This window comes from Salinivibrio sp. MA607, from assembly GCF_001996245.1.
In the GTDB taxonomy this organism is placed as follows: Bacteria; Pseudomonadota; Gammaproteobacteria; order Enterobacterales; family Vibrionaceae; genus Salinivibrio; species Salinivibrio costicola.
Genome location: NZ_MUFJ01000031.1, coordinates 1 through 44,388 on the forward strand (window position 1 = coordinate 1; position 44,388 = coordinate 44,388).

General features: G+C 49.9%; 34 protein-coding genes. 13 read left to right on the forward strand and 21 right to left on the reverse strand.

Translation table 11 applies throughout. From position 1 onward, the window contains the following. Window positions 1–426: 426 nt before the first annotated feature. Window positions 427–1,332 (forward strand): hypothetical protein, encoded by a 906-nt coding sequence (locus BZG81_RS13175; protein ID WP_077677598.1) that lies wholly within the window; start codon window positions 427–429, stop codon window positions 1,330–1,332. Window positions 1,333–1,393: 61 nt separating this feature from the next. Here the strand turns inward: BZG81_RS13175 and BZG81_RS13180 are convergent, their stop codons facing one another. The 3 genes from BZG81_RS13180 to BZG81_RS13190 all read right to left on the reverse strand — a co-directional run bounded on the left by BZG81_RS13180 (window position 1,394) and on the right by BZG81_RS13190 (window position 5,162). Then, window positions 1,394–2,638 (reverse strand): dicarboxylate/amino acid:cation symporter, encoded by a 1,245-nt coding sequence (locus BZG81_RS13180; RefSeq protein WP_077646961.1) that lies wholly within the window; start codon window positions 2,636–2,638, stop codon window positions 1,394–1,396. Between the two features lie 199 nt (window positions 2,639–2,837). Further along, window positions 2,838–3,242, reverse strand: coding sequence for a hypothetical protein (locus BZG81_RS13185; RefSeq protein WP_077577098.1), 405 nt, complete (start codon window positions 3,240–3,242; stop codon window positions 2,838–2,840). Window positions 3,243–3,254: 12 nt separating this feature from the next. Continuing rightward, entirely contained in the window at window positions 3,255–5,162 is a 1,908-nt protein-coding gene (locus BZG81_RS13190) for a S8 family serine peptidase (RefSeq protein ID WP_198533660.1), read from the reverse strand. A gap of 343 nt (window positions 5,163–5,505) precedes the next feature. Between BZG81_RS13190 and BZG81_RS13195 the strand changes: the two genes are divergently transcribed. Then, a complete protein-coding gene (locus BZG81_RS13195) occupies window positions 5,506–6,345 on the forward strand; it encodes a sterol desaturase family protein (RefSeq protein ID WP_077677599.1) in 840 nt (279 codons plus the stop codon). A 5-nt stretch (window positions 6,346–6,350) separates the two neighbouring features. Next, window positions 6,351–6,866: an inosine/xanthosine triphosphatase gene (gene yjjX, locus BZG81_RS13200; protein ID WP_077677600.1), complete on the forward strand. Its 516-nt coding sequence runs from the start codon at window positions 6,351–6,353 to the stop codon at window positions 6,864–6,866. 71 nt (window positions 6,867–6,937) lie between these two features. On the opposite strand, the gene trpR is transcribed toward yjjX, so the two are convergent. After that, on the reverse strand, window positions 6,938–7,252 hold the full coding sequence (trpR, locus tag BZG81_RS13205) for a trp operon repressor (protein ID WP_025744414.1): 315 nt from the start codon (window positions 7,250–7,252) through the stop codon (window positions 6,938–6,940). A 41-nt stretch (window positions 7,253–7,293) separates the two neighbouring features. Continuing rightward, complete coding sequence (gene sltY, locus BZG81_RS13210) at window positions 7,294–9,300, reverse strand: murein transglycosylase (RefSeq protein ID WP_241827394.1); 2,007 nt, start codon at window positions 9,298–9,300, stop codon at window positions 7,294–7,296. 207 nt (window positions 9,301–9,507) lie between these two features. Here sltY and ettA point away from each other — a divergent pair, with 207 nt between their 5' ends. The 3 genes from ettA to BZG81_RS13225 all read left to right on the forward strand — a co-directional run bounded on the left by ettA (window position 9,508) and on the right by BZG81_RS13225 (window position 12,818). Beyond that, window positions 9,508–11,175: an energy-dependent translational throttle protein EttA gene (gene ettA, locus BZG81_RS13215; RefSeq protein WP_077677601.1), complete on the forward strand. Its 1,668-nt coding sequence runs from the start codon at window positions 9,508–9,510 to the stop codon at window positions 11,173–11,175. Window positions 11,176–11,384: 209 nt separating this feature from the next. Continuing rightward, window positions 11,385–11,765 (forward strand): PilZ domain-containing protein, encoded by a 381-nt coding sequence (locus BZG81_RS13220; protein ID WP_021023649.1) that lies wholly within the window; start codon window positions 11,385–11,387, stop codon window positions 11,763–11,765. Window positions 11,766–11,813: 48 nt separating this feature from the next. Beyond that, window positions 11,814–12,818: a peptidoglycan DD-metalloendopeptidase family protein gene (locus BZG81_RS13225; RefSeq protein ID WP_021023648.1), complete on the forward strand. Its 1,005-nt coding sequence runs from the start codon at window positions 11,814–11,816 to the stop codon at window positions 12,816–12,818. 15 nt (window positions 12,819–12,833) lie between these two features. On the opposite strand, the gene radA is transcribed toward BZG81_RS13225, so the two are convergent. After that, window positions 12,834–14,210, reverse strand: a complete 1,377-nt coding sequence (gene radA, locus BZG81_RS13230) for a DNA repair protein RadA (RefSeq protein WP_077577104.1) — start codon at window positions 14,208–14,210, stop codon at window positions 12,834–12,836. Between the two features lie 123 nt (window positions 14,211–14,333). Here radA and BZG81_RS13235 point away from each other — a divergent pair, with 123 nt between their 5' ends. Further along, on the forward strand, window positions 14,334–16,691 hold the full coding sequence (locus BZG81_RS13235) for a PilZ domain-containing protein (protein WP_077677602.1): 2,358 nt from the start codon (window positions 14,334–14,336) through the stop codon (window positions 16,689–16,691). On the opposite strand, the gene serB is transcribed toward BZG81_RS13235, so the two are convergent. Beyond that, window positions 16,688–17,662, reverse strand: a complete 975-nt coding sequence (serB, locus tag BZG81_RS13240) for a phosphoserine phosphatase (protein ID WP_077677603.1) — start codon at window positions 17,660–17,662, stop codon at window positions 16,688–16,690. The genes BZG81_RS13235 and serB overlap by 4 nt on opposite strands. Window positions 17,663–17,793: 131 nt before the next feature. On the opposite strand from serB, the gene BZG81_RS13245 reads away from it, so the two are divergent. Next, entirely contained in the window at window positions 17,794–18,387 is a 594-nt protein-coding gene (locus BZG81_RS13245; RefSeq protein WP_077461824.1) for an AhpA/YtjB family protein, read from the forward strand. A 98-nt stretch (window positions 18,388–18,485) separates the two neighbouring features. Here BZG81_RS13245 and deoB read toward each other — a convergent pair whose 3' ends face one another. From deoB to prfC, 7 genes are all read right to left on the reverse strand, one after another. Then, entirely contained in the window at window positions 18,486–19,706 is a 1,221-nt protein-coding gene (gene deoB, locus BZG81_RS13250; RefSeq protein ID WP_077677604.1) for a phosphopentomutase, read from the reverse strand. Between the two features lie 11 nt (window positions 19,707–19,717). Then, entirely contained in the window at window positions 19,718–21,049 is a 1,332-nt protein-coding gene (gene deoA / locus BZG81_RS13255) for a thymidine phosphorylase (RefSeq protein WP_077669977.1), read from the reverse strand. 83 nt (window positions 21,050–21,132) lie between these two features. Then, entirely contained in the window at window positions 21,133–21,909 is a 777-nt protein-coding gene (gene deoC / locus BZG81_RS13260; RefSeq protein ID WP_077669978.1) for a deoxyribose-phosphate aldolase, read from the reverse strand. A gap of 369 nt (window positions 21,910–22,278) precedes the next feature. Continuing rightward, window positions 22,279–22,449: a XapX domain-containing protein gene (locus tag BZG81_RS13265; protein ID WP_021023640.1), complete on the reverse strand. Its 171-nt coding sequence runs from the start codon at window positions 22,447–22,449 to the stop codon at window positions 22,279–22,281. A gap of 133 nt (window positions 22,450–22,582) precedes the next feature. Next, entirely contained in the window at window positions 22,583–23,869 is a 1,287-nt protein-coding gene (locus BZG81_RS13270; protein WP_077461821.1) for a NupC/NupG family nucleoside CNT transporter, read from the reverse strand. 210 nt (window positions 23,870–24,079) lie between these two features. Then, window positions 24,080–24,850: a TatD family hydrolase gene (locus BZG81_RS13275; RefSeq protein WP_077677605.1), complete on the reverse strand. Its 771-nt coding sequence runs from the start codon at window positions 24,848–24,850 to the stop codon at window positions 24,080–24,082. A gap of 186 nt (window positions 24,851–25,036) precedes the next feature. Beyond that, window positions 25,037–26,626, reverse strand: coding sequence for a peptide chain release factor 3 (gene prfC / locus BZG81_RS13280; RefSeq protein WP_021023638.1), 1,590 nt, complete (start codon window positions 26,624–26,626; stop codon window positions 25,037–25,039). A 416-nt stretch (window positions 26,627–27,042) separates the two neighbouring features. Here prfC and pnp point away from each other — a divergent pair, with 416 nt between their 5' ends. Then, window positions 27,043–29,190 carry a polyribonucleotide nucleotidyltransferase gene (gene pnp, locus BZG81_RS13285; RefSeq protein ID WP_077669982.1) on the forward strand — a complete coding sequence of 716 codons (2,148 nt, stop codon included), beginning with the start codon at window positions 27,043–27,045 and terminating at the stop codon, window positions 29,188–29,190. 68 nt (window positions 29,191–29,258) lie between these two features. After that, a complete protein-coding gene (gene nlpI / locus BZG81_RS13290) occupies window positions 29,259–30,137 on the forward strand; it encodes a lipoprotein NlpI (protein ID WP_077577121.1) in 879 nt (292 codons plus the stop codon). A gap of 79 nt (window positions 30,138–30,216) precedes the next feature. Here the strand turns inward: nlpI and BZG81_RS13295 are convergent, their stop codons facing one another. Beyond that, entirely contained in the window at window positions 30,217–32,313 is a 2,097-nt protein-coding gene (locus BZG81_RS13295) for a sensor domain-containing protein (RefSeq protein ID WP_077677606.1), read from the reverse strand. 333 nt (window positions 32,314–32,646) lie between these two features. Between BZG81_RS13295 and BZG81_RS13300 the strand changes: the two genes are divergently transcribed. From BZG81_RS13300 to rimI, 3 genes are read left to right on the forward strand one after another with little or no spacing between them, the layout of a single operon-like run. Next, window positions 32,647–33,048, forward strand: coding sequence for a hypothetical protein (locus tag BZG81_RS13300; protein ID WP_077669984.1), 402 nt, complete (start codon window positions 32,647–32,649; stop codon window positions 33,046–33,048). A 16-nt stretch (window positions 33,049–33,064) separates the two neighbouring features. Then, window positions 33,065–33,457: a DNA polymerase III subunit psi gene (locus tag BZG81_RS13305; protein ID WP_021023633.1), complete on the forward strand. Its 393-nt coding sequence runs from the start codon at window positions 33,065–33,067 to the stop codon at window positions 33,455–33,457. Continuing rightward, window positions 33,450–33,911, forward strand: coding sequence for a ribosomal protein S18-alanine N-acetyltransferase (gene rimI, locus BZG81_RS13310; RefSeq protein WP_077669985.1), 462 nt, complete (start codon window positions 33,450–33,452; stop codon window positions 33,909–33,911). Before BZG81_RS13305 ends, rimI begins: the two co-directional genes overlap by 8 nt. 8 nt (window positions 33,912–33,919) lie before the next feature. Here the strand turns inward: rimI and BZG81_RS13315 are convergent, their stop codons facing one another. The 6 genes from BZG81_RS13315 to BZG81_RS13340 all read right to left on the reverse strand — a co-directional run bounded on the left by BZG81_RS13315 (window position 33,920) and on the right by BZG81_RS13340 (window position 43,811). Further along, complete coding sequence (locus BZG81_RS13315) at window positions 33,920–35,842, reverse strand: bifunctional diguanylate cyclase/phosphodiesterase (protein WP_077669986.1); 1,923 nt, start codon at window positions 35,840–35,842, stop codon at window positions 33,920–33,922. Window positions 35,843–35,900: 58 nt separating this feature from the next. Next, on the reverse strand, window positions 35,901–36,503 hold the full coding sequence (locus BZG81_RS13320) for an OmpA family protein (protein WP_077669987.1): 603 nt from the start codon (window positions 36,501–36,503) through the stop codon (window positions 35,901–35,903). Next, complete coding sequence (locus BZG81_RS13325; RefSeq protein ID WP_077577128.1) at window positions 36,503–37,891, reverse strand: TolC family outer membrane protein; 1,389 nt, start codon at window positions 37,889–37,891, stop codon at window positions 36,503–36,505. Before BZG81_RS13325 ends, BZG81_RS13320 begins: the two co-directional genes overlap by 1 nt. A gap of 24 nt (window positions 37,892–37,915) precedes the next feature. Further along, a complete protein-coding gene (locus tag BZG81_RS13330; RefSeq protein ID WP_077677607.1) occupies window positions 37,916–39,310 on the reverse strand; it encodes an HlyD family type I secretion periplasmic adaptor subunit in 1,395 nt (464 codons plus the stop codon). After that, a complete protein-coding gene (locus BZG81_RS13335) occupies window positions 39,307–41,472 on the reverse strand; it encodes a type I secretion system permease/ATPase (RefSeq protein ID WP_077677608.1) in 2,166 nt (721 codons plus the stop codon). Before BZG81_RS13335 ends, BZG81_RS13330 begins: the two co-directional genes overlap by 4 nt. 62 nt (window positions 41,473–41,534) lie before the next feature. Beyond that, window positions 41,535–43,811, reverse strand: a complete 2,277-nt coding sequence (locus BZG81_RS13340; RefSeq protein WP_131826436.1) for a hypothetical protein — start codon at window positions 43,809–43,811, stop codon at window positions 41,535–41,537. Between the last annotated feature and the right edge of the window lie 577 nt (window positions 43,812–44,388).

Below are 44,388 nucleotides of genomic sequence, written 5' to 3' on the forward strand. Positions count from 1 at the left end.
CTGTTAAACCTCCTATTTATCGAGTAATCGATTACTAAATATTTTATTACATAGCGAATACTACTCTTTTTTCATCTTTATTTAGCCATTTATTCGACCTGAACAAAAGCTGAATGGTCATTGCCTCGAATGAACAGATATAAAATAGAGCAAAAATCCTAATTGATTGTTAACTCAATAATAACACTATTGTCATGGCACTGACGCATTGCTAGCATAAATCCACATTCGCACCTCAGTCACCACCACATTTCTTGTGGCGCTAATAATGTTGTGAATGCCAAGGAATAGGCTGTCGCCCGGTATTGAAAAATATGGACAGATACCGTCACCAGAAAGTAATAGCTAAAAAATTAGCACTTACTTTTGGTGAATAATGATAAAGCGGCAGTGCTCGGGAACATATTAAAGAAGGGATACTTTAAAGTGAACAATACAATCCAAAAAACAGCGCTCGCCGCTGCCATGGCTCTTGCTAGCACAACAAGCTTTGCCGGTGAATTAGGTTCACTGACCAGTGAAGTCAAAGTCAACGACTATGAAAAAGGCCTGACAAAAACAGAAGTCACGATAGGTAAGGGTTCTTACAAATTAAGCGATGATGTCAGCTTTCTTTTTGATGTCGATAAAGATTTTATTGATAGTGAGGGAGCGGCGAGAAAAGAAGGGTGGGACACCCAGTTTGGTTTGGCCCAAGGCATAGGAACTATAGGGGATTTTAATACAACCATGTATTATTTATTCCGCTATGATGCCTCATGGAAAGCTAGCGATGAGTCCGATAGTTCGGATACAAAGCAGTACATCATTGCCCCATACTTGAGTAAAGACATCTCCCTTGGTGGCAAAGATTTCTCCTTTGGTATCGAGCTGTGGGCACAATTGGGTAACGACAATGATGAGAGCCTAAAAAATATTAGTGGTGTGGAAACTAACTTCTATCTGTCAGGTGCTCTATCTGAAAACTGGAATCTAGAACTGGCTTGGTATAACTTCGATTACTATGATACGGATGAAGAAGAATACGATTACCAAATTGGTACTGAGAACTATTTAACTTATTCACTCCCGCTCGTCTCAGGTTTCTCATTTAATATTGAGAATTATGTAGAGGCTTACCACACACCAGATTCAGACACCACAATAGCCTATGCACATATCCAGCCTGAATTTGAGTTTAAAAAAGAAGTTAACGAAAACTTCTCTTGGCACGCAGGTGTTTCTTACGAAGCATTTAGCTGGGAATTCAAAGATGCTAAAGGAAATAAAGATGATAAAGACATCTTTGACAATAACGAGTTCCAAGCATACCTAGGTTTTACTATTCAATAACCGCACCACACTGCAGGCAAATTCACTGCCTTTTGCCTGCAGTGTTTAAACGGTAGCAAGATTAACCTACACGCTTTTGCCATTTATCGATAACCGTGGCGCCAATCAGATCACCTTGCACGTTGACTGCGGTACGGAACGTATCAAGCGGGCGCTCAATGATCAGCAAGATAGCGATGGCTTCAAGCGGGATCCCCGCTGCCAGCAGCACCAACTGCATCCCAGACATCGAGCCCGATGGCATCCCTGGCGCGCCCACCGACGACACCATCGCCATAATGAAGATCATCACAACACCGGTCGTAGACAAATCAATCCCGAACAATTGCGCAAGGAACACGGCAGCAATCCCTTCAAACAGCGCGGTGCCATCCATGTTCATCACCGCCCCCAAAGGCAATACCATACTCGCCGTGGATGGGGTGACCTTGAGCTCTTCCTTGGCTGCCTGCATAGATACCGGCAGTGTTGCCGCGCTTGATGAGGTAGCAAATGCCATCGCCAGAGGCGCAGAGATTGCACGAAATAAAGCGATAAAACCAACGCCTCCCGCGACACGTGCGATCAGCGGCAATACAATGACGCCATGTACCATCGTCAGAGCAAACACTAAAGCCGCGAAGCTAAACAGCTGACCAAATAAGTCATTGTCTCCTTGATGCGAAAACTGAAAGACAATCGCAAAAACGGCGAACGGCGCCAGTTTGATGATTCCGGCCACCAGCGTGTTAATACCTTGGTTTAAACCACGAATGGTATCAAATAGCGGGTGTTTTTCCGGCAAAGCTACAATCAGTGAAATACCAAACAAAATGGTGAAAACGACAATCGCAAGTAGATTACCACTGCTTAGCGCCTCAACGGGATTCACTAACGCCATGTTAAAAAGCTTGGTGGCAATCGCGCCAGCTCCTGCCGCATCTTGATTGATAAAGCTGATGCTCTCATCCACCGGTGGCGCACTGTTAAGCGTTTGCCACTCTGGCATCAGTAACGCTGCGCCAAGTCCCAGAATAATCGCTATGGTGGTGGTAAAACCGTAGAACAAAAGGGTGGCACCACCGAGACGTTTTAAGCGGACAACGTTGCCAATATTACTGATCCCTTCCAGCAGCGAGAGCAACACCATCACGCCGACGACGGCTTTCAGTAAACCGATATAACTGACTTTGGCCAACATGAGCAATGGATACCAAGTGGTCTGCTCCGCATTTTCTATGGGACCCAATACAGTCCCCACCAGCCAAGCCAGTGCTGCTGCCAGTGCAATTTGCAATGGTAAAGAATGTTTAACTTTTTTCCACATCGTCTTTTCCCTCGCTGCAGACGGATCTACATGCTGACGTTCTGTCTAGTTTGTTGGGGTTTAATGGCGGCAAATCATAGCAAGATGAGGCGTTTAGCTCATGTAAAAGTTATGAACATTCTGGAATATCTAGTAACAAAATCGTTGGTTGGATGCGATTAAAAGCCCGCCAGTGATTGGCGGGCTCGCAGTACACGAATTACTGAGGCTGTTGGTTTTGAGGATTGAGTTCAAGGTTGACCGGCGTCTCGAGTGATTGATTGAGTGCTTTTTCCAGCGCCGATACATTCACACCCGGGCTGGCTTCGAGCAGCGCGACACCATCCATATAGCTCACCAGATCCAGACCATATTGATCAGCGAGTTGATCCGCTCGTGCTTGACTCGCTTTCACCAAAATAGAACCAGTGACTGTTAATGGTGTGCTCTGAGCAGACAAGGCAACCTTGTCACCGACCATCACCCCCATTTGCTCGCCATTCATATTGCGAGCATTATCGGCAGTATCGACCACAACATAGCGGTCACCATTTAATTCAACCGTAGCGGCATGGACACTCATTGTCAGCCCCATCGCTGCGATTACTGCAATTAACTTTTTCATACTTTTCTCCTATTAACCGCGGTGACCAATAACACGCAGTGACCATTGCATTAGTTTGCCATCAGCGCTGTTATTGGGTAGGGATTTCACTTCCCCTCCCAAGCTGTATTGACGTGTTTCACCATCGGTGTCAGTAACATGTAACGTCCATTGACCCGCTGAACTTTCGCTATTGAATTTATGGCTGAGCATTAAGTGATCGGTAAAACCCTCTGGATAAGTGCTATCCAGCGCATTCGATAACATGCTGTTACGCGGCGACATAAGCACGCTGCGTGTGCCAGATGGCGATTCGAGCTCGATCAACAAATCGGACATACGGCTATGATCAATTGAGCTACGTACTTGCACCGCCTCAATAGTGAGGTCATCTGTCACTCGCACGCTATCGGCGGTGGCGGCTACTCCTGCGTCAGCAATCGGTAGCCCTGTGTCACCATTTTGGTTGTGATAAGACCAAGTCCAATCCGTAAACACTTGCTCAGGCAAAGGTTGATACGTCTTTGCCGCCTCAAGCGCCGCATTGACATCAATTAAGCCAAACCCATAGGTTGGGCTATACCAACGATCTGCCGCGTTTTGTTGCCAACCTTCTAGTCCCGTGACAGTGCGAGTCTGCCCTTGTGCCGTTTGGTAGCTTAAGCGTACATCATCACTATTCGTATCCACACGTGTAGCCGTCGTCGCTAACAAATGGCGAATATCACGCTGGGAAAGGTTCGGATAGGCCGACATTAGTAGCGCGAACGCACCCGAGGTGTTTGGTGCAGCCGATGATGTGCCATTCATGACGCTATTAAAGTCACACGTGTTGTCTATTTCAGTGCCACCGTGTAGGTCATGCGAATCATAAGGAATACGATCATTGCGGTTATAGCCCATGGTACAACCGGTCAAATCTGTGGTGATATGTGCGGGTTTATTGGTGCCGTATTCGCCTCCTGGAGCCGTCAAGAATACGTTGCTACCGACAGAAGAATACGACGATCGTTTGCCATCTGCATTCAAGGCACTGACCGTCACATTCCAATAATTTGCGTTGCTGGATGACTGGTTACTGTTTTGCCATGGCAATCCATTATTATTACCCACAGGACCAAATCGCTCTCGGTTAAACGAGGTGCGACTGAAGCCATTTCCCGCTGACTTAACAAATACTGCGCCACGCCCACCAAAAGCTTCCGTGGTCATTGTCTTGTATTGGGCATTTTGGCGACCATCATAGCTCATAGGATCATCACTATAAGGATAGCTGCGCACCCCTGAGCCACCATAGCTTTGATTAAAGACTCGGACATCATCTGAATAACCTTCCCGCCCGTGACTGATCTCCCATGCTTTTTGGCTCTGATATGCCAGGTAATTATAGCCTTGTAGATTGGCAAGCGGTGCAACACCCATCCCTCCCAAGCCGTTATCACGCGCCGCCGCGATAATACCGGCCACCGAAGTACCGTGAGCTGTATTTCGATTGCTCCACCCTTCAGGCGTCGGATCGTCATCACGATCAACGAAATCGTAAGATTTTCCTGCACGCATATTCGCCACTAGATCAGGGTGTGCGATCTCTAACCCGTCATCAACCACGGCGACATTGACGTTTTGGCCTAAAATCTCTTGTCGATGAGCCCACCAAAGATTTAAGTCATTACCTGGCTGCCCTCCTTCGCGAGCAAATGCATTCTGTCCCCTATTTAGCAAATGCCATTGCTCTGCGGTAAAAGGATCGTCGCCCGGTAGACAGCGCTCGGCGCTGGTGCGCCCAATATCGATAGGTTCACTTCCTGTTAACACAATACAGGCTTGTGAGTCTGGTTCCGTCGGTGGTTCAACGGGTTCAGGCACTTTTGCCATCGCCCAAGCCCCAGAGGTATGAAAGAGCGCGCCGATAATGAGCGCAAGAGAGCTATGTTTGTGCATTTATCATTCCTTTTTACACTAACGAGAGATGTCTCATTCATGAGATACTCATCATTAGTAAAAAGAAACAAACTCAATAGAAACAGCCTATTAGTATAAACGTGATCTTGTGCCTAATTTTTAGAGCAAGTAATCTAATTCGTTGAACACGACCAGCAAAATTAACGTTTACGTTACATTCATATTCAAGGCGTGTGATGTAAAAGAATCCCTGAGCCTATGCCCAACCATAAATCTATTGATGCTGCCCCATCCACCATCGTAACCACTTCGGCAATTTTTGCTGTTTGACTAAACGTATTATCTGCTTTTCGCGTAATATAAAGGTGAATAAGGAGCGATAATGAACTGGATTGAAGCACATGAAGCGGGATTTCGACTTGGTCTATTCGTGCTCGTACTCGTGATCATGCTGGTCGCCGAGTGGCAATGGCCCAAACGTCAGTTAACCCGTACTCGACGTGAACGCTGGCGGGGCAATATTGCGCTCACCGCATTTAATACGCTAACGCTTCGACTACTGGCACCGCTTTCAGCCGTTGGTGTTGCCAGCCTTGTCGATGAATCAGGGTGGGGACTGCTTAATCAGCTCTCTTTGCCGCTTTGGGCAACAGTAGTCCTCACGCTAATTGTCATGGATTTGGCGATTTGGTATCAACACAAGCTATTCCATGAGCTCCCTTGGTTATGGCGATTGCACTTAGTTCATCATGCCGACATGGATATTGATGTCACCACTGGCGCGCGCTTTCACACCGTCGAAATCTGGCTTTCAATGGCGATAAAATGTGCACTGGTAGGCTTATTAGGTGCCCCTGTTTTAGGCGTGATTCTGTTTGAAACCGTATTAAGCAGCATGGCGATGTTTAACCACAGCAACGTCCGTTTACCGCTGCGTCTCGATGACTGGCTGCGCCGTATCGTCGTCACGCCCGATATGCATCGCGTTCATCATTCCACTCGTTTTCATGAGTGTAATGCCAACTATGGCTTTAATTTATCTTGCTGGGATCGCTGGTTTAATACCTATGTTGCTCAGCCTCGCAAAGGGCATCAGGGAATGCGAATTGGCTTAAATGAAGTGGCGCAAGCCAATGATGCGAGTCGCATAACAGGCATGCTGCGCTTACCTTTACGCTGGCGTATACTGCAGCGCGCCTACCAACACGATAAGGAGCGCTAGGGCGTATGACCCACGTAATCGTTACCTCACAAAACCCTGCCAAAATTTCTGCCGTTAAAGCAGCATTTTATGACGTTTTTCCCAATACCGACTTCACATTTACCGGCGTGTCCGTACCCAGTGATGTCGCCGACCAACCCATGACAGAGAAAGAAACCTATTCAGGCGCATGCAATCGGGTTCGGCATGCACAAGGACGTTATCAAGGCGATTATTATGTGGGGATAGAAGCCGGCTTGGATGGCCAACATACCTTTGCTTGGATGATCATAGCAAAAGACGATGCGCGCGGCGAAGCACGCTCAGCGTCACTTCCCCTTCCACCAGACGCGCTCAAGGCTTTGCATCAAGGCGAGGAGCTCGGTGATGTGATGGATCGAATGTTTAGCCAACAAAATGTAAAACAAAAAGGGGGCGCCATCGGTATGCTTACCGGACACCGATTAACGCGATCAAGCGTGTATCATCAAGCTTTGATCATGGCACTGATCCCGTTTATGCATCCACACCTTTATCGCTAAAAACCCGGCGCTAAAAAAACAGCACTAAAAACGGAGCCCGTGGGCTCCGTTTTTATTTGATAGACAGAGGATCAAGAGCGGGTTTGCTCCGCCTCGCGCTTGAGCAAGTCGGCGAGCCAAATTTTGGTATCTTCATCCATCCGCTTTAATTCGTTAGAGCCTCGGGTCACGGTCGCGATCCCTACCCCAAGTAACTGACTGAGCTGGCGCTGACTCATTCTGCCTTCTAATAATTCATGCAAGATATTGATCCGAGCGACCAGAGTATCTCGCTCATCAGGCGTCAGTAGTGCTGTCAGTAATGCATCATCGTTATCGTCTTTTCCTGCTAAACGCACTAAAGAAATAACATCTTGCCAACCAGAGAATGCAGGCGATTGCGACATGGTTTCCTCTCGCTCTTTACGTGATGACAGCAATGATAACATCAATAGCGCTGAGCCAGCTCGTGCGCACTTAAAAATTGCACCGGCTCACYTAACAGCTGACGATAATAAATATCGAACATCAAGACGTTCTGCACATAATGGCGCGTTTCGTAAAACGGAATCGACTCAATAAAAGCAATCGCATCCATATGACCTTGCGATCGTTCCAACCAACGCGACACACGATGCGGGCCGGCGTTATAGGCCGCGAATGCCAAGATACGATTACTGTCGAAACGATCTAACATCATTTTTAAGTAGCCGCTGCCAAGACGAATATTGACGCCCGGATCACTCAAGCTAGCAGGGCCTTGATAATCAAATCCCAGCTGACGAGAGGTTTCGCGTGCCGTGCCTGGCATTAATTGCATCAAGCCTCTTGCACCCACATGGGATACTGCGCGGGTAAAAAAGGCGCTCTCTTGACGCGATAAGGCCATCAGTGTGGTTTTGTCTACGCCACGCTCGCGGCTGAAAAACTCAAACCACCACTGGTGTGCTAACGGGAAGCGGAGTGACAAATGGTCCCACATTTTTCCCGCAATCGTGGCTTGAACCGCGAAGTGGTACCAATGTTTTTTATTGGCATAGGCCGCCAGTAAGGCAATCTGCTCATCACTGGCACGTTGTAATACATAATACCATTCACGCTTAGCCGCATAGATTTTATCGAGCGCGATAAGCTCATTCACTCTTGCCAATACATCATTGATCGGCATTAACCCTGCTTCTTTTAGGACTGCTGTGCGTGAGGGTATTGAAATCGGTTTATCTAAATGCTGCGCCGCTGCCACGCTATAGAAATTACGCTCACCAAGCATGGAAGCAAATGCTTGATTTGCTGACGCACTATCACCAAGCTCTAGCTTGATTCTCGCCTGCCAATACCGCCACTTTAAAGACTGCTGAGCCGCTTCGCTGAGCAATGCGCGCCACTGATCCAGCGCGTGCCAGTCACCCTCGATAAGAGCAAGGCGAAACCGTCTTTCCAATAAACCATCATCATGACTCTGACGCAGCATACGATCTCGCCAGCCAGCCAATGCAGGCTCGTCATCATTCATTAATTGACCAATCAAGTAATCGGCAATGTCTTGTCGCTCTCGTTTATCGTAATGCTGGCCCTCGACCGTGCGACGAAAGTGGCGAATGGCTTGCGCTTCATCCTTGCGAGCCAAACGCTCAAACGCCAAGCGAGTCAGTTTTTGATTAAACGGCGTCACATAACTGCGCTTAGAAAAATCGGCCACGTTCTCAGGTTGGTCATATAAGTCCAACACCTGCTTGCCAACCGCACGATCCGCCTCGGGTAACTGGCGTAACAAATAACGCATCAAACTGCGGTTGCGCGCATCGAATGTTAGAAGCATACGCTGCAATATCAAGTCACCGGTCAGCAGCCCTTGTTCCGATAAAAAATCGAATAAGTCATTGCAACTGCTATCCACGGATTGACCCGACAAATAGAGCGATTTGGCGCCACTGCGCGCTAAAGCCTGATTCCCCGCTTGACTGTGCGCATAATAATATTGGCACTGATAACGATCACTCCGTGGCACATCAGACTGGAACGCGATCAAGGTCTTCCAATCTCCTCTGTCCGCCAACAGGGTGAGATAATCCGCACGCAAACTATTCGCGAATGGCATAGTGCTATAACGCTGAATAAAGTTAGTGACCGCGTGGTGAGGCTTTTTAGAAAGATTACGAGTGAAATCACGATAATCGAGATACGGATACAAAGGATAATCACGCAGTTGTGCTTTTAAGCGCTGAAACTGATGCAAATCACCGCTTTCAATCGCATCGATTGCCGCTTCATACTGGCGCTGGTGCGGTGTCATTTGACGACTATCAGGGCTGGCGGAAGCCTCAACCATCGGGACTGATAAGCTGGAAATCAACACGAACCCTGACACCCATAGAGGAAAGAAGGCACGGGCGTGACGAAAAGCCGCTCGATATGCTGACTTGATTGGCCCGGATAATGCGATGAATCGTTCCATGTCAAAGATCGCTCCTATTGTATGCAACACCGACTGTGTAACACCGAGTAGACAACAGCTCCGCCCGCAAATTCCCTGTAGGTGGTAAGCGTTGTTTGTCGGCACGTCTCGCCATATTAGTGACCGAATATGACAATCACTGTTAAACTTGGCAAAGTTAACGTTAGAATAGCGTTTTTTATACCACAACGATTAACGTGAGCAGAAATGGCTGAGTACGTATATACCATGTCGCAGGTGAGCAAGATCGTGCCACCTAAGCGTCAAATTCTTAAAGATATTTCTTTGTGTTTCTTCCCAGGCGCCAAAATTGGGGTGTTGGGTCTCAACGGGGCCGGTAAATCGAGCCTATTGCGCATTATGGCCGGTATCGATACCGAGATTGAGGGCGAAGCCCGTGTGCAACCCGGGATCAAGATCGGGTATCTCCCGCAAGAGCCGAAGCTGGATGAAGAAAAGACAGTCCGGGAAACCGTTGAAGAAGCGGTCGGTGACGTCAAAGATGCATTAACGCGTCTCGATGGTGTCTATGCCGCTTACGCTGATCCAGATGCCGACTTCGATGCCTTAGCGCAAGAGCAAGGTGAACTCGAAGCACTGATCCAAGCTCAAGACGGGCATAACCTCGATAATACGTTGGAGCGTGCAGCAGATGCACTGCGTTTGCCCGAGTGGGATGCGCAAATCAAGCACCTTTCAGGGGGCGAGCGTCGTCGTGTTGCTATTTGCCGTTTGCTACTCGAAAAGCCCGACATGCTGCTGCTTGATGAGCCAACTAACCACCTAGACGCTGAATCCGTTGCATGGCTTGAGCGTTTCTTAGTCGACTACTCTGGTACCGTCGTTGCTATTACGCACGACCGTTACTTCCTCGACAATGCAGCGGGCTGGATTCTTGAGCTTGACCGTGGTGAAGGTATTCCGTGGGAAGGCAACTACTCATCTTGGCTCGAACAAAAAGATGTACGGTTAAAGCAAGAAGCGTCGCAAGAAAAAGCGCGTCAGAAAACCATTGAGAAGGAGCTTGAGTGGGTTCGCCAGAATCCAAAAGGCCGTCAGGCGAAATCAAAAGCCCGTATGGCCCGCTTTGAAGAGCTCAACACCACGGACTATCAACGCCGTAACGAGACCAACGAGCTGTTTATCCCACCAGGTCCACGTCTGGGTGAAAAAGTCATTGAGGTCAATAATCTGACCAAGTCGTTTGGTGATCGCATCTTGATCGATGACTTATCCTTTAGCGTGCCCAAAGGGGCAATTGTCGGTATTGTTGGTCCGAACGGCGCGGGTAAATCAACCCTATTTAAGATGCTCAGTGGCACAGAAACCCCAGATAGCGGCACCGTTGAAGTAGGCGATACCGTACAACTGGCCTCGGTCGATCAGTTCCGAGACAGTATGGACGATAATAACACCGTCTATGATGAGATCTCCGAAGGGGCGGACATCATTCGCATCAATAACTTTGAGTTACCGGCACGCGCTTATGTGTCACGGTTTAACTTTAAAGGCAGTGACCAACAAAAACGCATTGGTGATTTGTCAGGCGGTGAGCGTAACCGTGTCCACCTCGCCAAATTGCTAAAAGCTGGCGGTAACGTGTTGCTCCTTGACGAACCGACTAACGACTTGGACGTGGAAACGCTCCGTGCACTTGAAGAGGCACTCTTAGAGTTCCCAGGCTGTGCCATGGTGATCTCGCACGACCGCTGGTTCCTTGACCGTGTCGCGACCCATATTCTTGACTATCGTGATGAAGGCCAAGTGAACTTCTTTGAAGGTAACTTTGCTGAATACACCGATTGGTTGAAAAAAACACTGGGTGCACAAGCGGCGGAGCCGCACCGGATCAAGTACAAGCGTGCAGTCAAATAATAACGCATACCACGGTAAGGGCAGCGACGGCTGCCCTTTACCTTCCCACTCTTCATCTTCTCACTCGTCATCTCAATAAACCGTATTGCCGCCTGTACTTAGCTCAGCAGAACCACGAAAACGTTTTAAATGTGAGACAAGCCACTAAATCAGTATTGTGATTGCCCCATATCACCTACACTAGAGACAGTGAATGAGGAGATGTCATCATGACAGAGCGTAGAAAATTTTCCCGCGTCATGTATCGTGTGCCGGCAATACTCAAACAAAACGAGCAGCAATGGCACGCACAGGTACTGGATCTATCTCTCAAAGGCGTGTTGCTCAGCCGTCCTGAGAACTGGCAAGCTGATCCCGAACATAACGCGTTTCTACTGGTGTTTTACCTCCATGACTCGGATGTAGAATTAGACATGGACTGCATTCTGGTAAATAACTGCGAAAATTATCTCCATCTTTACATCGATCACATTGACATTGATAGCGCCAGTCATTTAAAAAGGCTCGTTGAACTGAACGTGGGTAACGATGAACTGCTTCATCGCGAGCTTGCGCAATTGACTGACCACATGGCGGAACCGAACGCTTAATCCGCACGGTCATGGACGGTATTTAATGCAGGCCAGCAGTAACCAGTCATGACAGACCATATCCATATTGCCGTAACGCACCCGAACGGGGTGAAACACTATACCCTCTGCCCGACCCGTAAAAAGGTCGTGCAAACCCTTGCATTAGTGATACTCGCGGCTCTCACCATCACCTTTGCTAGCCTGTACCTGCTTTCTGAGCGTTCGACCGAGGCCGAAGCGGCTGTTGAACGATTACGCCAAGAGCGCGCGACCTTAAATAACGAGGTGGCGATGTTGCAACAAAAACGTGATGCGCTGTCACAAACCATCGAGAACAAAGATGTTGAACTCACCGCCCTGACACAACGCGTGGTCACGGTTGAAGATATGCTCGGGCTAGAATCAGTGGCCAAAGACGCCTCGCTCACTCACCGTCTCGATGTCGCAGCGATTAACTCAGCGGTGCGTTACACCATGCTCCAGCTAATCCCGAATGGTAAACCGCTTGAAAGCTACCGACGCTCCTCGGGATATGGCTCACGAACTCACCCTGTGACAGGGAAAGAAAAATTCCATATGGGCTTAGATTTGACCTCAGACGTCGGCACGCCGGTGTATGCCCCCGCGGATGGCGTCGTCGAATATGTCCGTCCCAGCCGCCGCAAAGGCTATGGTAACTTTATCAAAATCGACCACGCCTTTGGCTTTATGACACTCTATGCCCATTTGGATAAATTCAATGTCCGGAGCGGGCAATTTGTGAAAAAAGGGGATTTAATTGCATGGTCGGGTAATACCGGATTATCAACTGGCCCGCATTTGCATTATGAAGTGCGCTTTTTGGGCCGCGCTCTTGACCCACGTCGCTTTATAAAATGGAGCACTGAAGAGTTCGATTCCTTACTCGAAAACGAAAAACGCGTGAGCTGGGGACATTTGGTCGCAGTGGTTGAAAACTTGGTCCAGACCCAGGTCCAAGTCGCCAATATGCCCGCCCCTAACCCACCGCTAAGCACCGCACAGCAGCGTGACGCAGAGGATGATCGCGCCCCGGCTAATGCCGCTATGTAGCTCAAGCAACCGCCGCTATAACTCTTCTAATACTGCCAACGCATCTGATAATTTGCTCACACCGTACACGGTCATGCCTTCAAGCGTCTGTTTGGGCATATTGGCTTTAGGGACAACCGCTTTTTTAAAGCCATGTTTAGCCGCTTCCATTAACCGCTCTTGCCCACTGGGTACCGGGCGAATTTCACCGGCCAAGCCGACTTCGCCAAACACGACTAATTCTCTTGGCAAAGGCCGGTCTCTAAAGCTTGAGATCAACGCAAGCAACAAGGCCAGATCCGCGCTGGTCTCAGTCACTTTGACGCCACCAACCACATTCACAAACACATCTTGATCAGACATTTGCAGCCCGCCGTGCTTGTGTAACACCGCCAATAACAGCGCTAGACGATTTTGCTCTAACCCCACAGCCACCCGACGGGGATTAGCCAATTGCGAATAATCCACTAACGCCTGTATTTCGACCAATAATGGGCGCGTGCCTTCCCAGACGACCATGACCGAACTGCCAGAAGTTTGCTCCTCACCACGGGAGAGAAAAATCGCCGACGGATTACTCACTTCCTTCAATCCCTGACCTGTCATGGCAAACACGCCCAGCTCATTCACCGCCCCAAAGCGGTTTTTGTGGCTGCGTAAAGTGCGAAAGCGACTATCGCTCGATCCATCCAATAACACCGAGCAGTCGATACAATGCTCAAGCACTTTCGGGCCTGCCAGTGAACCATCTTTGGTCACATGTCCGACCATAAAAATGGCCACATTGTTTTGTTTGGCGTAACGGGTTAAGGCGGCGGCAGATTCACGGACTTGTGCCACGCTCCCAGGCGCCGATTGCACATCGGCGACATGCATCACCTGGATGGAGTCGATCACCATGATCTTAGGCTGCTCTTTTTTCGCAACCTGACAAATGGTTTCAACGCCCGTTTCAGACAATAACTTAAGCTTATCTTTGGGTAACCCGAGTCGGTCAGCCCGCATCGCGACTTGTTGGAGCGATTCTTCCCCGGTGATATACAGTGTCGGAAAATGGTGTGCTAAGCCCACCATGGTTTGCAATAGTAAGGTACTTTTACCCGCGCCAGGGTTACCACCGATAAGAATTGCCGCCCCCGGCACAATGCCACCACCGAGTACCCGATCAAGCTCTTTAAAACCGCTGCTCAGACGCGGTACTTCTTGCAAGTTAATATCTTGTAAGGTTTGTACGACACCCTCGGCACTGCCAGTATAACCGGCGTATTTTTCATTGCGTGCGACTTGAGGTGAAGCCGCTAACCTCACTTCGGTAATCGTGTTCCACGCCCCGCATGCAGAACACTGCCCTTGCCAACGCGGAAAATCTGCCCCACAGTCATTACACACGTAGGCTCGTTTTGTTTTTGCCATTCGCTCTCCAATACGTATGATGTCAGCTAATTCACAAAATGATTGCTATCTTATTCATTATCCCGACACTTTTCAGAGAAGATGCCGTTAACAAAGTAAGCGATTACTTTACCAGACTTTGCCATGAAGCAGGATGATTACCAGGGACTGATTGAGCAACTGCTTCCTCTGTCCCAAACCCCAAAATTTGAGGTGTTGCTCGATAAGCTCACGGCTAACGAGCCCAGCTCCGCAAAGCTGCTGATCAAAATGGAGATCAGACGGCTGATGACCCCATGCAATCGCGCCATCGACTTACGCGGGAAAGTGGATGGCGACTGCCACGAATACAGCCTGCACGGTCAAAAGCACTGGCTCGATGATGTGGCGATTAACCGCTACTACGATCGCCTCCCTATGTATAACGGCCAACTCACCCAAGGATTATGGGAAGATTTGCATAACACACCGAATAACTTTCGGGTGAAGCACGAAAAAGAGAAACAGCGCCAACAGCAAGGAAAAGGGCCGGTCAGCGATGCGTCACAGTCGGCACTCTTACCCGAAAAGCTGACATTTGGTCATTACTTATCACGCAGTGAAAGCCGCATTCATTTTGCTACACAAGTCTTAATTACGCTCAACACTGGCCATGAAGTGCATGGAGTGACCAGTGATTTATCGAACTCGGGCTGTCGGGTTCGTGTGCCTGCTGCGTTCGATTATCCACCGAGCTCAGAGGTGGTGGTTCGCTTTACCACTCTTGCACAAACATACCCGGACCCCGATCTTGAACAGGGGTTGAGTTATCGGATTATCGGCGTCGATGACAACAAAGACTCGACCAGCAATGTCTGGCTACGGTTGCGGCTAGACACGAGCAGTGACGCGATAAAACAAGCATTAGAAGCAGAAATGACCGCGCCAGATTTTCGCGGCAAGCAAGATGGCGAAGACAAACTGCTCACGTTAAAACTGCAAAGTTACGAGCAATCTTTTTTGCATCATACCAGTGTGTTACCGCTCTATTTCGCACAAGATAAAATGGAATATGTGCTACAAACGCGACAGAATCAGGAGCTATGGGCCTACTGGCACGATAACCGTAATCAACCCGTGATCAATCACCTGTTTAACACTGAACGGTTATCACTGCTCCAACTCGACGGAGCCTCCACCAGCCAGCTGTTGCTGTACTGCTTTTCTGTTGAAAAAAACAAACAGCGTTTTTTCTACTCCGCCTCTCCCAGTGAAATGAGCGAAGAAGAGCGCCAGCTTTTTTGGCACCTGGGAGCCAAGCGCGCCTCGTGGCGCGTGTTTAAAGTGACGATGTCTGCCATTAATGCGACAGATATTGAACGCCTCCAAGATGTGTCACCCGATTGGCTTAACACCCTCAAAACGCTGACCCATGTTGCGCTGGTACAAGATGTCACTCATGCCGACGGAAGACGCAGTTACCTTGAACACCCAAAACCTCAATGCTCTAGCCAGGTCCTGCGACGTTTTTTACACCAGCGCAACCCCGTTTGCCGTGCACAGCTCATCTCATCCGATCGCCAGCCACAACGACGGGAGCCCCGATACGCTTATCGATCGGAAGTATCAATGGTTCACGCTGAACAAGGGCCTCTTAAAGGTCAGCTGATTGACTTTTCCTCTGGGGGACTCAATGTGACGCTGAAGCAACCGTTCCAAGGGGCAAGAGATGATATTGTCTCGGTATCGCTCGATGCATTTGTCAATATTGATCCGCGCGCTCCCTTGGTCGATATGCCGTATCAAGTGATTCGAGTGAGTCCGAAAAGAGACAATATTCAGCTAAAACTGACCACCGAGTCGCCAAATACCCGGCGCCGACAATACTTACGCCGATTGATTGAACATAATCAGGATAAGTTAACGGTACTCGATGAACGCTTACCCGATCCGCCTCTGGTTTGGGCCATGCACCAGCTGTTGCTGACGCGTTTGACCGTACAGCCCTATTTTGTCCAACGAGATAATGGCGCTTTGTCGGTGTCTGCTGTTGGGATCAACTTACCACCGAGCCGCTTACACCGTTTTCTCGAACGGGCGGGTGGCGGACGTCAATTATCTTTTTATCCGGTTTTCGGCGATAAAATTTTAACGCGAACCCATGAAGTGACTCGTCCATCGCAACCGCTCAATGAATTAGTCCGTGAGTACTTTGTGTGGATAGATATCCAAGCCGACAAAGTGCGAGCGGTACATACCTTTGCCGATAGCGAGTTTGAATCGGACGATGCACGACGTAAATTCGTTCAGTTGGCACAAAAAGGCGGCACGTTTGCCGTGATACGCAATCGCATGGCGCCTCTGACTCACGCAGAGCAAGACATTGAGCCATCACAATTATCGGCGCTACTCAAGCGTGACACCCATAAAGCACGCCAACTCGAAGACGAATTTATCTCGCTGTGTGCGTACGGTGAATTAGTGGATGTCACCGACGAAGTATTGATGCGCTTGGGCCGTTAACGGGGTTGCCAGCTAATTTTCCCCGCTCGCAAGCTCGCAGAGAGCACGCAGAGCACGCCCCCAAGCCAACAATGTTTCACTGCGGTTTGTGCTCGAGCATTCACGGTTGGCTTGGCGTGATAGGCAATGCCGAGTCCAGCCGCCTCCATCATCGCCAGATCATTGGCGCCATCCCCGACCGCTAAAGTATTCTCAGGATCAATATCGTACTGCTGCGCCAGTGTGGTTAAAATATCCGCTTTGCGCTGGGCATCAACAACAGCCCCTACCACGTCGCCAGTCAATTTCCCCTCGTCAACGCCAAGCTGGTTTGATTCGGCATAATCTAGCCCTAACTGATGCTGAAGGTGATCAGAAAAGTGAGTGAAGCCGCCAGACGCGATTGCCACGTACCAGCCGTGTGCTTTTAAGCTTGCGACTAACGCCGCCATTTCTGGCATTAACGGTAAATGCGCTTTCACCTCATCAAGAACAGCAATATCTGTACCTTTAAGCGCAGCCACACGTTGGCGCAGGCTCGCCTCAAAATCAAGCTCTCCGAGCATCGCCCGCTCTGTCACCGCCGAGACCGCCTCACCTACACCTGCAAGCTCGGCAATTTGATCAATACATTCAACCTCAATGGCTGTTGAGTCCATATCAAACACAGCCAATCCAGGTTTACTTAAATCTGGCAATGCGTGTAGATCTGCACAATCTAATCCGAGAGCATCAATCACGGTTCGGTGATCGGGCGTGAGCTCACCACTCATTAATAAAACCTGATACGGGCCGACACACCACGCATCCATGACGTCGACTACGTGGCCGGTAAAAAAAGCAATATTGTCTAAATGATCAACGCTGATCGTCTCAGCGAAGAGAATCCAGCCACCGTTTCGGCGACGATAGGGAAGCGTGCGGGTAACAGTGGGAAAGCGACGATACAGTCCGGATGCGCGGTAAATTGCCAAGGGCTTAGCCTTATCCATGGTCAGTATTTTCCTTTTCAGCTCTCAAGCAGAGCCTCGTCAATAAAACAATCGAGATGAGGCTGTGATACCATAAAAAGTGTACTCAGCTCCAGTGCTAATTACGCCGTCAAGACGGCTTTGAGGTAGGTATGTTTTCAATTTCGCGCAAAGCGCTACGGCGAACCACTCGGTGGGGAATTCTGATCAGTGCATTCAGTGCCATTGCGGCGTTAATGCTCTATAGTACGACCTTAAGCCAACGCCAGTATCAAGCGCTTTATCAGCAAACCGATCAGCTCGCCCAGTTAATGACACGTCAAATCGGCGCGCAAGCCTATGATGCATTGGTCGACAAAAATTACCAGCCACTGCAAACCCTCGCCGACCAGCTAGCGACCGAGCCTTTGATTCGCGATGCCAGCTTTTATCAACTTAACGGGCGCCCCGTTGTCCGCTCTACCCATGCGTTGCCGCTTGAAACCGCCGTGGGCCTCACCACGCCGCTTGGACTCGAAAGCCAAGGACGACAGCAATTAATGACGCCCATTAGCCGTGATGGCGATATTATCGGCTTTTTACGCCTCACGCTTGAACACCAATCGGTGATTGATCATGCCAAACAACAGATCCAATCGACCATTACTGAGCTTCGTGCCCTACTGGGACTGGCGCTGTTTCTCGGCGCGCTATTGATGGCCATGCTACTACGGCGCGACAACCGATCACGCATACTGCCTTGGTAACGCCATCATAGTGTCGGCAATCTAATCAGTTAGAGATAGGCAACAAAAAAAGAGATGGCATGCTGCCATCTCTTTTTATTGCGATCACTCGGAGACGATTACAAGAATGACTTGCCGTAATCCATTGGTGAGGTATCAAAATACTGTGCCAACGATTGGCCAATATCCGCAAATGTTTCGCGGCGACCTAGCGAGCCAGCTGGCACTTTTTTACCATAGACCAATGCCGGGATGTGCTCACGAGTATGATCCGTACCTGGCCAGGTTGGATCACAGCCGTGGTCTGCAGTCAGTAGCAGCACATCATCGTCTTCCAACATCGCCATAATTTCAGGCAAGCGGCGGTCGAAATACTCGAGTGCAGCTGCATAGCCGGCAACATTACGACGGTGACCATACGCGGAATCAAAGTCGACAAAGTTAGTGAAGACTAAGCTATTGTCGCCCGCTTCTTTGATCGCATCTTTAGTGGCATCAAACAGCGCTTCAAGGCCAGTTGCTTTGATTTTCTTGGTGATCCCGCAGTGAGCATAAATATCAGCAATCTTACCAATAGAAATGACATCACCGCCTTTCTCATCGACAATTTTTTGCAGTACGGTGGCTGACGGTGGCTCAACCGATAAATCACGGCGGTTACCGGTACGCTCGAACTGGCCTTTACCTGGACCAACAAACGGGCGCGCAATCACACGGCCAATGTTGTAGTCTTCCAGCTCTTCACGCACGATCTGGCAAAGATCATACAGATTGTCTAGCCCAAAGGTGTCTTCGTGGCAGGCAATCTGGAACACAGAGTCTGCCGAGGTATAGAAGATCGGTTTCCCGGTTTTCATGTGCTCTTCACCAAGATCGTCGAGCACCTGCGTTCCCGATGCATGACAGTTACCGATATAACCCGGCAGCCCTGCAAGCTCAACAATGCGGTCAAGCAGTACTTCTGGGAAGCTATTGGTCAGATCAGAAAAATACCCCCACTCAAACAAGACAGGCACACCGGCAATTTCCCAGTGGCCAGATGGGGTATCTTTCCCTGACGACAGCTCTTTGGCATGTGCATAAGCACCAATGATCTCGGCGTGAGGATCTAGGCCTTCAGGGAAATAATCCGATGATTCTTCACAGGCTTTACCGAGTCCAAGTTTGGTCATGTTAGGCAAAGACAGTGGACCTTTGCGATCGGCGTTGTCGGCTTCACCTTTTGCGCACGCTTGTGCGATGTGGCCAAGGGTGTTAGCACCTTGGTCACCAAATTTTACGGCGTCTTCAGTGGCGCCAATACCAAATGAGTCTAAAACTAATATAATTGCGCGTTTCATGATCGCCTCCATTAGACGTCTTGTAAGCTGATACGACGATATACGTCCGGCGTAGAATTGGGTGCCTCATCAGCTACTTTTACTGCGGTTCGCACCGCATTGGCCGCTTGTTGCCATTGCTCTTCAGTTTGAGCGTGGAGCATGGCGAGCGGTGTTTGCTCATCCACGTTTTGCCCCAGACGAATCATTTCGTTCAACCCAACGGCATAATCAATTTTATCGCTGGCAACCCGACGGCCGCCACCTATTTCTATCATAGCCATGCCCAATCCCCGCGTATCCATCGCGTTGACCGTTCCAGCACGGTCGGCATAGACAGGCTTAATGACTGACGCTTTGGCCAGGTATTGATCCGGCGACTCGACAAAGTCAGAGGGACCCCCTAGGCCTGCGACCATTTTGGCAAAACACTCGGCAGCACGACCGCTATCCAATGCGTGATCCAATTTTTGTTTCGCTTGCGTCACATCTGACGCCAGCCCGCTCACCACCAGCATATCCGCACACAGTGCCATGGTCACATTGTACAGGCGAGGGTTGCGGTAACGACCGGTCAAAAAGTCGACCGCTTCTTTCACTTCCAATGCATTTCCCGCCGACGATGCCAACACTTGGTTCATGTCAGTGAGTAACGCACTGGTTTTGGTGCCGGCGCCATTGGCCACGCCCACAATCGATTTCGCCAGTGCCTCTGAATCTTGATACGTGGGCATAAACGCCCCCGATCCTACTTTGACATCCATGACCAAAGCATCGAGACCTGCCGCGAGCTTTTTCGACAAGATTGATGCCGTGATCAATGAGATATTATCGACGGTGGCGGTGACATCTCGGGTGGCATACACACGTTTGTCGGCCGGTGCCAAAGAGCCAGTTTGGCCAATGATCGCTACGCCAGCATCACGTGTGACATCACCAAACACCTGGTTGCTTGGCATGATGTTATAACCCGGAATAGACTCCAGTTTATCAAGTGTGCCGCCGGTATGGCCTAAGCCACGGCCTGAAATCATCGGCACATAACCGCCGCATGCCGCCACCATAGGGCCCAGCATTAACGAGGTTACATCACCGACGCCCCCTGTCGAGTGCTTATCCACGATTGGGCCATCAAAATGCATGTGTGACCAATCGATGGTCATACCGGAATCGCGCATCGCACAGGTCAGAGCCACACGTTCATCCATGGTCATATCATTGAAGTAAATCGCCATCGCAAATGCAGCAATTTGGCCTTCCGACACTGAGTCATTCGCAACACCCTGGATGAACGAATAAATTTCTTCTTTGCTTAACGCGATGTTGTCGCGCTTCTTACGAATAATTTCCTGAGGTAAGATCATGCATCCTCCTTACCAGCACAATACGTGAGCGACCGAGTACACGATCCTCGCTCGCCCTACCGTTTGGGTGAGTGGCAACTTACTTAATAGCCACCTTCAGCCGCTTTTTCGCCTTCACCCAAGGTGTGGAGTAAGTTCGCCAACAAGCTAGATGCGCCAAAACGATAGTGGCGGTTATCGGCCCATTGGTCGCCGAGAATGCGATCGGCCATAGCCAGGTATTGCTGCGCATCTTCTGCGGTGCGCACGCCACCGGCTGGCTTAAAGCCAACACGTGCTGCAACGCCTTTGTCTTTGATTACATTCAGCATGATCTCAGCCGCTTCAGGCGTGGCATTGACAGCCACTTTACCGGTAGAGGTTTTGATAAAGTCGGCCCCCGCCTCAATGGCAATCTCCGAGGCACGCTTGATCAACGCCTCAGTTTTAAGTTCACCGGTTTCGATGATCACTTTAAGCAACACCTTGTCACCACATGCCGCTTTACACTGTTTCACCAGCTCAGCGCCAGTACTTTCGTCACCAGCAATCAGCGCACGGTATGGAAAAACAACGTCCACTTCATCGGCGCCATAGGCAACGGCAGCTTGGGTTTCTGCTACCGCAATATCAACGTCATCATTGCCATGGGGGAAATTAGTCACGGTCGCGATACGGACATCTGGCGTGCCTTGTTCACGTAATGTTTTTTTCGCAATCGGAATAAAGCGCGGATAAATGCAGACAGCAGCCGTATTACCAACAGCCGTTTTCGCGTTCTGACACAGGGTGATCACTTTTTCATCGGTGTCATCATCATTCAGCGTGGTCAGATCCATTAATTTGAGTGCGCGTAGGGCCGCGGTATGTAATTCGTTCATTGGATATCTCCAGTCCTCATTCTTTTGCCAAACAGGTATTGGGTTGGCCACTGTGTTGGCAACCGTCACTTGTAGCCGGTTGCTGCTCAGCGGACTTGGCTCCATGAAGTTTGAGGCTGGACCTTGCGCCGCCTTCAACCAACCATCCTTGTTGCCGCGTGCAAACACATTTGTGTTCGCAGTTCTACCATTGGACGTTTTCGATTGGGGCTAGCCACACCTTTGTTGCTAACCATAAGAGGAAAATAAAGATTGTGGCGCCACCAAACTTTGACGGCCTTCACTTATTTTACCAACGCCGTTTCGGCAAAACTAGTTTTTACCGTTTCTGTTGGAAAATACAGTATTGCTTGGCAGAATCAATACGGGTTAGCTGAAAAACCGTTCGATAATCCACTGGTAGCCGATCCCACCTAAGTAGACACCAACAATCCCCATCACACCCGACAAAACCGGTGGCGCGGGGATAGGTAACTTGATCGCACTAAACAAAACACCGACTAAAAACCCGGCGACTACCGCAAGGAGCACTTCCTGCATCGTTTTTCCTTATTTTGTTAACTAGCTTCACTTTATTTATCGGATACTCCCTGAGTATACACCCTATAAAAAAACGCCACACAGATTCACTGTGTGGCGTTCTATGTGGCACGATTTTTTCGCGCGTAAACGATTAACCAGCCATGGTTAGCGTCACAAATAGACCCGCAATTGTTGCCGCCATCAGGTTAGACAAGGTACCAGCAACCACCGCTTTGACACCAAAGCGTGCAATCTCTGGACGACGGCTAGGCGCCAGACCACCGAGACCGCCAAGCAAAATGGCCACCGATGACAAGTTAGCAAAACCACACAATGCGAATGAGATAATCGCTTTGGTTTTCTCCGTCATCTCAACACCCGTTGCCGCAACAACTTGTGCGTTATCGCCAAGATATTGGGTGAAGTTGAGGTAAGCGACAAATTCGTTGACGACGATCTTCTGACCGATGAAAGAGCCGGCAACCACTGCTTCTTCCCATGGCACACCGATAAGGAACGCAAATGGGGCAAACAAGTAACCCAGGATCAGCTCAAGCGTAATGTCTGGATAACCAAACCAACCGCCGATACCACCTAGCATACCGTTGATAAGAGCAATCAAACCGATAAAGGCAAGTAGCATTGCACCCACGTTCAGGGCCAGTTGCATACCTGAAGAGGCACCACCAGCAGCGGCATCGATGACGTTAGCTGGCTTTTCAACGCCTTCTGCGGTGGCATCGGCCATTTGTTCAACTGGCTCTTCAGTTTCTGGTTTGATGATTTTCGCAAACAACAGACCACCAGGCGCCGCCATAAATGAAGCGGCAATCAAGTACTCGAGGGGAACACCCATTGACGCATAGCCGGCCAATACACCACCGGCGACAGAGGCAAGACCACCACACATCACGGCAAACAGCTCTGATTGGGTCATGCGCGGGACAAAGGGACGAATCACGAGAGGCGCTTCTGTTTGACCCACGAAGATGTTCGCAGTCGCAGACATGGATTCGGCACGCGAGGTACCCAAGGCCTTTTGCAAACCACCACCGAGTACGTTAATCACAACCTGCATAATACCCAGGTAGTAAAGCACACTGATCAGTGATGAGAAGAATACGATAACAGGCAGAACTTTCAGTGCGAAGACGAAACCGCCACCGCCGAACAGTTCAAACATTTTGTCAGAAACCAGTCCACCAAAGATGAAGCTGATCCCTTCGTCACCATATGCGATGACGTTGGCAACGTATTGTGATGCGCCGTAAAGAATGTCACGACCTACGTCGACATACAGTACGAAAGCACCGAAAAAGAGTTGGATAGCAAATGCGCCACCCACGGTACGGAGGTTAATGGCTTTGCGATTATCAGAAAGGAGAACAGCTATTCCTAGCAGTACAACCATCCCGATTACGCTCATCAGCAGGCTCATAGTATTGGCATCCTCAAAGTAAAAAGTTGGCGTCTCGACAGAGTGGAATTTGGCTTCCGGGGAGGGATTATACGCAGAGCAGTCACATTAAAGTAATATTCCAATCACAGTTCGCTGTAAAACTATTTTGCAATGCATCAATAAGTATGACTTTGATCTAGTTTTGTGAGCTTATGCAACCGCAAACGTTTGTCTCACGCACGTTCGCGCTTAGTGAAAGCCAAACATTCTTTCAGCATTGCCTGATGTTTCGGCCACCAGGTGATCTCTATCACAGCTTTTTAACGCGGCGACCACATCGACCACCCGAGATACCTGGGCTGGTGTGTTGGGTTTTCCTTGATATCCCGCAAGTGGCATGTCAGGGGCATCGGTTTCCAAGAGCAAATGGTTGAGCGGTAAGCGCGCGATAGCTTGACGCGTTTTATTCGCCCGCTCATAGGTGACGGTGCCCCCCACGCCGAGCATTAGCCCAGCATCAATAAATTGTTTGCCTTGTTGCTCGCTACCGCTAAACGCATGCAGCACACCGCGCACGCCAGGATACGCTTTCACCAGACGCAGCAGGTCGTTATGAGATTGACGGCTATGCAAAATAATGGGTAAGTCATAACGGCGAGCAAGCCATAACTGACCATCAAGTAAGGCGTGCTGGCGCTGCTTCATCTCTGGAGTGTGCGCGACAAAATAATCCAGACCGGCTTCGCCGACCGCCACGCAGGACAATGGCCGTGATACCAACGCGTCTTCTAATGCGGCGAGGCTGTTGTCTGTGTGCGTATCGAGAAAACATGGATGTAACCCCAAGCCAGCATACATCTCAGCAAAACGTTCCGTCAGCGCTAATACCGCCGGCCAGTTTTTTTCATTGACACTCGGTACCAGCATGCGCGTGACGCCCACCTCACGCGCCGCTTGCCAGTATTGATCGGGCGCCTGATTAAAAGGGGAAAAATCGAAGTGACAATGGGTATCAATCATGCTTTAACCGTCAAAACCACCTTCATCATCGCTGTCCTCTCGAGAGTAGAATGCCGTCTCTATATAGACGGCATTATAGAAGGTTTACCCCTCATTCACAGTGGGACAAGACGCTTTGCCTACCTCACTGCGATGTTTGTAGCGCAATGCTTTTAGCGCGATGTTTTTGACATAAGCCAAGATCACTTAGTGCTCACGGGTGGCTCTGAGATCAATGTCTGGGAAACGCTCTTGCGTCAGGTTGAGGTTGACCATCGTCGGCGCGATATAGGTCAGGTTATCGCCGCCATCCAGCGCGAGATTAGCTTGATTTTTGCGCTGGAACTCATCCAGCTTCTTCTCATCCTTGCACTCAACCCAACGCGCAGTGGCGACATTGATCGGCTCGTAGAGTGCGTCAACGTTATACTCGGCTTTCAAGCGCGCCACCACCATATCAAACTGCAGGACACCGACCGCGCCAACAATTAGATCGTTCGACTGCATCGGGCGGAATACCTGTACCGCGCCCTCTTCAGATAACTGAATGAGGCCTTTCAATAGTTGCTTTTGACGCAATGGATCTTTGAGACGAATGCGACGGAATAGCTCAGGCGCAAAGTTCGGGATCCCGGCAAATTTAAGATCTTCTCCTTGGGTAAAGGTATCGCCAATCTGAATGGTGCCATGGTTATGCAGGCCAATAATATCGCCGGCAAACGCATCTTCAGCCCGTGACCGATCCCCTGCCATAAAGGTCACCGCATCAGAAATATTGATTTGTTTGCCTAAACGTACATGGCGCAGCTTCATTCCCTGCTGATACTTACCGGAGACAATACGCATAAAGGCAATACGGTCACGGTGACGTGGATCCATATTGGCTTGGATTTTAAACACAAAGCCTGAGAATTTATCTTCATCGGCACTCACTTCACGATCATGAGTTGACCGCGCCATCGGCTTAGGCGCCCACTCGGTCAAGCCGTCCAGCATATGATCCACACCGAAGTTACCCAGTGCGGTACCAAAGAATACCGGCGTCAGCTCACCGCTTAAGAACAGCTCACGATCAAATTCATGCGAGGCCCCCATCACCAACTCCAGCTCGTCACGCAAATCTTGCGCAATGTCAGCGCCAATTGCGTCATCCAGCTCAGGGTTGTCCAAGCCCTTGATGATACGAGCATCCTGGATTTTATGCCCCTGACCAGACTGATAGAGAATGCTTTCATCACGGTGAATGTGATAAACACCTTGGAAGCCTTTGCCGCAGCCAATTGGCCATGATACTGGCGCACAGGCAATATTGAGCTCACTTTCGACTTCATCAAGCAGCTCCATCGGATCGCGAATATCTCGATCCAATTTGTTCATAAAGGTGATGATCGGCGTATCACGAAGGCGAGTCACTTCCATCAGCTTACGGGTCCGGTCCTCAACCCCTTTCGCGGCATCAATGACCATCAAACAAGAGTCAACCGCCGTCAATGTTCGATAGGTATCCTCCGAGAAATCCTCGTGCCCTGGGGTATCAAGCAGGTTTACCAAGCAGTCGTTGTAAGGAAATTGCATCACCGAGGTGGTCACCGAGATCCCACGCTCTTTTTCCATGTCCATCCAATCTGACTTGGCATGCTGGTTAGAGCCGCGCCCTTTGACCGTGCCGGCTGTTTGAATCGCACGTCCGAACAACAGCACTTTTTCAGTAATGGTGGTTTTACCCGCATCCGGGTGCGAGATAATCGCAAAGGTGCGTCGTTTATCAACTTCCTGTTGCAGCGGTGTATTTGACATAGCAGGTTATCTTCTTGTTTGATTCAGGCGGCAATCGAGCGCCAACTGAGGAGGTAAATCACAAAGGTGGCGTATTTTCGCTGATCTTGTAGCCAGCTTCAATTCACAAATCTGACTTGGCACGGTTATCTGCACACGTTAGGGTCAAGCTTGCTTGCCAAACCCATCACAAATGTCGTCAATTGACGGCCCCGTGGTGTCGTTATCGGTCAAGCACGTGTATAATTAGCGCCACTTTCAGCTGTAAAACAGTCAACAACGTCGACCATTAGGTCGCGACTATTGACAGCATACTGCCCATCAAGATCAATCATCCGCGCAGCGTGCTTTCATTAGTCGCGATGGTGAACAGCTGAAAGCCGACAATTAGTGAGATAAATCAAAGGTTTTATCCCTCAGCAACAAGGAAATAATCTGTGAATCCAATCGTAAAAACATTCCAATACGGCAATCATACTGTGACATTGGAAACGGGCGTCATGGCACGCCAAGCCAATGGTGCCGTCATGGTCAGCATGGACGATACCTCGGTATTCGTCTCTGTTGTAGGTAAAAAAGAAGCCGCCGAAGGCCAAAGCTTTTTCCCTCTAACCGTCAACTACCAAGAGCGTACATACGCTGCAGGTAAAATCCCAGGTGGTTTCTTCAAACGTGAAGGCCGTCCATCTGAGTCAGAAACCCTCACCGCACGCTTAATTGACCGCCCAATCCGTCCGCTTTTCCCTGATTCGTTCAAAAACGAAGTACAAGTCATTGCGACGGTTGTGTCTGTTAACCCAGCCGTTAGCCCTGACATTGTCGCCATGCTGGGTACCTCTGCCGCCCTAGCGATTTCAGGCATCCCATTCAACGGCCCGATTGGCTCGGCACGCGTAGGTTATATCAACGACGAGTTGGTTCTTAACCCAAGCCCAGCGCAACTCGACGAAAGTAAGCTGGACCTGGTTGTTGCAGGGACAGAAGGCGCAGTACTGATGGTTGAATCAGAAGCTGATCGCTTGAGCGAAGAGCAAATGCTGCAAGCCGTGATGTTTGGTCACGAGCAACAGCAAACCGCTATCAATGCCATTAAAGAGTTCGCGGCTGAAGTCGGCACGCCTCAGTGGGATTGGAAAGCACCTGAAGTTAACGCTGCCCTACAAACCCGTGTGGCAGAAATGGCACAAGGTCCATTGGCTCAGGCATACCAGATCACTGAAAAAATGGCCCGTTACGAGCAAGTTGGCCAGGTGAAGCAAGACGTGGTTGCCGCTTTGCTAAGTGAAGACGAAAGCCTCAATGAACGTGAAATCCTCGGCATGCTTGGCGACCTAGAAAAAACCGTGGTTCGTGGTCGTATTATCGCCGGCGAACCGCGCATTGATGGCCGTGAAAAAGACATGGTTCGCGCCCTTGATGTCCGTACCGGCGTATTGCCACGTACACACGGCAGTGCCTTGTTTACCCGTGGTGAAACGCAAGCGCTAGTAACGGCGACCTTGGGTACCCAGCGTGATGCGCAAACTATTGACTCGATCATGGGTGAGCGCCAAGAAGGCTTCATGCTGCATTACAACTTCCCTCCATACTGTGTGGGTGAAACTGGATTTGTTGGCTCACCAAAGCGCCGTGAAATTGGCCATGGCCGTCTCGCTAAACGCGGTATCGCTGCGGTGATGCCAAGCCAGGACGATTTCCCGTACACATTGCGTGTGGTATCTGAGATCACCGAATCTAACGGTTCGTCATCCATGGCATCTGTCTGTGGTACATCGCTTGCGCTGATGGATGCCGGTGTACCGGTGAAAAAATCCGTTGCAGGTATTGCCATGGGTCTGGTGAAAGAAGGCGACGAGTTTGTTGTTCTTTCGGACATCTTGGGTGACGAAGATCACCTCGGTGATATGGACTTTAAAGTGGCCGGTACCGACGACGGTGTAACTGCGCTACAAATGGACATTAAAATCGAAGGGATCACCAAAGAGATCATGCAAATCGCCCTGAACCAAGCAAAAGGCGCACGTCTGCACATCTTGGATGTCATGGATCAAGCGATTGGTTCAGCCCGTGATGATATCTCTGAGTTTGCCCCTCGTATCCATACCATGAGCATCAATCCTGATAAGATCCGTGATGTGATTGGTAAAGGCGGCGCGGTGATCCGTCAGCTGACCGAAGAGACCGGCACTACGATCGAAATCGACGACAATGGTACGGTAAAAATTGCTGCTACTGATGGCGACGCGGCAAAAGATGCGATCTCTCGTATCGAAGCGCTTACTGCCGAAGTGGAAGTGGGCCGCATCTATACCGGTAAGGTCCAGCGCATTGTTGATTTCGGTGCGTTCGTCTCTGTGATTGGCGGTAAAGATGGCCTGGTTCACATTTCTCAAATCGCCGATGAGCGTGTTGAGAAAGTGACCGATTATCTTGAAGTTGGCCAAGAAGTGGACGTCAAAGTGCTCGAGGTTGATCGCCAAGGACGCATTCGCCTAAGCATGAAAGAAGCCGCATCTGAGAAAGGCTCAGACAAGCCTTCAGAAGACGCCGCATCTGCGGAGCAAGCGCCAAGTACTGACGCTTAGAGTCATCGAGTTATTCATGATATAAAGGGGGCTGAGGCCCCCTTTTTTTTACACGGAGATGCGCCTTCATGACCGTTTTTTATAAACCACTGACCAATGTGGCGCTGTTATTGCTGATGATGGCGTCATTGTTGCTCACAGGATGTAGCAGTCAGTGGACCTTCCCACCGATGGCCGTTCCCTTGCAGCCAACACTGCAACAGGAAGTCCACTTGGCACGCATCGATCAATTACTCGCACGAAAGGATTTAAGCGACGAGGCACGTGCGCAACTGCATTATGAACGTGGATTAATGCACGATAATCTTGGCATGCGCGACTTAGCACGATTAGATTTCAACCAATCTTTATCTTTAAAGCCTGACCAACCCGATGTATTCAATATTCTCGGTGTCTATTTTACTCAAAATGGCCATTACGATGCGGCTTACGAAGCGTTTGACTCAACGTTAGAGCTTGATGATAGCCATAGTTATGCCGAACGTAACCGCGGTATTGCCCTGTATTATGGCGGGCGCTATCGTCTGGCCTATCAAGACTTACTTAATCACTACCAAGAAGATCGCGACGACCCTTATCGCCTGATTTGGCTTTATTTAGTGGAGCGCGATTGGCAAGGTGAATCCCAAGCTCAACAAGCATTGTTAACCCGCAAAGCAAACGCCGAGACAACCGGCTGGGGCTGGCAACTGGTAGACATGTATCTGGGGGTGATCAGCGAGCGCGAGTTGCTTGAACAATTAGCCGCTCAGGGCAAAGATAACCAACAATTAGCAGAGCGCCTGTGTGAAGCGTATTTTTATCTCGCCAAACGGTACCAATATCAAGGCGATAACGATCGCGCTGTCGCGCTTTATAAGCTCGCCATGTCAGGCAATGTCTATCAATTTGTTGAGCATCGTTACGCGCTACTTGAACTCAACCGCCTGGCTTACCGTCAGCCATAGCCCATGCTTGCGACCCATATGCGACACTAAAAAGAGCAAGGTTTTCCTGCTCTTTTTTATTTTCACTGACACATAATCATCACGGGCGGGTGGGCGCTAATAGCTGTGGCGGTTGATTTTGCGGCTTATTTTTATGTAGCAATTGTTCAAACTCTCGCTTCGGCATCGGAGAGTGAAAGTAATAGCCTTGAATGGTGTCGCAATGTAGGTTGGTTAACACCGATGCTTGCTGGCGAGTTTCGACGCCCTCAGCCACCACCGTCATCTCCATCGCTCGCCCAAGGTGGATAATACTTTCCACCAGCGTCACCTGCTTACTGAGCGCATCCATCTCATGGATAAAGGCGCGATCGATTTTGAGCTCATCAAGCGGAAAGCGCGCGAGATAGGACAACGACGAGTACCCTGTCCCGAAATCATCAATCGATAACGCAAACCCTAATGATTTAATCGCATTCAACATGGTCAGCGCGTGCTCATCATTTCTCATTACCGCGCTTTCGGTAAGTTCAAAGGTAATATCTTCAGGATTGGCGCCGGTTGCTTTTAATAGCTTTTCCATATGTTCAATTAACTTAGGACTACTAAATTGCTCAGGCGATAAATTGATCGCGACCCGGCCCGGTAATAATCCTTGTTGCCGCCAACGATGAACATTTTGAAACACTTCCCGCATCACATGGCGCCCAAGCGCCTCTATCAAGCCGCAGCGCTCAGCCACAGGGATAAAACGCCCTGGACTGATGTAACCTTCCACTGGATGCTTCCAGCGCACCAAAGCCTCTGCGCCATTGATACGAAAATCACCCGCATTCACTTTGGGCTGATACCAGACTTCTAGGCTTTTGCTTTGCAATGCTTTTTGCAGCTCAATTTCCAGCCACAGACGCATCCGCGCTTCTTTGCTCATACTGTCGTTATACTCAACCACACGGTTTCGGCCTTGCTCTTTCGCCTCATACATTGCCGTGTCGGCATTTTGCAGTAATTGTCTGGCATCTTTGCCGTCTTCAGGGTAGCGCACCATCCCCAGGGAACAGGCCAAATATTTGCTAAAGTAGTGCAGTTCAAAAGGCTGGCTAATCGCGCCAACAACCTTGTCAGCTAACTGCTCGACCATGTCTTCAGTGGCAGGTTTGGGTAGGATCACCGCAAATTCATCGCCCCCCAAATGACCAATAATGGTGTCGGCGGAAAGCAGTGCGCGTAAACGTTGTGCGATATCTTGCAACACCCGATCACCCACGTGGTGGCCTAGCGAGTCATTGATGTTTTTAAAATTATCCACGTCAAGATATAACATGGCTAAAGGCGTCTGCGCACGGATCAGTTTATCCAGTTCACTGCTAAAGCCATAGCGATTATACAATCCTGTCAAGGCATCGATATTGGCCCATTGCGGCTCGCCCACTTTGCTTATTTCATCGTGCTGTGCGGGTTGCAGCCGCTTCACCTCTGTATAAGGCGCGTGTAAGCGCAACATAGTGGCTTGTTTACCTAATACCTGAATCGGCGACTGAGAAAGGCGCACAGACGCACCTTTTTTACTACTCAATGCGTCAATGCACTCGCGATCATTGGCACTCGCTAAGCGCTCTATCACCGAATGGTTTTGATCGGCAAGCGCTAAATAATTCGCCACCGGTTCACCGAGCAAGTCGTCTGCGGATGCCACCCCTAGCAAGGTCGCTGCAGCAGGGTTCGCGGAGAGAATACAACCGTCCTCCACCAGGCAACAGCCATCGTCGATCAACGAACTTAAACGATGATATTTTTCATCCGCTTCTTCCAGCGCACTGGCTAAGATTTGACGCTCCGAGGTGTCAACTGCATGGAAAATAACACAAGGCTGTCCTTGCTCATCCTTATAGTTTTTAAGCGGTGCCACACTGAAATGAAAGCTTGAGCTATGATACTCATCCGCAATCACCACTTCTCCTTCCGCGCCATCCCCGCGTCTTGCTTTCTCATAATGCGGTTTTACCGCTTGATAAAACGCCTCGCCTAGCGTGTCTTTGTCACAAAGCCCCTTCAACGAGACAGAGGAAAGACCCGCCAACTCACAATAGCGCGGGTTAGCGTACACGTAGCGATCGGTACTATCTAGAATGGCAAAAAGGAACGGACTGTTATCGGTTAAGCAGTAAAACCAATCATTTAACGACGATATTGGCATGGGGGCTCACATTGGGTAATCACGCTCGATTATATCATCATCGAGACAAGCGTCTCATATATTAGACACTTTTAACTTCRTTGTCAGTAGCACTTTATGAGGCACACGTCATAGGTTCAAGCTTTTCTCACTATATACCGCACATTTATCGGTAAAAAGAGGAAAGGCACTCAAAATCAGTAAAAAAGCGAGAGTATGTTGCCAAATCACACAATTTGGCGGCTATTTATGCATTTAGCTGCGTAACAATCTGTGCGAGACTCACTGTCACTATTGCACCGGATCGGGAATCGGTTATCCTGACCACAACATTTACTCACCGCTGTATGTCTTATGCTTATTCGCTCAGAAGCGCCCGCCGACTTGGTTAAACTGGATCGTTGGTGGCGCGACGATATCACGCGTCCTTATCAAGCCGACCAACTCAAGCAATGGCGTGAAGCCGGGCTTATTTCTCTGTCGTTGCTCGCGACCAGCGATATGGGAGAGGTACAGGGCCATATTGTGGTGATTGATGCGCAAATGGATAACAACAGCCAAGAAATCGCGTTATGGCACAGTCCAGATCCCGACCTTTTAATGCCTCTCTTGGACGAAGCGGAATCCACCCTCTTTGAGTTTGGCTATACCCGGCTTAAAATAATGCCCAGTGCTGAGGCGGCGCGCGCTGAGTTTGCCCCGATACAGACCAACGATGCCTGGTGGTATAAGCAATTAGCCGCCGCGACCGCTTAATACGGATGCCAAAACGATGTTAACCGACATTCAACGTTTACAAGCGATGGGCCTAGACGTCTGGCAGTTACGTCATCCAGCCATTTATGACCAAACGCACGAAGTTATTCAGTTACCAGACGCCTGCCAATTATTGCTGGTCTGTGATACGCCGCTCAGTGAAAAAGATGCGTGGTTGTTCGGCAATATACTCAAGAGCATGAAGTTGCGCCCCGAGCAGGCGCGTCAATTACCGCATGCAGCGTTGTCGGCACTGGGTGAACATCGCTTAACTTGGTGCTGGTATATTGACACACCGGATGTGATTATTGATGGCGTACGACGTTTAGATTCGATTCCCTTAGCGCAGATGCACGATAACCCAACCGCCAAACGCGATCTGTGGCGGCAGATTTGCCAATATGACTGATTATTATCTTTGTCCGCTGGCGCACGATGACATCACAGCCATCAGCGCAATCGAGCGGCGCGCCCACAGTTCCCCCTGGTCAGACACCCAACTAGCGGCGCCAACTGGCCGTTTTGACCACGCGTATGGGCTTCATTTAATGCAGCCACACGCATTACTGATTGGGTATTTTTACGCGCGCTGTGTCGCCGGGGAGGGAGAATTATTGAACATTGCGATTGAGCCCACCTATCAAGGGCAAGGATGGGGAAGTATTTTACTTGAGGCGATGATCAAACGCCTAAATGAAGCCGGTGCGGAGAGTATCTGGCTGGAGGTACGCGAAAGCAACATCGCGGCGCAAGTCTTGTATCAAAAATATGGCTTTAAGCCCGTCAGCCGCCGAAAACACTATTATGCGTGTGCCGACGGTCGACGAGAAGATGCGTGGGTGATGCAAAAAATAGCCGATTGAAACTAAGGCTACTCACCACTATCTAACCTGATCGGTGGCAGAATATAGCCTTGATAGCCCTGACAACCTAACTGATGAAAATACTGGTGCTGCTCTGATTGTTCAATCCCAGTGGCAATGACAGTGATCTCTCGTCCCAGCGCAATATTGACTAGCATGCGAATGAATACATCATCCACACCGCTCGACTGCTGACCAAACCCGATATCCAATTTGACATAATCAGGCTCGATATTTTTGATGTAGTCGACGTTATCCATATTACGGCCAAAGTGATCAACCCCAACGGCAAAGCCTTGACCACGGATTAAACGAAACAATGCCTTGCAAGCTTCAGGATCAGCATGCACCGCTTTTTCTGACACTTCAAACGCCAGTTTATCGGCGAGATAGGTTTTGAGTAAAAAGTGACTTAACCAATCATAGAATGTTTGGCTTTGGACACTTTCGATGGTGATATTGATCGCGAGCTTGTCACTGTGAGGATTTTTATTAAGGTAGTCACTCACCCTATTTAGCACGTGAATATCAAACTCTTCGCCTAATGCATACATCTCAATACGGTTGAGCAACTGACCCGCAGATAGCCAGCTATCGTCCACCCAAAGGTGTGCGTACACCTCTTGATGCCAATTATATTGATTATCACGATGACGAACCGGTTGGGCATAAAGCGCTAATGGATTTTTGTGCAACGCATCAAGCAAAACATGCCGCCATTGCTCTCGGGTCCGGCTATCAACTTGTTCATCCGTTGGCCAAAAGTAAACCTCGTTTTGGCGCTTCGCGTGTTGTAATGCATTATCCGCTTTCGCCATCAGGCCCACCGTCTCGTCGGTACGCGTTTGCGCAATACCTAAGTGAAAGCCTTGATTGACCGGTAGCGAGATATTCTCTAGCTCTTGATTGATCACCCGTAATAACTGGCGTAAGTAACGCCGTAATGCTTTCTCTTCATCGGTAACCAGTAAGATCGCGATTTCATTATGACTCAACCTTGCCACGACTTGATGCGTGCTGGCTAAGCTCTCCTGCGTTAACGCTTCTCCTAGTAATCGCCAACATTGATCCCGGTATTGATATCCGTAACGCGCACGTAAACGTGATAACCAATCCGCCTCTAACAGAATTAAGCTGCAACCGACTTCATCGTTGATAAAGCTTTGCAGCTGGTGCTGAAAATAGCCACGGTTCGGTAAGCGTGATACCGGATCCACCATGAGTTTATCGCGCAAGCGTGCCAATTCGTCTTGTTGTGATTGCTGCATCCGTGCGACTTGTTGCCCGGCAAGATTAAAGGCGTTTTGCAGTGCCGATAAATCACTCACACTGGTTGCCACTTGTGTCGGATGAAAATCACCATGTCCTAACGACGTCAGTCGCTGACTGAGATCCCCCAGAGGGACGGTAACACGACGGAACATAAAAGACGCGGCGACAATAACGGTCACACCCGCAGCCAATAACCAACCGACTAATCGCACCAGTCGTTGCCATAACTCAGCAATATCTTGATGAGGATCGAACGTCATGGTCAGCTTCGCTAACTGTGTCCAGCCGTTGCTCACCGAGACGGAGGTTGTGTTCACCGTTAAACCCGTCGCTGTCGCGAACCAATTCGGCACATGCATTGCCGGGCGGTCAGATTCCCATACTTGGCGTTCCCCAGATAGCATAGGCTCGATCGTGATCTGACTCACTTGGGGCATACTGATAAACTGGGAAGCTAACTGCGTGAGTCGTTGTCCATCACTTTGTTCAAGTACCGCGGGCAGCGCTTCAGCCAGCGTCTTACTGAGTAAGTTTGATTGTTGCTGCTGCTGTTGTTTACGTTGCTCCGCGCTCAACTGAAATACCACTGCTGTGGTCACCAATACAGTGACCACAGTAGCGGCGACGACAAACGAAAGCACACGTTGATGCAGTGTCATTGCGCGCCTCGCCAGCCGATACGTGAAATGACTATCGAAGTGACCATTGGCGTAGCCGCTAATCTGATTCCGATGAATAAATAGTCCATCGTTTCTCCGTTATGCCGTGTTCGCCAGAAACAGTCGCGACCACTCGGCGATTTGTTTCATTGGCTCTGTCTGTCTCAGCATCGATTAATGGGCGTGTCTCACCGAAGCCTTGCGCGCTAACACGACTGCGGTCAAGGTAAAACTGATTAACGAGCACGTCCGCAATCGCCTCTGCGCGTCGCTGTGACAACGCTAAATTGTAGCTCGCCGCACCCACTTTACTGGCATGACCTTCAATGAGTACCGACGCCTTAGGATAACGGCGCATAAATTCGGCAAGATCACGGATATCGCCATACTGACTCTCACGAACCTGGGCCGAATCCGTAGCAAATTGGACATTCAGCTCGAACGATGCTGTTTCTATTCGCTCTTGCGGGCATCCTTCATTATTGACCCGAGCTTGTTCAAGCGTCGCGTTACACTGATCGCGCGCGGCAATTACACCATCTTTGTCTTGATCGGTGAGGTCACGGCTTTGTATGATCTTCATTTCCATGGGATCAACCAACTGTGGCGCACAGCCACTGATCATGAGCGCGGTAAAAAGAAGTAAACTCAACTGCTTCATTATTCACTCCCCTCACTGTACAGCGATGCCGTGTCCCAGCTTGCAGGCGTATCGATTCTTAGTGAGGCCAGTAATTGCCCGGTAGCGTTTAATATTCGATATTGTGCATACCGCTCATCGGCTTCTTTACTTAGGTATTCACGGCGTGTTTCAAACAACTCATTTTGCGAGTCCAATACATCCAAAAGCGTCCGCGCATTGAGGCGAAACTCTTCGCGATAGGCATCTCGGGTATCGGTAGCGGCTTCGACATGTTGGCGCATAAAGTCACGCTGCTGTTCAAGATAGGTTCGCGCGTTCCAGGCTAAAGTGGCCCCTTCAACCACTTGGCGATGGGTCATCTCATTAACTTCTCGCGCCTCGATGGTTTGATAAGCCGTTTGTCGCTCTCGGGCGCGATCGGCACCACCATTAAATAAGTTGTAGCGCATGCGTACCATGGCTTGGATATTATTATTCTCGCCACCGACATCTGGCGGACCCGCACCATCTTCGCCACCAATGTTTTCGTTCCAATTAGCATCGACTTCTACGTTGATGGTCGGTAAATACGCAGCACGAGAGCCATCACGGGCTGCATTCGCCGCCGCAATATCTGCTTGTGCAGATTGCAAACGCGGATGGTTATCTAACGCCATATCCAAGGTAGTATCCAGCGACTGAGGCAGCATCGCGGCATCAGGGCTGGGTAAGTGTAAATCCTCAGGTGCGATACCGACGACCTTCATAAAAGCACTACGCGCATCGGCGAGGTTATTACGCGCCGACATTAAGTTTGCGTTCGCACGCGCTAAGCGTCCTGTCACCTGAGACAAGTCGCTGGCTTTGGCAAATCCACCTTGATTGCTTTCTTCAATCGCATCGTAGATTTCCTGATGGTTATCTAGGTTTTTTTCTGCCAGGATCACAATCTCTTCAGCTACGAGCACATCCAGATAAATACGTGACACTTCCAACGCTTTATCTTCTGCGGTGGCAATCAAGCCCCACTGCTCGGCCGTGGCTTCGTTTTGTGTCCGCGCCACTTCATGTTGGGTACGAAAGCCATCAAAAAGCATTTGGCGTAATGATAACCCAAGCTCACGACGAGTTAGGTCTACTTCATCATCCGTGCTGGTATCACGGCGAGTGCCTGGTGAGTCCGTCCATTCCTGCCCCACACCAGCGGTCGCATCCAGTGTGGGATAATAACCGGCTTTGGCTTGGTCTATAGATTGCTCACGCGCTTTATAGCGCGCAAAGGCTTCACGTATTTGTGGATGAGACTCGAGTGAGCGAGCCACCGCTTGCTCCAATGTTTGCGATATTGCAACGGGTGAAATCAAGCTCATGGCTAGCGCGATAGCCGTTATGCGCGTTTTATGACACAGATGCGAAAGGGTCGGCATCTTGTTTCTCCTTGTTGTAATTATTTAGCGCTCGCGTAGTGCGTTTTCTTTTGCCCGTAAGATAGGATTGAGAAGATAATCCAACACCGTGCGCTTGCCGGTAATAATATCAACCGAGGTCAGCATGCCAGGAATAATCGGCATCGGCGTGCCATCATCCCGCGTTAAGTGCGATGCCTCGGTCCTGATTCGCACGAGGTAAAAGCTATTCCCTTCTTCATCCTGCGTGGTATCGGCACTAATGTGCTCCACTTTACCGTCTAGCCCGCCATAGCGGGTAAAGTCATACGCGGTGACTTTTACAACGGCCGGTAACCCAGGATGTAAAAATGCAATGTCTTTGGGCAAAATCTTCACTTGTACGAGCAGCTGATCTTCAGTGGGTACAATTTCTATCACATCTTCCCCGGGGCCCACGACACCACCCAATGTGTTGATGTGCACCGTTTTCACCGTGCCATCGACAGGTGAAGTAATCACGGCTTTGTTCACTTTGTCTTGTGCCCCGACGGTCGCCTCTGTGAGTCGAGACAGCCGTGCCTCGCTTTCACTCAGCTTGGCCCGTGTCTCACCAATAAACTGCAAAGCAGCCTCACGGCGTTTTAAGATAGATTCATCTAACGCTGCTTTAATTTTAGGCCGCGACAGTCTTAAGTTGGTCAGCTCACCCTGCATATCATTGATCTGTCTTTCCAGTTTGAGAAGCTCCACTTCTGAGACAATCTTCTTTTTTACCAAAGGACGTGTGATATTGATCTCACGATCCATAATCGATAACGAGTTAGTTAGCGTTTTTATCTTGGACGCCACTTCTTCCAACGCTTGGCGTTTCTGAACGATTTGTTGTCCCTGAATATCCAGTTGATTACGTAGACTGTCCAGTCGGCTCCGATATTCTGACTTTTGCCGTGCAATTAACTGGGGTTTACGGCTGGTGAGTGAATCAGGAAAACTGATGGGACGCGGCACAATCTCAATCTGTTGCTGCCATGGCTGGCTAGGTGGCTGCAGAATGACACTATCAAGTTCACTGTACATGCGCGTGACCGAAGCTCGCAAACTGTCAATTTCTTGCTCTTGCTGAGCCAGATCGGAACGAAAGCGGGTGGCATCAATACGCGCGAGAGGCATTCCTTTTTCAACCAATTGCCCTTCATCAACATACATCGCCTGCAAAATGCCACCATCTAGGCTTTGGATCAGCTGGACATGAGAAGGAGGAATGACTTTACCACTGCCCCGAGTGACCCGGTCCAGCTCCGCCACCGCGGCCCATACAATAAAACTGACGATAAGGAGCAAGGCCACCCAAACCACCGCTCGGTATTTAAGTGGCGTGTCTGTCATCATCGCGCCATAAACATCGTCAATCATGTCGAGATCAGCGGGTTGGCTGGCCTTTTTAACGACCTTGCTCATGACGCATTTCCTTTGTTGAGCTTACTGAGGACTTTGTCACGCGGACCATCCATTACAATGCGTCCTTTGTCCATCACAATCACCCGCTGCGCGAGGTTGAGCAGTGACATGTTATGGGTCACCATCACCAGTGTTCGTGATTTGGCTGCGACTTCCATCGCTTTAATAAATTGGTTTTCAGCGTGCGCGTCTAAACTGGCCGTCGGTTCATCCATCACCAGCACAGGCGGCTCATTAAGCAACGCACGTGCTAAAGACACCGCCTGCCTCTGACCGCGAGAAAGGCGTTCGCCACGCTCTCCCACCTGTTTATCTAGGCCTTCATGGTCTTGCGCGGTAAACAAACTCACGCCTGACAGCTGCACGGCGCGCATCAGCTGGTGCTCAGTGACTTGGCGCGTACCAAACATAATGTTTTCGCGAATAGTGCCATGAAACAGCGTCACATCTTGTGCCAAATAGCCCACGTTGCGACGCAAATCTGAAGGATGGATTTGACGGCTATCGACGCCATCAAACCGTAAACTGCCTTGGTTGGGCTGAAAAAGACCGGCTAACAGTTTGAGTAACGTGGTTTTACCCGAGCCATTTTTACCTAAGATGGCGATCACTTCACCCGGCTGAACGCGAAAATTCAATGGATAAAGCGCCGGTTTTTCCGTCTCTGGATAATTAAAGGCCAAGTTATCGGCACTGAGTTCACCTTTAAGGCGTTTACGACTGACAAGGTGCCCTTTATCAGCAAACTCATCCTCTTGCTCCATCATCGCATTCAGTTGGCGCAGCGAGGTGCTGGTTTGATTCCAACGGTTGAGCAAACTCGCCATTTGCGCCATGGGTGATACCGCTCGGCTGGAAAGCATCACTGCCGCGATGATCCCCCCCATGGAGATATCGCCGTCCGCCACCCGATACACCCCCAAGATCACCACGGCGATCGCCATCATCTGGGTGATGAAAGTGGCAATGTAAGAAACGTTGTTGGTGATTTGTTTGACTTTAAAGTTCCAATTCGCCGTGTGCGCGGTCATTTGCTGCCAACTGCGCTGCACGATGCCTTCGGCGCCATTGGCTTTGATGCCCTCTAACGCCGATAAACTTTCAATGAGATGGCCATGGCGCTCAGACGCGTATTTATTACTCTCTTCAATCGCTGCGCGCAATTTGGGCTGGACCGAGATGGTGTAGCCCAAGATCAGTAACCCAGCCACGACCGGCACCATGGCCAGATCGCCCGCGACTAGATAAATAACCGTGATAAAGAAAACCGCAAACGGCAAATCAACCAAGGTGGTGATAGTCGCCGAGGTGAGCATGTCTCGCACAGAGTCGAACTCACCCAACTGTTTGGCCGTGGCCCCCACACTGCCGCCACGATTGGCCAGCGGCGTACCCATCAGCCGTGCAAACAGTCGAGACGAAACAATAATATCGACTTTCTTCCCGGCCATATCAATCATGTAGGAGCGCAACTTGCGCATGATAAAGTCAAAGCAGTAGGCCAAGGTGGCGCCGCTAGCTAACACCCACAAGGATTCAAACGCCAAATTAGGAACGATCTTGTCATAGACGTTCATGACGAACAGCGGCGACACTAAAGCAAAGAGGTTCACCAACACCGAGGCGAGCAACGCATCGCGATAAATAGGCGCAGCGTCTTTGACCGTTTGCCAAAACCAGTGGATTTTATTGTCGTGCAGGTGTAAATCGACCGACTGATCACCGCGGTACTGGCGCTTAATAAAAAAGCAATACCCGACATACATCGCCTCAAGGGCTTCAAGCTGCATGGTTTGCTCGCCGCCATTTTCGGGCAACTGAATCAGGGCAGTGCCTGCCTCATTATCAATTTCACGCAGCACACAGGCTTTTTGATCTGCTAACAGTAACACGCAAGGGAGCAATAACGGCCCTAAGTTATCCAGGTTGCGACGTGACAAGCGTGCGGCCAAACCGGCGCGCCCTGCCGCTTGTGGAAACATATCGGGCGTGAGTAGCGCATTGGTCATCGGCAAGCCCGCGACCAACGCATCCCCCGAGCAGGGGGTGCCATAGTGTTCGGTCAGCAATACCAAACAATCTAGCAAGGGATCGTCGGTGGGTTGTTCGCCCGCTGCGATTCGCCACTGCACCGATTGATTATTATTTGAAGGGTCAGTCACTTACATCTCTCTTTTGACCGAAAACAAAAGGCAGCGACATGATAGCCGCTGCCTGAGGGTGATTACCAGTCTGTATCGATCTCAATATCATCGAGGGCTGTCATGTCGGAGGATACAGATATAGTGCCATCACCATTATCATTAATGGTCAAAGAGCCTTTCTCACCTTCAATCAGCGTGTTGAGCACCACTTGACCGCCTTCTAACTTGACATTGGTAAGTTTAATTGTCTGATCAGTATCTTCCAAAGTGCCGTAATCGAACTTCAACGTTACATTCACCGAATCATCATTAGGATTCGTATCGTTCATGGTGACACTAAAGCGACTAAAGTCTCCATTTACCTCATCACCTTTGAACAGATCATTCAGATTTAGAGTGTCCTCAGCGGAGAAATCACTGACCCTGTCGGTGTATTCATGACGATTTTGTGAATTCACATCATCCATTGACCAGGAGAAGGTATCCGCGCCATCAGAGCCGGTCAGCATATCGCTGCCACGACCACCGATTAGGACATCGTCACCTTCACCACCACGAACCTGATCACTCCCATCCCCGGCATCAATATAATGGCTATCAGTAGTTTGCCAATCTGACTCAAAGTCTGACATCCAGCGAGTTACAGGTTCATCAATGTTGAAGCTTTCGTCATTAATGACAACTTTTTCAGACCCGCTTAAACCGACATTTAGCGATAACCGGCCACTGTACAACATATCAATTTGATCAACTCCATCACCGGTCTCTATCGAGTGTTCTTGCGATTCAGGTTTACTTGTAGGCTGAACGGCGAATTCGCCTAATGTAGTATCACCATCACCATCAACAACCTTATAGGAGAAATCAATGTCTGAATCACCCTCAGGTGCTTGCATCACTTGATACTGGTAGAACTCCCACTTACCTGTTGCTGGCGTCAGTTGCACCTCAAAGACCAACGCGCCATTTTCATCTGTTGCTATCAGACGATTATTGCCATCAAATTGAGTCGTAATCGCTAAACCTTGCGCCGTGAATAAACCATCTTCAATGCCTTCAAGCATGATAGAGTCAAGTCCGTCAGCGCCTGCATGATACTGCAACGTACCATCAGCAACAGCAATTGCTTGTTCATCCGATGCGCCCGTGAAAGTTATCGACTTAACGGTTAGGTCACTGTTATCACCTGTGTCATCTCGGTTTTCATTGTCAGTGGCTTCAATAGTAATTTGGTCAAAACCACCTTCTTGAATATCGAAGTTCTTCGCGTAGTCACCACTTGTCTCATCGGACGTGAATTCTCTTTCAGCGACCAGTTCGCCATCTCGATAGAAGCGTGCAATACCAGACTCGAGTTCTCCCCCATACATTTTAGAGAACTCAATTTGTGCGCCATAAGCAACTTGGCCATTCAACGAGAATATCAGTTGCTCAGATACGCCTTGGCCGGTGTCCGTGATGCGATATTCAATCTCATTGGACAAAGGATGACCGTGTTCATCAGGATTACTTGGCCAAGGCCAAGGAGTAGACGAAGAACCACTATCAACACCAATACCATCAGACGATAAATTAACTTTGTCGTATTCAAGTTGAGTGTTGTAGTCATTCGCAAACCCGAGGGCAGTCACCGTAACATCATCAAGGGTGAGACGGTCTCCCGAGCCTTGCCCTGTGAACGAGACTTTGCCTATCAGCACATCGGGAATATCCTGCAACTCGACCGGTACAACCTCTACCGCTATAGTTTCGGGGCTGTCATCCTCAATAGTGACACTTAACGGCTTACTCAAGTCAGTACGGTTATCATCGTTTACGACGACACTAATAGGAAGCGACAATGTGTCTTCCATCTCTGTGTCCGGATGATCCAGAGGGCTATGTAGCTCGACATCATAAGTCCATTCAAGACTTCCGCTCATTGGCTCATTGAGCGTGACAGTTATGACAGGATCTGTCGCATTTGTATGACCCAACAAACGGTTTGTAGATGCATCCCAGGTCCAAGCTACCGTTTCACCGTTTGAGGTCAATCCGCTGCCGCCGGCAAGTGCGACGGTCATATCTCCTGAACCGCCTGTTACGGTAAATTGACCAGAACCTGAAACACTATTCGTTGTATCCGTCCCAGATGGCAATGAATCCTCAATACCGCCTGCCAGTCCTTCTTCAGAAACAGTCACTTCAGAAACAATAGTTATTGTAGGTGTGGTGTCGAGCACGGCGCTGTCGCTGCCTTCTGCCGAGGTGTTGCCGAACTGGTCTTCCAGCACCGCTGTCACGGTGAGGGTTTCACCTTCCGCTGGCGCATCGAACGAGGTCGCGACGCTGCCGTTGCTGATGTCGGTGTCGGCCAACACGATGTCGTTGGTGGTGGTGCCATCGCTGACGCTGATGGTGTCACCGGCNGGTGTCGAGCACGGCGCTGTCGCTGCCTTCTGCCGAGGTGTTGCCGAACTGGTCTTCCAGCACCGCTGTCACGGTGAGGGTTTCACCTTCCGCTGGCGCATCGAACGAGGTCGCGACGCTGCCGTTGCTGATGTCGGTGTCGGCCAACACGATGTCGTTGGTGGTGGTGCCATCGCTGACGCTGATGGTGTCACCGGCCACGGCACCCGCTGGCAAGTCGACGTTGACGTCGACCTGGCCATCGAGCTCGTCACTGCTGATCACGCCATCATTGTTGGCGTCTTCGGTGATGGTGACCGTCGGCGCGCTGTTGTCCTCACCCGCCTGGGTGTCGAGCACGGCGCTGTCGCTGCCTTCTGCCGAGGTGTTGCCGAACTGGTCTTCCAGCACCGCTGTCACGGTGAGGGTTTCACCTTCCGCTGGCGCATCGAACGAGGTCGCGACGCTGCCGTTGCTGATGTCGGTGTCGGCCAACACGATGTCGTTGGTGGTGGTGCCATCGCTGACGCTGATGGTGTCACCGGC

Coding starts and splice junctions, on each gene's coding strand:
- BZG81_RS13315 (WP_077669986.1), bottom strand. CDS start 35,842: ATGACACTGCATCAACGTGTGCTTTCGTTTGTCGTCGCCGCTACTGTG.
- BZG81_RS13185 (WP_077577098.1), bottom strand. CDS start 3,242: ATGAAAAAGTTAATTGCAGTAATCGCAGCGATGGGGCTGACAATGAGT.
- BZG81_RS13300 (WP_077669984.1), top strand. CDS start 32,647: ATGCTTATTCGCTCAGAAGCGCCCGCCGACTTGGTTAAACTGGATCGT.
- BZG81_RS13270 (WP_077461821.1), bottom strand. CDS start 23,869: ATGAGCCTGCTGATGAGCGTAATCGGGATGGTTGTACTGCTAGGAATA.
- BZG81_RS13180 (WP_077646961.1), bottom strand. CDS start 2,638: ATGTGGAAAAAAGTTAAACATTCTTTACCATTGCAAATTGCACTGGCA.
- serB (WP_077677603.1), bottom strand. CDS start 17,662: ATGGATAAGGCTAAGCCCTTGGCAATTTACCGCGCATCCGGACTGTAT.
- BZG81_RS13195 (WP_077677599.1), top strand. CDS start 5,506: ATGAACTGGATTGAAGCACATGAAGCGGGATTTCGACTTGGTCTATTC.
- BZG81_RS13190 (WP_198533660.1), bottom strand. CDS start 5,162: ATGCACAAACATAGCTCTCTTGCGCTCATTATCGGCGCGCTCTTTCAT.
- BZG81_RS13245 (WP_077461824.1), top strand. CDS start 17,794: ATGTTTTCAATTTCGCGCAAAGCGCTACGGCGAACCACTCGGTGGGGA.
- rimI (WP_077669985.1), top strand. CDS start 33,450: ATGACTGATTATTATCTTTGTCCGCTGGCGCACGATGACATCACAGCC.
- BZG81_RS13225 (WP_021023648.1), top strand. CDS start 11,814: ATGACAGACCATATCCATATTGCCGTAACGCACCCGAACGGGGTGAAA.
- deoB (WP_077677604.1), bottom strand. CDS start 19,706: ATGAAACGCGCAATTATATTAGTTTTAGACTCATTTGGTATTGGCGCC.
- trpR (WP_025744414.1), bottom strand. CDS start 7,252: ATGTCGCAATCGCCTGCATTCTCTGGTTGGCAAGATGTTATTTCTTTA.
- BZG81_RS13305 (WP_021023633.1), top strand. CDS start 33,065: ATGTTAACCGACATTCAACGTTTACAAGCGATGGGCCTAGACGTCTGG.
- BZG81_RS13235 (WP_077677602.1), top strand. CDS start 14,334: ATGAAGCAGGATGATTACCAGGGACTGATTGAGCAACTGCTTCCTCTG.
- prfC (WP_021023638.1), bottom strand. CDS start 26,626: ATGTCAAATACACCGCTGCAACAGGAAGTTGATAAACGACGCACCTTT.
- BZG81_RS13320 (WP_077669987.1), bottom strand. CDS start 36,503: ATGAAGCAGTTGAGTTTACTTCTTTTTACCGCGCTCATGATCAGTGGC.
- BZG81_RS13265 (WP_021023640.1), bottom strand. CDS start 22,449: ATGCAGGAAGTGCTCCTTGCGGTAGTCGCCGGGTTTTTAGTCGGTGTT.
- deoA (WP_077669977.1), bottom strand. CDS start 21,049: ATGATCTTACCTCAGGAAATTATTCGTAAGAAGCGCGACAACATCGCG.
- BZG81_RS13330 (WP_077677607.1), bottom strand. CDS start 39,310: ATGAGCAAGGTCGTTAAAAAGGCCAGCCAACCCGCTGATCTCGACATG.
- BZG81_RS13275 (WP_077677605.1), bottom strand. CDS start 24,850: ATGATTGATACCCATTGTCACTTCGATTTTTCCCCTTTTAATCAGGCG.
- radA (WP_077577104.1), bottom strand. CDS start 14,210: ATGGCAAAAACAAAACGAGCCTACGTGTGTAATGACTGTGGGGCAGAT.
- ettA (WP_077677601.1), top strand. CDS start 9,508: ATGGCTGAGTACGTATATACCATGTCGCAGGTGAGCAAGATCGTGCCA.
- BZG81_RS13295 (WP_077677606.1), bottom strand. CDS start 32,313: ATGCCAATATCGTCGTTAAATGATTGGTTTTACTGCTTAACCGATAAC.
- deoC (WP_077669978.1), bottom strand. CDS start 21,909: ATGAACGAATTACATACCGCGGCCCTACGCGCACTCAAATTAATGGAT.
- nlpI (WP_077577121.1), top strand. CDS start 29,259: ATGACCGTTTTTTATAAACCACTGACCAATGTGGCGCTGTTATTGCTG.
- BZG81_RS13220 (WP_021023649.1), top strand. CDS start 11,385: ATGACAGAGCGTAGAAAATTTTCCCGCGTCATGTATCGTGTGCCGGCA.
- yjjX (WP_077677600.1), top strand. CDS start 6,351: ATGACCCACGTAATCGTTACCTCACAAAACCCTGCCAAAATTTCTGCC.
- BZG81_RS13325 (WP_077577128.1), bottom strand. CDS start 37,891: ATGCCGACCCTTTCGCATCTGTGTCATAAAACGCGCATAACGGCTATC.